This is a genomic window from Fusibacter ferrireducens (assembly GCF_015352425.1).
Classification (GTDB): Bacteria; Bacillota; Clostridia; order Peptostreptococcales; family Acidaminobacteraceae; genus Fusibacter_A; species Fusibacter_A ferrireducens.
The window spans coordinates 57,672-115,342 of the sequence record NZ_JADKNH010000015.1; the positions used below are offsets into that span (position 1 = coordinate 57,672).

At 38.5% G+C, this 57,671-nt stretch carries 54 protein-coding genes (2 of these 54 cut by a window edge); 48 read left to right on the forward strand and 6 right to left on the reverse strand.

The features are described from left to right. Both uvrB and uvrA read left to right on the forward strand, forming a co-directional pair. Positions 1–139: the final stretch of an excinuclease ABC subunit UvrB gene (gene uvrB, locus ISU02_RS19920; protein ID WP_194703602.1), read on the forward strand. It extends 1,844 nt beyond the left edge of the window; only the last 139 of its 1,983 coding nucleotides appear in the window; its start codon lies beyond the left edge, outside the window; it ends in the stop codon at positions 137–139. Positions 140–141: 2 nt separating this feature from the next. Continuing rightward, a complete protein-coding gene (gene uvrA, locus ISU02_RS19925) occupies positions 142–2,961 on the forward strand; it encodes an excinuclease ABC subunit UvrA (RefSeq protein ID WP_194703603.1) in 2,820 nt (939 codons plus the stop codon). Between the two features lie 189 nt (positions 2,962–3,150). Here the strand turns inward: uvrA and ISU02_RS19930 are convergent, their stop codons facing one another. Continuing rightward, positions 3,151–3,819, reverse strand: a complete 669-nt coding sequence (locus ISU02_RS19930) for a hypothetical protein (protein ID WP_194703604.1) — start codon at positions 3,817–3,819, stop codon at positions 3,151–3,153. 136 nt (positions 3,820–3,955) lie between these two features. On the opposite strand from ISU02_RS19930, the gene uvrC reads away from it, so the two are divergent. The 42 genes from uvrC to pyk all read left to right on the forward strand — a co-directional run bounded on the left by uvrC (position 3,956) and on the right by pyk (position 49,015). Next, positions 3,956–5,962 (forward strand): excinuclease ABC subunit UvrC, encoded by a 2,007-nt coding sequence (gene uvrC / locus ISU02_RS19935; RefSeq protein ID WP_194703605.1) that lies wholly within the window; start codon positions 3,956–3,958, stop codon positions 5,960–5,962. Positions 5,963–6,375: 413 nt separating this feature from the next. Continuing rightward, complete coding sequence (locus tag ISU02_RS19940; RefSeq protein ID WP_194703606.1) at positions 6,376–6,855, forward strand: NADH-quinone oxidoreductase subunit NuoE family protein; 480 nt, start codon at positions 6,376–6,378, stop codon at positions 6,853–6,855. Between the two features lie 17 nt (positions 6,856–6,872). After that, entirely contained in the window at positions 6,873–7,238 is a 366-nt protein-coding gene (locus tag ISU02_RS19945; protein WP_194703607.1) for a (2Fe-2S) ferredoxin domain-containing protein, read from the forward strand. Between the two features lie 31 nt (positions 7,239–7,269). Further along, on the forward strand, positions 7,270–9,066 hold the full coding sequence (gene nuoF / locus ISU02_RS19950; RefSeq protein ID WP_194703608.1) for an NADH-quinone oxidoreductase subunit NuoF: 1,797 nt from the start codon (positions 7,270–7,272) through the stop codon (positions 9,064–9,066). Between the two features lie 49 nt (positions 9,067–9,115). Further along, positions 9,116–10,867 carry an NADH-dependent [FeFe] hydrogenase, group A6 gene (locus ISU02_RS19955; RefSeq protein WP_194703609.1) on the forward strand — a complete coding sequence of 584 codons (1,752 nt, stop codon included), beginning with the start codon at positions 9,116–9,118 and terminating at the stop codon, positions 10,865–10,867. Positions 10,868–11,179: 312 nt separating this feature from the next. Beyond that, on the forward strand, positions 11,180–11,854 hold the full coding sequence (locus ISU02_RS19960) for a dTMP kinase (protein ID WP_194703610.1): 675 nt from the start codon (positions 11,180–11,182) through the stop codon (positions 11,852–11,854). Between the two features lie 178 nt (positions 11,855–12,032). Continuing rightward, positions 12,033–12,380 carry a DRTGG domain-containing protein gene (locus ISU02_RS19965; protein WP_194703611.1) on the forward strand — a complete coding sequence of 116 codons (348 nt, stop codon included), beginning with the start codon at positions 12,033–12,035 and terminating at the stop codon, positions 12,378–12,380. Positions 12,381–12,390: 10 nt separating this feature from the next. Further along, complete coding sequence (locus tag ISU02_RS19970; protein WP_228727899.1) at positions 12,391–12,837, forward strand: ATP-binding protein; 447 nt, start codon at positions 12,391–12,393, stop codon at positions 12,835–12,837. A gap of 24 nt (positions 12,838–12,861) precedes the next feature. Next, the gene (locus ISU02_RS19975) at positions 12,862–14,103 is read left to right on the forward strand and encodes a [Fe-Fe] hydrogenase large subunit C-terminal domain-containing protein (RefSeq protein WP_194703612.1); all 1,242 of its coding nucleotides are present in this window, start codon (positions 12,862–12,864) and stop codon (positions 14,101–14,103) included. 23 nt (positions 14,104–14,126) lie between these two features. Then, entirely contained in the window at positions 14,127–14,459 is a 333-nt protein-coding gene (locus ISU02_RS19980) for a DRTGG domain-containing protein (RefSeq protein ID WP_194703613.1), read from the forward strand. Continuing rightward, entirely contained in the window at positions 14,459–15,160 is a 702-nt protein-coding gene (locus tag ISU02_RS19985) for a PHP domain-containing protein (RefSeq protein WP_194703614.1), read from the forward strand. The genes ISU02_RS19980 and ISU02_RS19985 overlap by 1 nt, the downstream gene beginning before the upstream one ends. A gap of 1 nt (position 15,161) precedes the next feature. After that, the gene (locus ISU02_RS19990) at positions 15,162–15,710 is read left to right on the forward strand and encodes an ATP-binding protein (protein ID WP_194703615.1); all 549 of its coding nucleotides are present in this window, start codon (positions 15,162–15,164) and stop codon (positions 15,708–15,710) included. A gap of 33 nt (positions 15,711–15,743) precedes the next feature. Then, positions 15,744–15,914: a hypothetical protein gene (locus ISU02_RS19995; protein ID WP_194703616.1), complete on the forward strand. Its 171-nt coding sequence runs from the start codon at positions 15,744–15,746 to the stop codon at positions 15,912–15,914. 193 nt (positions 15,915–16,107) lie between these two features. Continuing rightward, a complete protein-coding gene (gene typA / locus ISU02_RS20000) occupies positions 16,108–17,940 on the forward strand; it encodes a translational GTPase TypA (protein WP_194703617.1) in 1,833 nt (610 codons plus the stop codon). A 239-nt stretch (positions 17,941–18,179) separates the two neighbouring features. Then, complete coding sequence (locus tag ISU02_RS20005) at positions 18,180–18,542, forward strand: hypothetical protein (protein ID WP_194703618.1); 363 nt, start codon at positions 18,180–18,182, stop codon at positions 18,540–18,542. 10 nt (positions 18,543–18,552) lie between these two features. Then, complete coding sequence (locus ISU02_RS20010; protein WP_194703619.1) at positions 18,553–20,538, forward strand: DUF5702 domain-containing protein; 1,986 nt, start codon at positions 18,553–18,555, stop codon at positions 20,536–20,538. A gap of 59 nt (positions 20,539–20,597) precedes the next feature. Then, complete coding sequence (locus ISU02_RS23780; protein WP_207736440.1) at positions 20,598–21,227, forward strand: hypothetical protein; 630 nt, start codon at positions 20,598–20,600, stop codon at positions 21,225–21,227. Positions 21,228–21,234: 7 nt separating this feature from the next. Further along, a complete protein-coding gene (locus ISU02_RS20020; protein WP_207736442.1) occupies positions 21,235–21,852 on the forward strand; it encodes a serine/threonine protein kinase in 618 nt (205 codons plus the stop codon). A 79-nt stretch (positions 21,853–21,931) separates the two neighbouring features. Continuing rightward, positions 21,932–23,620, forward strand: coding sequence for a glycosyl hydrolase family 18 protein (locus ISU02_RS20025; RefSeq protein WP_194703621.1), 1,689 nt, complete (start codon positions 21,932–21,934; stop codon positions 23,618–23,620). A 183-nt stretch (positions 23,621–23,803) separates the two neighbouring features. Further along, entirely contained in the window at positions 23,804–23,962 is a 159-nt protein-coding gene (locus ISU02_RS20030) for a hypothetical protein (RefSeq protein WP_194703622.1), read from the forward strand. A gap of 211 nt (positions 23,963–24,173) precedes the next feature. Beyond that, a complete protein-coding gene (locus ISU02_RS20035) occupies positions 24,174–25,382 on the forward strand; it encodes a carboxylate--amine ligase (RefSeq protein WP_194703623.1) in 1,209 nt (402 codons plus the stop codon). Positions 25,383–25,405: 23 nt separating this feature from the next. Next, positions 25,406–26,269 (forward strand): PHP domain-containing protein, encoded by an 864-nt coding sequence (locus ISU02_RS20040; RefSeq protein ID WP_194703624.1) that lies wholly within the window; start codon positions 25,406–25,408, stop codon positions 26,267–26,269. Continuing rightward, positions 26,266–27,774 (forward strand): polysaccharide deacetylase family protein, encoded by a 1,509-nt coding sequence (locus ISU02_RS20045; RefSeq protein WP_194703625.1) that lies wholly within the window; start codon positions 26,266–26,268, stop codon positions 27,772–27,774. Before ISU02_RS20040 ends, ISU02_RS20045 begins: the two co-directional genes overlap by 4 nt. Positions 27,775–28,039: 265 nt before the next feature. After that, positions 28,040–28,888, forward strand: a complete 849-nt coding sequence (locus tag ISU02_RS20050) for a Rossmann-like and DUF2520 domain-containing protein (protein ID WP_194703626.1) — start codon at positions 28,040–28,042, stop codon at positions 28,886–28,888. A gap of 1 nt (position 28,889) precedes the next feature. Beyond that, on the forward strand, positions 28,890–29,720 hold the full coding sequence (gene panB / locus ISU02_RS20055; protein WP_194703627.1) for a 3-methyl-2-oxobutanoate hydroxymethyltransferase: 831 nt from the start codon (positions 28,890–28,892) through the stop codon (positions 29,718–29,720). A 46-nt stretch (positions 29,721–29,766) separates the two neighbouring features. Continuing rightward, a complete protein-coding gene (gene panC / locus ISU02_RS20060; RefSeq protein WP_194703628.1) occupies positions 29,767–30,615 on the forward strand; it encodes a pantoate--beta-alanine ligase in 849 nt (282 codons plus the stop codon). A gap of 11 nt (positions 30,616–30,626) precedes the next feature. Beyond that, positions 30,627–31,016 carry an aspartate 1-decarboxylase gene (gene panD, locus ISU02_RS20065; protein WP_194703629.1) on the forward strand — a complete coding sequence of 130 codons (390 nt, stop codon included), beginning with the start codon at positions 30,627–30,629 and terminating at the stop codon, positions 31,014–31,016. Positions 31,017–31,142: 126 nt separating this feature from the next. After that, positions 31,143–32,045, forward strand: coding sequence for a UDP-N-acetylmuramate dehydrogenase (gene murB, locus ISU02_RS20070; protein WP_228727901.1), 903 nt, complete (start codon positions 31,143–31,145; stop codon positions 32,043–32,045). Positions 32,046–32,306: 261 nt separating this feature from the next. Then, a complete protein-coding gene (locus ISU02_RS20075; protein WP_194703631.1) occupies positions 32,307–34,148 on the forward strand; it encodes a putative Na+/H+ antiporter in 1,842 nt (613 codons plus the stop codon). Positions 34,149–34,178: 30 nt separating this feature from the next. Continuing rightward, positions 34,179–34,583, forward strand: a complete 405-nt coding sequence (locus ISU02_RS20080; protein ID WP_194703632.1) for an ATP-binding protein — start codon at positions 34,179–34,181, stop codon at positions 34,581–34,583. Then, a complete protein-coding gene (locus ISU02_RS20085; RefSeq protein WP_194703633.1) occupies positions 34,583–34,888 on the forward strand; it encodes an STAS domain-containing protein in 306 nt (101 codons plus the stop codon). Before ISU02_RS20080 ends, ISU02_RS20085 begins: the two co-directional genes overlap by 1 nt. Before the next feature lie 14 nt (positions 34,889–34,902). Beyond that, positions 34,903–36,072, forward strand: a complete 1,170-nt coding sequence (locus tag ISU02_RS24405) for a PP2C family protein-serine/threonine phosphatase (RefSeq protein ID WP_194703634.1) — start codon at positions 34,903–34,905, stop codon at positions 36,070–36,072. 104 nt (positions 36,073–36,176) lie between these two features. Beyond that, on the forward strand, positions 36,177–36,479 hold the full coding sequence (locus ISU02_RS20095; RefSeq protein WP_194703635.1) for a hypothetical protein: 303 nt from the start codon (positions 36,177–36,179) through the stop codon (positions 36,477–36,479). Between the two features lie 154 nt (positions 36,480–36,633). Then, positions 36,634–37,359 (forward strand): PHP domain-containing protein, encoded by a 726-nt coding sequence (locus ISU02_RS20100; RefSeq protein ID WP_207736444.1) that lies wholly within the window; start codon positions 36,634–36,636, stop codon positions 37,357–37,359. A gap of 12 nt (positions 37,360–37,371) precedes the next feature. Further along, entirely contained in the window at positions 37,372–38,223 is an 852-nt protein-coding gene (rapZ, locus tag ISU02_RS20105; protein WP_194703637.1) for an RNase adapter RapZ, read from the forward strand. Positions 38,224–38,247: 24 nt separating this feature from the next. Beyond that, complete coding sequence (locus tag ISU02_RS20110) at positions 38,248–39,258, forward strand: gluconeogenesis factor YvcK family protein (RefSeq protein WP_194703638.1); 1,011 nt, start codon at positions 38,248–38,250, stop codon at positions 39,256–39,258. Between the two features lie 173 nt (positions 39,259–39,431). After that, entirely contained in the window at positions 39,432–39,869 is a 438-nt protein-coding gene (locus ISU02_RS20115; RefSeq protein WP_207736446.1) for an NUDIX hydrolase, read from the forward strand. Then, on the forward strand, positions 39,869–40,822 hold the full coding sequence (gene whiA / locus ISU02_RS20120) for a DNA-binding protein WhiA (RefSeq protein ID WP_194703639.1): 954 nt from the start codon (positions 39,869–39,871) through the stop codon (positions 40,820–40,822). The genes ISU02_RS20115 and whiA overlap by 1 nt, the downstream gene beginning before the upstream one ends. Further along, positions 40,819–42,078 carry an ABC transporter substrate-binding protein gene (locus ISU02_RS20125; RefSeq protein ID WP_194703640.1) on the forward strand — a complete coding sequence of 420 codons (1,260 nt, stop codon included), beginning with the start codon at positions 40,819–40,821 and terminating at the stop codon, positions 42,076–42,078. The genes whiA and ISU02_RS20125 overlap by 4 nt, the downstream gene beginning before the upstream one ends. 83 nt (positions 42,079–42,161) lie before the next feature. Then, a complete protein-coding gene (locus ISU02_RS20130; RefSeq protein ID WP_228727902.1) occupies positions 42,162–45,707 on the forward strand; it encodes a DNA polymerase III subunit alpha in 3,546 nt (1,181 codons plus the stop codon). Between the two features lie 39 nt (positions 45,708–45,746). Continuing rightward, positions 45,747–46,706: a 6-phosphofructokinase gene (pfkA, locus tag ISU02_RS20135; RefSeq protein ID WP_194703642.1), complete on the forward strand. Its 960-nt coding sequence runs from the start codon at positions 45,747–45,749 to the stop codon at positions 46,704–46,706. A 551-nt stretch (positions 46,707–47,257) separates the two neighbouring features. Continuing rightward, a complete protein-coding gene (gene pyk, locus ISU02_RS20140; RefSeq protein ID WP_194703665.1) occupies positions 47,258–49,015 on the forward strand; it encodes a pyruvate kinase in 1,758 nt (585 codons plus the stop codon). Between the two features lie 150 nt (positions 49,016–49,165). Here the strand turns inward: pyk and ISU02_RS20145 are convergent, their stop codons facing one another. Beyond that, the gene (locus ISU02_RS20145; RefSeq protein ID WP_194703643.1) at positions 49,166–50,140 is read right to left on the reverse strand and encodes a dipeptidase; all 975 of its coding nucleotides are present in this window, start codon (positions 50,138–50,140) and stop codon (positions 49,166–49,168) included. Between the two features lie 28 nt (positions 50,141–50,168). Next, a complete protein-coding gene (locus ISU02_RS20150) occupies positions 50,169–51,374 on the reverse strand; it encodes a DUF819 family protein (protein WP_194703644.1) in 1,206 nt (401 codons plus the stop codon). A 135-nt stretch (positions 51,375–51,509) separates the two neighbouring features. Here ISU02_RS20150 and ISU02_RS20155 point away from each other — a divergent pair, with 135 nt between their 5' ends. Then, entirely contained in the window at positions 51,510–52,061 is a 552-nt protein-coding gene (locus tag ISU02_RS20155; RefSeq protein WP_194703645.1) for a cupin domain-containing protein, read from the forward strand. A 52-nt stretch (positions 52,062–52,113) separates the two neighbouring features. Next, the gene (locus ISU02_RS20160; protein ID WP_194703646.1) at positions 52,114–53,145 is read left to right on the forward strand and encodes an aldo/keto reductase; all 1,032 of its coding nucleotides are present in this window, start codon (positions 52,114–52,116) and stop codon (positions 53,143–53,145) included. On the opposite strand, the gene ISU02_RS20165 is transcribed toward ISU02_RS20160, so the two are convergent. Then, positions 53,138–53,599, reverse strand: coding sequence for a DMT family transporter (locus ISU02_RS20165; RefSeq protein ID WP_194703647.1), 462 nt, complete (start codon positions 53,597–53,599; stop codon positions 53,138–53,140). The genes ISU02_RS20160 and ISU02_RS20165 overlap by 8 nt on opposite strands. Before the next feature lie 33 nt (positions 53,600–53,632). Then, positions 53,633–54,052, reverse strand: coding sequence for a DMT family transporter (locus tag ISU02_RS20170; protein ID WP_194703648.1), 420 nt, complete (start codon positions 54,050–54,052; stop codon positions 53,633–53,635). 185 nt (positions 54,053–54,237) lie between these two features. On the opposite strand from ISU02_RS20170, the gene ISU02_RS20175 reads away from it, so the two are divergent. After that, positions 54,238–54,927, forward strand: coding sequence for a Crp/Fnr family transcriptional regulator (locus tag ISU02_RS20175; RefSeq protein ID WP_194703649.1), 690 nt, complete (start codon positions 54,238–54,240; stop codon positions 54,925–54,927). 152 nt (positions 54,928–55,079) lie between these two features. On the opposite strand, the gene ISU02_RS20180 is transcribed toward ISU02_RS20175, so the two are convergent. Further along, a complete protein-coding gene (locus ISU02_RS20180) occupies positions 55,080–56,444 on the reverse strand; it encodes a GerMN domain-containing protein (protein ID WP_194703650.1) in 1,365 nt (454 codons plus the stop codon). A 104-nt stretch (positions 56,445–56,548) separates the two neighbouring features. Here ISU02_RS20180 and rlmD point away from each other — a divergent pair, with 104 nt between their 5' ends. Beyond that, positions 56,549–57,671, forward strand: partial view of a 23S rRNA (uracil(1939)-C(5))-methyltransferase RlmD gene (gene rlmD, locus ISU02_RS20185; protein ID WP_194703651.1) — the 5' portion only. 395 nt of this gene lie beyond the right edge of the window; only the first 1,123 of its 1,518 coding nucleotides appear in the window; it begins with the start codon at positions 56,549–56,551; its stop codon lies beyond the right edge, outside the window.

Here is a 57,671-nt window from a genome sequence, read left to right on the forward strand (position 1 = left end):
GACGAAGAAAGAACTTAAATCCTATGTGGAGACATTAGAAGAAGAAATGATGGAAGCATCCAGAAAACTACAATTCGAACGTGCTGCTGAACTCAGAGACATGATCGTAGAAATTAGAGAGACGAAATTGAGGAAATAATGATGAGTAAAAATAGTATTTATGTAAAAGGTGCCAAAGAGCACAATTTGAAAGATGTTGATGTGAGTATTCCACGAGATCAACTGGTGGTTATTACAGGGCTCAGCGGTTCAGGCAAATCATCACTTGCCTTTGATACAATCTATGCAGAAGGTCAAAGGAGATATGTTGAGAGTTTATCTTCTTATGCGAGACAATTTTTAGGTCAGATGGAAAAGCCAAATGTGGAGTATATCGAAGGGCTATCACCCGCCATTTCCATCGATCAGAAGACAACCAATAGAAACCCCAGATCCACTGTGGGAACCGTCACTGAAATCTATGACTACTTGAGACTGCTGTATGCGAGAACAGGCATTCCTCATTGTCCCGTTTGCGGCATAGAGATTGCGCCTCAATCCGTGGATCAAATTGTAGATCAAGTGATGCAACTTGAAAACAATACTAAAATTCAAGTACTTGCGCCTATTGTCGTGGGTAAAAAAGGGCAACATACCAAGGTGCTTGAACAATTGAGAAAAGAGGGCTATGTAAGAGCGCGCATCAATGGTGAAGTCGTTGATCTTGCAGAAGAAATCACCCTTACGAAAACCAAAAAAAATACCATAGAAGTCGTTGTGGATCGCCTTATTATAAAAGAAGGCATACAACAGAGATTGACAGACTCGCTTGAAACCGTTCTCAAGTTATCTGGTGGATTGATTGTCATCAACTGTATTGACAGTGAAGATCTCATTTTTAATACTCAGTTTTCTTGTCCAGATCATGGTCAAGGCATAGCTGAAATGGAACCGAGAATGTTTTCTTTTAACGCGCCCTACGGTGCTTGTCCAGATTGTAACGGGCTGGGTTTTACCAAGAAAGTAGACCCTGAATTGCTTGTGCCAGACGTGAAGTTGTCTGTAAGTGAAGGGGCGCTATTGCCCATTGCCAATAGTGCAGAAGGCACTTTTTATGTGAGTATGATTCACGCATTGCTGGAATATCACGGCGTCTCTAAAGACGTCCCCTTTAAGGACTTTCCAAAACAGTTGAAACAGGAAATCTTTTACGGTACGGGTAAACGCAATGTGACATTCCAATATGACAGTAAGTATGTGGGCTTTTCAGAATTTAACCGTCCATTTGAAGGTCTGGTCAACAATTATGAGAGAAGGTATGCGGCCACCACTTCAGAGTATATCAGACAGAAAATCGATGAGTTTATGAGTCTCATTGAGTGTGAGACCTGTCATGGAAATCGCTTAAAGGACGAAGTTTTAGCGGTTACAGTGGGTGGTAAGAGCATCATTGAAGTGACAGCGTTATCGGTAAAAGATGCCATTGTCTTTTTTGAGAACTTGAAGCTTGGCTCTACGCAAATGGAGATTGCTGATCAAATTCTAAAGGAGATCAATGCGAGGTTGCTATTTCTTAAAAATGTTGGACTTGAATACTTATCACTTGCACGTGCAGCCAGTACGTTATCGGGTGGTGAATCACAACGTATTAGACTGGCAACGCAAATAGGATCAGGCTTAGTGGGTGTGCTCTACATTTTAGATGAACCCAGCATAGGGCTCCATCAAAAAGACAACCAAAAACTTTTAAAAACACTTCGAAATCTCACGGATCTTGGCAATACCCTAATCGTCGTTGAACACGATGAGGAAACCATTATGGAAGCAGATTACATTTTGGATTTAGGACCAGGTGCTGGTGAACACGGTGGTGAAATCATAGCAGAGGGCACGATTGAAGATATATTGGCTTCGGAAGCATCGCTAACCGGTCAGTACTTATCAGGCAAGAAAAAGATTGAAGTGCCAGCAGTGAGACGTACTTCAAATGGCAACAAAATTACGATAAAAGGTGCCTCTGAAAACAACCTTAAAAATATTAATGTGGATATTCCTCTGGGTGTATTCTGTTCAATCACAGGGGTATCTGGCTCTGGAAAGAGCACTTTAATCAATGAGATTCTCTATAAGTCATGTGCAATAAAACTTAACAAGAGCCGAATGAAAGCTGGAAAACACGATGAAATTATAGGTCTTGAACATATTGACAAGGTAATTGATATTGATCAATCACCGATTGGAAGAACGCCGAGATCAAATCCTGCAACTTATACAGGTGTCTTTGACCACATTAGAGATATCTTTGCACAAGTACCTGAAGCCAAGATGCGAGGTTATCAAAAAGGGCGATTTAGCTTCAATGTAAATGGCGGCAGATGTGAGCATTGTAAAGGTGATGGGATCATAAAAATCGAAATGCATTTTTTGCCTGATGTCTATGTTCAATGTGATGTGTGTAAGGGCAAGAGATATAACCGTGAAACTTTAGAAGTGCGCTATAAAGGCAAGAACATAGCAGATGTGTTGGAATTAACAGTGGAAGAGGCACTTGAGTATTTTGCCAATATTCCGAAGATTAAAAGAAAAATTCAAACGCTTCATGATGTTGGACTGGGTTACATCAGATTAGGACAACCGTCTACTCAACTATCTGGTGGAGAGGCACAGCGTATAAAACTTGCCACCGAACTGAGCAAGGTGAGTACTGGGAAGACGCTCTATATTTTAGATGAGCCGACAACTGGACTTCATACGGCAGATGTTCACAACCTCATTGAGGTGCTTCAAAAATTAGTAGATGCCGGTAATACGATTGTAGTCATTGAACACAATTTAGACGTGATTAAGTCTTCGGATCATATTATCGATTTGGGACCAGATGGTGGCGACAACGGCGGGACTATATTGGTCACTGGGACCCCAGAACACGTGGCAAAACACAAGACTTCTTACACCGGCGAATTTTTGAGAAAGATGCTCTAAGCGATCGTTAAGATAAATGATACAAATAATAAGATAAATAATACAAATGATACAAATAATATGTTATATGAATGATATATATACAATGTATATGGATTTGTATAAACAATATGTAAAACAGACTAAGGGACATTAAAATAGGTGCTTCATCACGTGTAGTGAATGGAGCACCTATTGGTCTATGGCGTGCTAATATGGTTTAATGGCCTTTACTTTTTGTGCGCTCAAATAACTGGTGATGTTACTTACATAAGAAGGTTCAGCTTCAACAGCAATTTTACCTTGCTCGTTTTCAAGGACGAGATAAATAATTTGACCTTCGATGTAGTAATACTTAAAATCAGTATAATGATAAACGCCAGAATGTGAGTAGAGCATGGACCCAAATGGAAAGTCAAGTCTGAAATCTAGGCCTGAAATAAGGATGTATTCTCTGCCAAAGTAGGCTTTAGTTGTCTTGTAAGTCACATAAATCCATAATTCTGAAATGAATAGCCAAATGGCAAATGTAAAATAATGCACGGGTAAAAGCGCTTTTAAATCCAGTTTATTTCCCGTTGCAGGGAACAATATAACCAGAAAAGCAATCGCATAAAAGGTAATGCGATGAATGGCTTTAGCGTCGTGAATGGCAAGCTGAAATAGGGATTCGTCTTTTAACTTATATTTTTTAAGTACCCCTTTACGCATGATAAGTTGTATCCATGGAAAGACTAAAAGCAACGAGGCCGCAAGGTAATTGATATAAAAAGTAGGTTGTTCCATGGCAAAGGGCAACATGGGTATAATCGAGAAATAATAAAAAATAATTGCCAATAAGCCTGTAAAAAAAATTAGAGATCGTGTTGTATTGTTCATGAAAAGTCTCCTCGCTAAATCTAAAATCCAAAGCTCTAAGTATTTATTATACTAAAAAAACCAGAATACTAAAACACTTTATGAAAAAAATCAGCTATAATAAACGTAGGTTTCATTGGGAAAGGAATTGTGAAAAATGTCTGAAAATTTTGTAGTGAAAGATCATATAAAAGAACAACTCAAAAGACTCCCGCATAATCCTGGCGTTTATATTATGAAGGATCATGCAGGAGAGATCATATATGTTGGCAAATCCAAAAACCTCAAGAATCGTGTGAGTTCCTATTTTAGAGGCTTTAGCTCTCATATGCCCAAGGTTCAAACTATGGTGATCAATATCGCTGAATTTGAATACTTTATAACGGATACAGAAGTGGAAGCGCTGATACTTGAAGCCAATTTGATAAAAAAATACTTGCCACGGTTCAATATTCTTCTAAAAGACGATAAAATGTATCCCTTTATTGTTGTTACGGTGGAAGAGGCATTTCCACGTGTAATTATGACGCGCAATTATTCGGGTAAAGGTAAACACTTTGGACCTTACATGAGTTCAGATCAAGTGCGGAAAACACTCGAGGTTATTCAGAGTATTTTTCCGCTTAGAGAATGCAGCAAGAAAATTACAAATAAAATAGATAGACCCTGTCTCAATTTTCATATTGGCAGGTGTGCAGGGGCTTGTAATCACGCAATCACTAAAGAGGATTACAGAAGTTATGTCAATCAAGTACTACAATTTTTGAACGGTGACAGAGACTGGCTGATCAAAGATTTAAATCAACAAATGCTCAACGCGGCTGAGGCCTTAAACTTTGAAAAAGCAGCTGAAATTCGAGATAAGATCAATGCGTTAAATGCTCTCAATGAAAAGCAAAAAGCCATTCAAGCGAATGGTAAGAATCAAGATTTCATTGCATTTTACAGTTTTGAAGAACGAACCTGTGTCATGCTTTTTCAAGTTAGAGGTGGCAAAATTGAGGGGAGAGAATCTCACAACATCTCCAATGCCTTAGGCATGAGCGCATCAGATATATTGACATCTTTTATAACGCAATATTACTCTGGGGCATTGATGATACCAAAAGAAATCTATCTGTCGGATGAAATAGAAATGAAAGCACTTTACTCAGACTGGTTGACAAAACTACTTGGAACTAAAGTTGAGATTTATGTGCCACAGAAGGGTGAAAAGAAAAAACTCATAGATTTGGTGAGCAAGAACGCCAAGGAATACATCATCAAATTTCAAGAAAAAATTGATAGAGAAATTCGATTTAGAGAATCTGCCGAGAGCGAACTCAAGGATTTGTTGGGCATACCGCATAATATTAAACTTAGGAGATTAGAAGCCTATGACATATCCAATACATCTGGTGTATACTCTGTAGGGAGTATGGTTGTCTTCGAGGATGGGAAGAAGAAACGCAGTGATTACAGACGCTACAGGATTAAAACCATTGAAGGCGCAAATGATTATGGTTCTATGCAGGAAGTGCTTTACAGACGCTTTAAAAGAGGGTTGGAAGAACAAAATATCGCGCTTGAAAACGGTATTGGCGAAGGTAAGTTCATTCACTTTCCAGATGTGCTTTTGATAGATGGAGGCAAGGGACATGTCAATGCGGTGCAAGAGGTATTAAACGCGCTTAAAATTGATATTCCCTGTGTTGGAATGGTCAAAGATGATTATCATAAAACAGAAGACCTATATTTTCAGGGTGAACTCTGTGGCCTAAAGCAAAAGCATAATGCCTTTAAGCTCATTTATGAAATTCAAGAGGAAGTCCATCGGTTTGCCATTGAATACCACAAATCTTTGAGGTCTAAGGAAATGACGTCCTCTATACTAGATGAGATTCCAGGTATCGGTGAAAAACGCAAAATTGCGCTGTTAAAACAGTTTCAGTCCATTGAAAATATAAAGGCGGCTCAAGTGACAGATCTTGAAAAAGTAGAAGGCATTCATAGAACCGTAGCTCAGAGCATCTATGACTATTTTCATATTAAGGCAAATACGGCTTCACCTGTTACGACAAATGCGGCTTCATCTGAAAATTCAGATCCAACGGAGTATATGGATTCAACCGAGAATAAGGGTTCCACTGAGAATATGGACCCATCTGAGCATTCGGAAAAGTAGATAAATTAGTCACAAACAAGATGTGTAGCACCCCGTCTATAGGGGTGTTATTTTTGTCACAATTATGAATTTGTTCAAAATAAGCACAGTGTTTGTACAAAGTATACACAGTGAAGGTGCAAAAAAAGATGCAAGCATTAACAAAAAACATATTAATTGTAAATAATGTAAGAAGTAATATTGGGAATAGTGTTAGAATTTCAACAATTATAGCGTATCAAATATTACAAAAAATTATAAAATGAGAAAGCTTATTTTTGTGTATACATTATAATCATTCTATGTTATAATCTTATCGAATATAGGTTAATTAATTAACAAACAGCTTTAATCCTAGTGAAATGCTAGGAATTGGACAGTTCGGGTTATGTTCGAGCTCAGTCGAATGTACGAAGTATAAGGAGGAACTATTAATGGCCAAAAACTTTTTAACAGAAGAAAATTTTGCGAAGCTTAATAGGGTAATTGAAGAGCATAAAGATATGCAAGGTCCTTTGATGCCTATTTTACATGAAGCGCAACACATTTTCGGTGCAATTCCTATGGAAGTACAAAAAGTTATTTCTGAAAAACTACATGTACCTTTAGCTGAAATTTATGGCGTTGTTACATTCTATTCTCAATTCACGTTGGAACCTAAAGGTGAGTACTTAATCGGTATATGCTTAGGAACTGCATGCTATGTTAGAGGTGCACAAAGCATAATTGATAAAGTCGTTGAACTTACAGGTGTAACTGTTGGTAAGACATCTGCCGATGGAAAATTTTCATTAGAAGCAACAAGATGTATTGGGGCTTGCGGACTTGCTCCAGTATTAACAATTAATGAAGACGTTTATGGAAGACTCGTACTTGAAGATATTCCAGGCATTATTGCGAAATATCAAGGTTAGACTTAGGAGGAATACGAATGAAATCTTTAGCTGAATTATCAAAGATCAGAGAAGAAGCTCTTAAAAAAGTAGACTTAAGAACAGATAGAAAAGGTACAAGAATTGTTGTTGGTATGGCAACTTGCGGTATTTCTGCAGGCGCTAGACCTGTACTTGCGGCATTAATGGATGAAGCTCAAAAAAGAGGCCTTAAAGATATTGAAATCACTCAAACGGGTTGTGTTGGTGTTTGTAGATTAGAGCCGATGATCGATGTGTACAAAGAAGGCGAAGAAAAAGTAACTTATGTTGAATTAACAGAAGAGAAAGCAAGAAGAATTATTGCTGAACATGTTGTTAATGGCAATATTGTTATGGAATACACTATCGGAGCTGCTGAATAGGGACCAATAATCAATTTGAGGAGGTAAATAAATGGATTTTTATAGATCACATGTACTTGTATGTGGGGGAACCGGATGTACATCTTCAGGCGCAGTATCAATTGAAGAAATGTTCAAAACTCAATTACAAGCAAAAGGATTAGATAAAGAAGTTAAGGTTGTTAGAACGGGATGTTTTGGACTTTGTGAAGCAGGTCCAATTTGTATCGTCTATCCAGAAGGTTCTTTCTACTCAAGAGTAGAACTCAAAGACGTGGAAAGAATTGTAGATGAACATTTATTAAAAGGTCGAATTGTAAAAGATTTATTATTCGTGGATAAATCTGCTAATGTAACAGATATAGCAACATCAATTAATGATGTTACTTTCTATAAAAAGCAAAAAAGAGTTGTATTGAGAAACTGTGGTGTGATCAACCCAGAAGTGATCGAAGAATACATCGCATTTGATGGCTACAAAGCATTAGGTAAAGCGTTGACTGAAATGACTCCAACTGAAGTTGTAGATGTCATCAAAAAATCAGGACTTCGTGGCCGTGGAGGCGGGGGATTCCCAACAGGTCTTAAATGGGAATTTACTCAAAAATCTCAAGGGGACATCAAGTATGTAGCTTGTAATGCCGATGAGGGAGATCCAGGCGCATTCATGGACAGATCTGTTCTTGAAGGCGATCCACATGCAATTATCGAAGCAATGGCAATTGCAGCATATGCAATTGGCGCTGAAAAAGGTTATGTATATATCAGAGCAGAGTACCCAATCGCTGTTAAGCGTTTAGGTATTGCAATCGCTCAAGCTAAAGAGATGGGCCTTTTAGGACAAGATATCTTTGGCACAGGCTTCAACTTTGACCTTGAAATCAGACTTGGCGCTGGCGCATTCGTATGTGGTGAAGAAACTGCATTAATCGCTTCAATTGAAGGCGAAAGAGGCATGCCTAGACCAAAACCACCATTCCCTGCTCAAAAAGGAATCTTTGGCAAACCAACATTGATCAACAACGTTGAGACTTATGCTGTGGTTGCTCAAATTATCTTAAATGGTGCTGAATGGTTTACTGCAATGGGAACAGAAAGATCTCCAGGTACGAAAGTATTTGCACTTGGCGGTAAGATCAACAACACTGGTCTTGTTGAAATTCCAATGGGAACACCACTTAGAGAAGTTATCTATGATATCGGTGGCGGTATTCCTAATGGTAAAGCATTTAAAGCGGTTCAAACAGGTGGACCATCAGGTGGATGTATCACTGCAGATCACTTGGATACGCCAATCGATTTCGACACATTAACATCTCTTGGCTCAATGATGGGTTCAGGCGGTATGATCGTCGTTGATGAAGACAACTGTATGGTTGACTTCGCAAGATTCTTCCTTGACTTTACAGTGGATGAGTCATGTGGTAAATGTGTGCCATGTCGTGAAGGTACTAAGAGAATGCTTGAAATTTTAAATAAAATCACATCTGGTAATGGTACTTTAAAAGATTTAGATACTTTAGAAGAGTTAGCTTACGCGATTAAAGACTCTGCACTTTGTGGCTTAGGCCAAACAGCTCCAAACCCAGTATTATCAACTATGAAGTATTTTAGAGATGAGTATGTTGCACATGTTGTAGATAAAAAATGTCCAGCTGGCATGTGTAAAGATTTATTACAAGTTGTAATTGGCGACGGATGTATCGGTTGTACAGCATGTAAACGTGTTTGTCCAGTTGATGCAATTACTGGAGAAGTAAAAGGTGTCCATGTTATTGATCAAAGCAAATGTATCAAATGTGGTGCTTGTATCCCTAAATGTCCTAAGAAAGTAATTGTTAAACAATAATTTGGGCTTTTGACGTTTAATGAGATTATAAGAAAGAGGTGTACAAATCGTGAGTAACGTATCTTTAATTATAAATGGCGCGAACTACGAAGTGCCAAGCAATTTAACTGTTTTAGAAGCAGCTAGAACTGTAGGTATCGATATTCCAACATTATGTTTCTTAAAGGACATCAATGAAGTTGGTGCTTGTAGAGTATGTGTGGTTGAAGTAGAGGGTGCTAGAGCACTTCAAGCGTCATGTGTATTGCCTGTTAGAGAAGGCATGGTCGTAAACACAAATACAGGTAGAGTAAGAAATGCAAGAAAAAATACGGTTGAGCTTTTATTGGCGAACCACAACAGAGAATGTACAACTTGTGTCAGAAGCAAGAACTGTGAATTACAATCCGTATCAGAAGAATTAGGCATCAGAGATATTCGCTTTGAAGGCGCTAAGAGAGAGCCTAAGTTTGACGATGCATCTTATTCAATCGTAAGAGATTCAAGCAAATGTATCCTTTGCGGTCGTTGCGTAAGCGCATGTAAAAACGTTCAAGGCATCGGCATCTTAGACTTCTTAAACAGAGGATTTGATACCACTGTGGGACCAGCGTTTGAAATGAGCATGAACGATGCGCCATGTATCTACTGTGGACAATGTATGGTTGTATGTCCAGTGGGTGCTTTATCTGAGAAATCGGGCATTGATCGCGTATGGAGCGCACTTGAAGACAAATCTAAACATGTAATCGTTCAATCTGCTCCAGCAGTAAGAGCGGCACTTGGTGAAGAATTCGGATACGAAATCGGCACAAACGTTACTGGTAAACTTGCAACAGCCTTAAGAAAATTAGGCTTTGCTAAAATATTTGATACAAACTGGGCTGCTGACGTTACTATAATGGAAGAGGGCACAGAATTACTTGGACGTCTTAAAAATGGCGGCAAATTGCCAATGATTACATCTTGTTCACCAGGTTGGGTAAGATATATCGAATTTAACTATCCAGATTTATTGGAGCATTTATCTTCTTGTAAGTCACCACAAAACATGTTTGGTGCACTTGCTAAGAGCTATTATGCTGAGAAGCATGGCATTGATCCTAAAGACATCGTCGTTGTATCTGTAATGCCTTGTACATCTAAAAAATCAGAAATTGAAAGACCAGAGCTTTCGGTTAATGGATTACAAGATGTGGATATTTCAATTACAACAAGAGAACTTGCTAGAATGATCAAAGAAGCTAGAATTGAGTTTGATAAACTTGAAGAAGGTACATTTGATGCGTTCATGGGTGATTACTCAGGTGCAGGTGTTATCTTTGGTGCAACTGGCGGGGTTATGGAAGCAGCTCTTAGAACAGTAGCTGACGTATTAACTGGCCAAGACCTTGAAAACGTAGATTATACAGCGGTAAGAGGTATCGAAGGCATTAAAGAAGCAACTGTCAATATTGCAGGTACAGATGTTAAAATTGCCGTGGCACATAACACAACTAACGCTGGGATCTTATTGGATAAGATCAGAGCTGGAGAAGCAGATTATCACTTCATCGAAATCATGGCTTGCCCTGGTGGATGTGTAAACGGTGGTGGACAACCTATTCAACCTGCTAACGTGAGAAACGTTATTGATCTTAGAGCTGAAAGAGCGAAAGCACTTTACTCAGAAGATGCTTCAAAAGCAGTTAGAAAATCACACAAAAACCCTGAAATCAAAAAACTATACGATGAGTATCTTGGTGAGCCTAACAGCCATAAAGCGCATGAATTACTTCATACGCATTACTATGCAAGAGAGCAATATCCAATTAAAAAATAGTTTCAAATGTATACTGAGCGCTGGCGATTATAAAATCGCTGGCGCTTTTTTAAATCAACAAGATTTGAGCCAAAAGCTGTGCTGAGGAATTTTCAACCTCAAACAGCGTCAGCGAAAATCGTTTTGAGTCATCGAGAGATGACTTAAATGTTGTTATATCATTTCATAATATGAGTTTGCTCTTATTGTGTTCAGAAAAATAAAATTCTTATACATAGAAATGGAGATTGTTTAGAAAAAAGAAATAGAGTATGTTAAAATAAAATAGTCAGCGTAGATTCTGATGGAAATCACTTAAGAAATGGAGCTAATATGTCAGGAAAGATATTTGTAGTTGATGGCTGTGATTCATCGGGTAAAGAAACACAGGCAAAGAGATTGTATAAAAGACTTTTGGAAGAAGGCTATAAAGTAAGAATGTTATCTTTCCCAAATTACCAAAGCGACGCATCTGCGCTTGTAAAAATGTATCTGAATGGTGACTTTGGTGAAAATGCGGATGATGTGGATTCTTATGTGGCATCTTCATTTTATGCAATAGATCGATATGCATCTTATATGACGGATTGGAAATCTTTTTATCAGGAGGGAGGCATCCTCATATGTGATCGCTATACGACGTCCAACATGGTCCATCAGGCTTCTAAAATAGAGGATTTGGATGAGAAAGAGATTTTTCTAGATTGGTTAGCAGATCTTGAATATGGCATCTATAAACTGCCCATACCAGATGAAATTCTATTTTTAGACATGCCGCCAGAAGCGGCTCAAAAGCTGATGGCGGATCGCAAGAACAAGATCACAGGTGAAATCAAGAAAGATATCCATGAAAAAGACGCGGCGTATTTAAAAAGATCCTATTACAATGCCATTTATGTGGCTCAAAAAATGAAATGGCATACGATAAATTGTACTTCAGAGGGTCAAGTTAAATCCATTGACGTCATATCAGATGAGATATACAAACTCATCAAAGGAAAACTTTAAATGGATTGGAAATACACAAAAATAGGGAGTGCCGCAACAAATTTGAAACAGTTCAAAAGACCTGAATAAAAGAAATTGAAGTCTTTTTGTAAAGGTGATATAATGTATTTGACAATTGTTAAATAATTAACCCTTTTGATAAAGTGTTAATGAATTGATCCTTAACAAGGAGGCAATCATGCAGTTAAAATATATTATGGAACTCATTCAAGCAGATGTTGTTGCTCATAAATGTGGGATTGAATACGATGTTCAAACAGCTTTTGGCTCGGACCTCATGAGCGATGTGCTTGCTTATGTTGAAGAAGATACTCTTTTAATTACAGGTCTTACTAATCAACAAGTGATTAGAACTGCAGAAATGCTGGATTTAAAAGCGATATTGTTTGTACGGGGCAAGGTGCCTTGTTCTGACGTCATCCGTTTAGCAGAAGAAAAGCAGATTGTTCTGATGACAACAAAACATACTTTATTTAGCGTATCGGGTATTTTATATCAAAATGGTTTATGCGGCATCAAATTATAAAGGTGATGCTATGAATAAATATGAGAAAAATGAAAGCAATATTGCTATGCGATTAAACTATCGTGTGGAAAAAGATGATTTTTCCAGAGCAGGAGAAGCTTCTAGTAAGATCAAAAAAGTTCTGAGACAACTTGGCATTGATGCAAACATTCTAAGACGACTCGCTATAGCCACCTATGAAGCCGAAATTAACCTAGTTATCCATTCAGATGGTGGAGGCATAGAGGTTTTCATAAAACCAGATTGTGTTGAATTATATGTTGAAGATTGTGGACCTGGAATTGAAAATGTAGAACTTGCAATGACTCAAGGCTATTCTACTGCGGATACTGCAGCAAGAGAAATGGGTTTTGGTGCAGGTATGGGACTTCCCAACATGGAAAAAGTCTCTGATGATTTTATCATTGAGTCGCAAGTAGGTGAAGGCACTAATATAAAAATGGTGATTTATTATTAAAGAAGAAATTAGATGGAGGCATAAATGAGAAACTACTGGCATTCAGTTATTCTCGAAAAAGACTATTGCACCGGCTGTACTCATTGTCTTGATCGCTGTCCAACACAGGCAATCCGTGTTGTGGACGGCAAAGCAAAAATAATTGAGTCAAGATGCATCGATTGTGGTGAGTGTTTAAAGGTATGCCCATATCATGCAAAAGGTGCACAAGTTAGCAGCATAGATGCATTAAAACAATATAAGTATACCGTTGCGTTACCTGCGATATCTTTTTATGGTCAATTTCCGCTTGAATATGATATGAATACAATCTTTAATGGTCTGTTGCAGTTGGGGTTCGATGAGGTTTACGATGTCGCACATGCGGCGGAACTCTTATCTGTTTACGAAAATAGAATACTGGATAAAGCACAGGTTAATAAGCCCTTAATTTCTACTTATTGCCCAGTTATTACACGTTTAATTCAAATCAGATTCCCTGCCCTAATTGACAACATCATAAAATTAGAATCACCCATGGAAATTGCAGCAAGAATTGTAAAAAATAGATTGATCGATGAAGGGTATAAATTTGAAGAAATTGGTGTGTTCTATCTAACGCCGTGCCCTGCCAAAGTCACCAGTATAAAAAATCCCATTGGGCTGGAACGCTCTTATATTGATGAGGCTATTTCCACAGAAGAAATTTATTACAAAATCATGAAGATTATTGATAAAATCGAAGGCAATGTACCCATCCAATGTGCCACAGGTAAGGGGATTGGCTGGGGACGTGTTGGCGGTCAGAGCTATGCCATGAAGATTGAGGACTACATTGCAGTGGATGGTATTGAGGAAGTGATCAAAGTTCTTGAGTCCATGGAACTGGGAAAATTGAATTCGTTGGATTTCTTTGAGGGTTATGCCTGTGTGAATGGCTGTGTAGGCGGTCCTTTAAATGTTGAAAACACTTTTATAGGAAAGAATAGAATCAGAAAGCTCTCTAAGGCATATGGCATGGAACAGCCTGTGAACATAGACATTGAGCTCACCGCTAAAAATTTTGAATGGGATTTACAAATAGAACCGATGCCTATTTTCAAACTGGATAATGATTTCAGAAAAGCACTTGAAAAGATGGCTGAAATAGAGGAAATCACACAGACATTACCTGGTATCAATTGTGGTGCATGTGGTGCGCCAAGCTGTAGAGTGCTTGCTGAAGATATTGTAAATGGCACGGCATCCATTGAGTCCTGTATTGTTTTGTATAAGCAAAAAAAATGATATGAATGATGAGGTATAGTGATATGAAAGTTTGTGAATTAATAGATAATTGTTCTTTTAAATTATTGTCTGGCGGTGATTTGGAAAGAAGCATTTCAAGTGTCTATTCTTGTGATTTATTGAGTTGGGTTATGGCGAAAGGTAAAAATGATACCGCTTGGATTACCGTTCAAACGCACAATAATATTTTGGCAGTGGCCTCTCTTTTGGATTTTTCATGCGTGATCATTCCCGAGGGCATAAAAGTGGAAGCAGAAGTCATCCAGAAAGCGAATGAACAAGAAATCACGATACTATCAACAGAATTGGAAACATTCGAAATCTTTAAGATCATGTATGAAGCTGGCATAAAGTAATGGAAATATATTATGATCTTCACATTCACTCATGCTTGTCACCTTGTGGTGACGACGATATGACACCAAATAATATTGTCAATATGGCCCTTATAAAAGGCCTAGATGTGATTGCCATTACAGATCATAATACCGGTAAGAATGCAAAGGTGATTTGTGATATTGGCAAAGCACAAGGCTTGCTCGTGATTCCAGGGATGGAAGTACAGACAAAAGAAGAAGTACATGTGCTGTGTTATTTCAATGATATATCGGATTTAAATGATTTTGATAATGCGCTGGAGTCCTTTAGGCTCAAAGTGCCTAATCGGCCAGAACATTTTGGTAAACAGCAAATTATGAATCATGAAGATCAGTGCATAGGAGAATATCCTTTTGCCCTTATTATGTCCGTTGAAATCAGTCTTGAGCAGCTCGTAAAACTCTGTAGAGCACATAAAGGTGTTTGTGTGCCAGCGCATGTGAATAAGAGTTCAAACAGCATTTTTGCCAATTTGGGATTTATGCCTCAAGATTTAGAGGTTAAAACAATAGAAATCCACGAGAAAAGTCCGTTGAATGAGACTTTGGTCAAGGGATACCAAAAAATTTATAATTCAGATGCACATTATTTAGAGCATATTTCTGAAAGAGAGCATCTATTAGAGGTCAAAGAAAAAACAATTTCTAATATATTGAATTGTCTAAGTGGAGAGGAATAGCATGAGAGAATTGTCGCTACATATATTGGATATCGCTCAAAATTCAATAAAAGCTGAGGCTGAGACGTTGAGAATTGTAGTGATCGAAGATTTAGAGCAAGATAAATTGATTATTAAAATTAAAGATGATGGTACAGGAATGGACTCCGAAACAGTGGCTAAAGTCGTTGATCCTTTCTACACGACGCGAACCACGCGTAAAGTAGGTCTTGGTATTCCTCTTTTTAAGAGTTCTGCTGAAGCCTGTGATGGCCATTTTGAAATTAAATCACAACTGGGTGCTGGAACAGAAATTACAGCTGAATTTAAACATAGTCACATTGATCGAGTGCCGTTAGGCGATATGCCTGAAACAATCGTGACCATTATCAATGCTTGTGATCAAATGGATCTCATTTATACGCATACAATTAATCATAAGACCTTTACGTTGAATACGAAAGAGATCAAAAAATTGCTCGATGGCGTACCAATCAGCAATATTGATGTGATTGCATGGCTAAGGGCTTATATTAGCGAAGGCTTAAATGAGCTTACGGTTTTAAAATAGTTCATGAGATGAAGAAGTAGAAAGAGGCCGTTAATGGACTTTAGAAAAGTGGGTATCAAGATATTGATCATCTCCATTTTAGGAGCAGTGCTGTTTGACCAATTGCATATTAAAGGAACTGTAGTTATTGCACTTACGGTTTTTGGCATTGGATCTGGACTTGTTTTAATCCTATTGGGTGATTTATCTAAATTCGAAAAATAATCAAATTATTTTGACGCCAGTGGACAAGTTTTGAGTGAAAATTGTCAATTGGTGTTTTTTTAATCCATAAAGATGTTAAATTATTGTTAATTCAAAAAAAGTGATATCTTTTCATGTGATTTTAATATAAACTATATAAGTTATGTGCGTAAATATGAAGGAAGAGCCTTCAAGAATGAAACGGAGAGTAAGTATGTCAAGTATAAAAGGCATTATCAATATTGCCGTGATTGCCCATGTTGATGCAGGGAAGTCAACTTTAGTAGATGCATTTTTAGGACAAAATGGTGTTTTTAGAAATAATGAAGTCGTCCCTGATTGTGTTATGGACAGCAATGATTTGGAGAGAGAGCGTGGCATCACGATCTATTCTAAGAACTGTTCTATAATGTATAAGGATTATAAAATAAATATAGTAGATACGCCAGGTCATGCCGATTTTTCATCTGAAGTAGAACGGATTATGAAAACGGTAGATACAGTGATCTTATTAGTAGACTCAAGTGAGGGACCAATGCCCCAAACAAGATTTGTACTTAAGAAATCACTTGAAAGAGGTTTAAAACCGATCTTATTCATTAATAAAATAGATAAAAAAGACCAACGTGCGGAAGAAGTGGTCAATTTGGCATTTGATTTATTCGTTGAATTGGATGCAACGGACGATCAATTGGAGTTCCCTATTATATATGGTATTGCAAAACAGGGGATTGCTAAAAGAGAGATGGCTGATGAGAGTGACAGTTTAGCACCATTATTTGAAACCATTCTGGACCATGTGGAACCCTACAGCGAGAGTAAGGATGCGCCTCTTAAAATGCAAATTTCTTCTCTTGATTACGATGAGTATGTGGGTAGGCTTGGTATCGGCAGGATTGTACAAGGCACCATCAAACAAGGTGACACTATTGCAATTTCCAGAAGAGATGGCACGACTTCAAGAGGTAAAATTGGCAAACTGTATGTTTATGAAGGTTTGGCAAGAGTAGAAGTCAAAGAAGCTTATGCTGGCGATATGGTTGTGCTTTCAGGTATTGACAATATCTCTATTGGTGAGACCATTTGTCATCCAGAGCATGTGGACCCAATGCCAATGATTGAGATTGAAGAGCCAACGCTTGCCATGAACTTTTTGATCAATGATTCACCTTTCTGTGGCAAGAGCGGCAAGTATGTCACCAATAGGCATTTAAGAAATAGATTGGATAAAGAGTTGGAAGTCAATGTCGGTTTGCGCGTTGATGAACTGGACAGCGTTCAAGACGGATTTAAAGTATCCGGTAGAGGAGAACTACATCTTTCAATTCTACTTGAAAATATGAGACGCGAAGGCTATGAAGTGGCTGTATCTAAGCCGCAAGTGCTCATGAGAACCATTGATGGCGTCTTGTGTGAACCTGTGGAGAAAGTCATTGCGATTGCACCAGATGACTATTCTGGAACTATTATCTCTCAACTCAACCTTAGAAAAGGTCAAATGGAGATGATGTCTTCTGATGACGGTTATACTAAAATAGAATATTTAGTGCCCACAAGAGGTCTTTTGGGCTATAGAAGCGAATTTGTCAACGTCACTAGAGGCGAGGGGATCTTGTTGAGATCTTTCTATGAATTTCAACCTCACAAAGGCGAAATTCCAAAGAGAAACAATGGTGTTTTGATTTCTCAACAAGGCGGCACTGCAATGGCTTATTCTCTTTTCAACCTATCTGAGAGAGCAACAATGCTCATTGATGCAGGAACAGAAGTCTATGAGGGCATGGTTATTGGCATTAACTCGAGAAAAGAGGACATGACTGTTAACCCTACTAAAAATAAAAAATTGACCAACACAAGAGCATCAGGTTCTGATGATGCCATTAAACTGCTTCCACCTAAAATTTTTAGCATGGAAGAAGCCCTGACTTTCATTGAAGATGATGAACTTTTGGAAATTACGCCAGATGCGCTTAGAATCAGAAAAAGATACCTAAATGAAACAGAGCGCATTAGAGCACGCAACAGAGTCACAAAAGAGTCTGTTTAATCCGTAAAAAATAGAAAAGATTAAATTTATAAAGCAACTCCCCATGACAATTTCATGGGGAGTTTTTTTATAACAACATTTTGGGCATCGAAAGATGTCCCAAATGTTGCGCCGTTCCCAGAATTTTTATTGCATCAAAGGGCGAAATGGAAGATTTTCAGCAAAATTGGATTGACATATAATTACAAATGGATTAATATGTAAAAAGAAGTTCCAAATAATGTAAAAGAAGGTGTGTTATGTTTTCCACAGAAATGGCCATCGTTTTGCCGCTTATATTAATCTTGTTGGTGAGTTTGCTCTTTTTCTTTGTTTACATTGTCTATGAAGATCTGATTGAAATTCATGCAAACACACTCTTATTTCAAAAGCTTTATGGCGCCTCTATTAACGGCAGTGAAGTGTTGTCGTCGGAAGACTTGGTCATTGAGAAATCACTGAATAAGCGCCGATTTGAACTGCCTCAGACGTATGCAGTGGACTTCTCCTCACAATATCCAGACACAATTGCAAGGATACCAACTTATGGACGATATAATCCCCGTGTGATGCTCTTGTTGGAGTATGGGGTTAAAAGAGTCATCAATGTAGATGGAAACTGAGGTGTTCACCATGAAAAAAAATCTCTTAAAGCGACAAAGTGGTAGTGTTACATTGTTTTTGGTCATTATTATTCCCTTGTTACTCATCAGCATGTTGTTAGTCTATGACTTAATTGATGTCAAGGCGGATGAAAGTAAAGCGCTTAAGGTGGCGGTGGCTTGTAGTGAAGTTAGACTTTCCAGATACAATGAATTTTTATTTAAACGCTATGGATTGCTAGCTTATTTAGAAGATGGTTCTCTAAATGAAATGATCAACACATATTATGAAAACAATAATCTTCAAGCTAAAAGAGAGCCAGATATGAAAGTGGAAGTGTCGAGCATGGCGCTTAACGATCCCATCCATTACTTGAGTGCTGTCAGATCGGCGGCGCCCTATGTGATTTCGGATAGTGTCATAGATGAAGTGATGCACTTTTTGGAGCAAAATGAAAATGTACTGAAAGCTCAGTCTTTCATAAATGATAAAATAGAGCGCTATAATGAACTTTCTAAAAAATTTGAGAGATCAGAGGTTCACAAATCACTGGAAGAACTTATAGACTTTAAAGACAGTTTAGAACTGGACCAGGCGTTGACCGTTTATAGAAACTATGTGGACTATGGTACAGAAGCTTTCTATTCGGCTTGTTTTGATAACCAGAGAATCGATCAGAAAGTTAAAATGGAATCGGCTGATATCCAGATGTACTACGAAAACGTGTGGCATCAAGATCAAGTAGATCAATTGATTCAGAAATACAATGACCAGACCAATCAATTGTATATCTGCTACGTTAAACTTTTAAGGCAAAAATCAAATTTAGAAATAGCAGAAATGCGCATTAAGAATATGGATTATCAGATCAATTCATACCAAGAGAGCCTTTCGAGACTCTATGAGATGAACCCATTGCCAATGGCAGCCATACAGACTTTTCAAAATCAAATTAATGTGAAAGAACTTGAAAAGGAAAACTTTAAAATAGAACTTGAGAAGGCTAAATCCAATATAAAAGAGACCTCTCAAACGATGCTCAAATCCCTAAGCAAACAGGATTCAGGCTTGTTCGATAAATTTAACCAATTAAAGGATAAAATGAATCAACTTGCATTTTCATCTTATTCCATTGAAGAGAAAGCGTTGACGTTAAACCCTGAATACGAATATTCAGCCAACAGTGCCTATACTCAAAATAGTAAGTTAAAGGAGGCTGTAAAAACCATTGGCTTGCCAGAGAAGATCATGATTAATGAGTATCTCATCAGCATCAGTAAAACCATCGTCGAACACGACGTACGCCATTTTGATCCGCTGAATATAAAGGATTCAGAGCACGCTAAGATTCAAGGGGAAGTAGAATACTTAATTGGTCATAGTTCTTCGGATGTTGAAAATTTCAATGAAGTCAAAAGAGAAATCATTTTGACGAGAACAGGGCTAAATTTGATCGGCATTGTTTTAAATGGTGAAAAGAGAACTCAGCTTACAGAACTGGTGGCGCCTATTCCATTTCCTTGGAATGCAGCAACTTATGCAGTGGTCTTATCGGTGTGGTCAGGTATAGAGGGGTATTATGATTGGACCGTGCTCAGAGATGGTGAGGGCGTACACTTGATTAAAAAAGACGAAGAATGGCTGTTTGACCTCAATACGTTGATCGCCTCAGAAAATATCTTAGAGGACATTCAAAATGGAAAGGCGAACCCCAATACGGAAGAAGAGGACAAGGCTTCGGAGGATCTTGTCAATCATTTGGATAGAGCACTCTACTATAGGGACTATTTGAGAATTTTTATGAGTATGCAGGGCTTAGATCGAACGATATTACGTCATATGGAGCTTGTGGAAGCTCAAATTCAGTTGGATAGCAAGGATAAAAATAAACTTGAAAATTTTAAGATTGGTCATGAAATTAATATCGAAGGCCACTTTCCTTATATTTTCCGTTCTGATTTATCGACGTTCTCCTTAAATTTTTCAAATGCATATGATTTGCATTTTAAGCGTTGAGCTTGGAGCAGTACCACGCTTAAAAGAGCGCATGAATAGGCATAAAAAAGAGAGGTAATATGCTTAAAATTAAGAAGATGAAGAGCGCATTATGCGACAATATCAGAGGATCAACCACTATTGAAGCGACGATTACGTTTACAATTTCACTTTTTCTACTCTTTTTAGCGGTGGGTACGGTCTTCTCGATTATGCTTAATGAACGCATGCATCAAATCGCTATGGAAGTCACTGGAGAATTACAGGGCAATATTGTGACTTACTTTGATATGAATGACAGCATTAAAAGAGAAGCAGCTGAGTTCAAATTAGAAGTCAGTGCACTCAATCAATTTAACGAGAAGCTCGAAGCCCAACACATGGCATCTTATGTCAAAATAAATGCCTTTGACAGTCATATAATGTCCAATCTGGATCATATGGGCGTATTTGAACTAGAAGTTTGCTATAAATTTAATATTCCCACTATTTTAAAGTCTCAAAAATTGAGCTACCCTATAATTAGAGTCGCCTATGGCGATGGGGTTGAATTTGAGAGTAAGACCGTCTACATCACCAGAACTGGTGCAAAATATCATGAGGGTAACTGTATGCACTTGAGGCGGAGTAAAATACCAATAGATATTGAAAATGCAGAGGAACGTGGCTATGAGCCGTGTGAAAACTGTCATTTACAACGAAAGGAATGAGGCAAGAATGCTTGAGATTGATGCAAAGACAAATCAAAAATACTGGTTGAAAAAGGTGCCCTTAATCGAGGTAAAAAGAGAGCTTGAAATTTTAAAGTCCATTGAAGGCAATGCATTTCCAAAGCTCATTGATTTTCAAATAGAAGATAACCTGTTCGTTTTGAAGCTCAATTTCATTGAGGGCAAAACCTTCAAAGAACGAGATTTAAGTTATGATTATGGCCCCTACCTTTTTAGACAAATGCTTAAAAGGCTCAGAGAACTTCATGAGCAAGGTATTTTACATAGAGATATCAGCCCTCAGAATATTCTTGTGGACGAAAGTGAGGGAATCTATTTCATTGACTTTGGTTCAGCGGTTCAGAAGAAAGAGGTAGTGTATGAGAGTGAAATCGTGGGGACACTTGAATATGCAGCACCTGAAGCGGTCTTTAACCCAAAGGGATACAATGAATTCAGCGATATCTATGCGCTTTCAAAAGTTTTTTTAGAAAAATTTGAAGCAAGGCGCTATTGGTTTAACCCGGCGTTTTATAATTGTGTGATGAAGTGCCAAGCAATTAATCCATCAGAAAGGTATACAAATTATTCAGAACTTCTTCATGATTTAGAAAGCTGTCTTTAATATAATCTTAATCTTCAAATGGTATGATAGATGTATAGCCTGCATTTAAAATATAAAAAATACCAAGAGGAGAGGGTCTATGAAGTCCAAAATGCTAGTAAGCTTAAACGTGATCTTGATCATAATGGTATGTGTCTTGAGTTTTTTTCTTTGGCAATACTATGATAAATATCAAAAACTGTCACTATCGTTACTCAATCCCGATGAAGCAAAGAATCGAACGGTCTTCAACGATGAGTGGCTGGAACCCAATCAATTTATCGTTAAAAATAACCGTGTCTACATCAGCCTATCCACATTCGAAAAGTATATTGATTCAGAAACGACATTATCGGGTACTGGACAGCGTATTTATTTAAAGGTGGATCACATCTGGCATCAATTTGATAAACCCGTATTGACGCAATATATAGATGAAAATATGGATGCAATCAATGTGCCCTTATTGTATGAAGACAAGATTGCCTATCTGGATATGAGCATTGTTGAAAAACTTTATCCAGTTGCACATGTGTATTTTCAAGAGACAAATAACTTGATTCTGTATGAAGATCAGAAAGGGCAAGTCGGAGAGATTAAAGCGAATACGGACAAGTATCAAAAGGTTAACGCGGATCTTTTCAAATCGGATGTTTCGGAGTCTAAAGAACAGATTTGGATTGTAGGGGAACATAAAAATTATTATCACATATTGGATGAAATGGGCTATTCAACTTATGTGAAAAAAAATGCTGTGTCACAAGTTCAAAAGGCACCTGTCTCAAATAAAATCTTTTCAACGCCTGAAACCGTTGCATTAAAAAAACCCTTCAGCCTGACGTTTGAAGTGATTGATCAGTATACAGATAACTTTAAAAAACAGAATACTCGCCTTGACGCCGGCATTGATGTCATATCACCCACATGGTTCAATTTAAATATTGACGGCATTATCATCAACAGTGCAGACTTATCCTATACGGCATTTGTAAAAGATCAGGATGTCCAATTGTGGGGGTTGTTTAAAAATAATTTTAGTCCTAAATGGACAAAGACACTTTTAAATTCAGAGGTTTATCAAAAAAAAGCAGTTGCTCAAATGCTCTTATATGCTGCAATATATGATTTAGATGGCATTAATTTAGATTTTGAGAATATCTATTTGGAAGATCAGGATGCTTTAAGCCGCTTTGTAAAAGAGCTTGCGCAAGTGACCGGTGCCTATAATCAAATCATCAGTATGGATGTAACGAGACCTAAGGGCAGTGATACTTGGTCAAAGGTATATGATCGCCAAACGTTGAGCCAATTTGTAGACTACATGATTTTGATGGCTTATGATGAACATTGGGGGTCAAGTCCAGTGAGCGGTTCGGTGGCATCTATGGGGTGGACGGAAGAATCGATAATCATGTCGCTTGAAGAAATTCCTTCAGAAAAGCTTGTTTTGGGCATACCGCTTTATATGAGAGTTTGGCAGGAAACACCGATTAAGAATGGACGGTATAAAAAAGTGGGCTCAAGAGCCATCACACTTGCAGGTTTTGACAAAATGATGTCGGAGCGCAATCTAGAACTTACTTATGATGAGCATTCAGGTCAGTACTATACAGAATACTTTGAAGGAGGAGATCGCTATCGAATTTGGGTAGAAGATGAACATGCATTGAACAAGCGCCTTGACTTAAGTGACCAATACACTTTGCCTGGCATTGCCACTTGGAGACACAATTTTGAAAGAAATAGCACTTTTCCCGTCATTTTCACCTGGCAATCCCTTGAAAGATGAAATTAAACTTTCAAATTTGAAATAATTCTATAAAAATATTTCATAAAACCGAAAAAATCACTAAAAAACTGTTGTAATATGCAACTGGATTAGGTATAATTATCACAAGAAGAATAATTGTATACAAAAATACTTAAATGCACAAAAGCATTTACAACATAATTTTATAGTGAGGTGACAGATATGAGAGAAGTCGTAAAAGGTAATCAATTTAAAGTAGATTTTTGTAAGAGATGTGGCGATGAAAAAAAGGTAAACAAATTTGGATTGTGTAAGACATGTGAACACGATGTTGATTATGAGTATTCACTTATGTATGAAACCAAAACAAGAGAACACTAATTGAGCATTCAAAGTATGATTTGAGAACTTAATTTATATTAAGAACAAGAGCGTTTTTCAAGTGGTATTTCACCTTGAAAAACGCTCTTTATATTTATACGTAATTTTTGCTTGAAAGAATTGACATGAAACCTCTGTGCTTCCCTTGATTTCAGATTGACACAGCGTATGCATTTTGATACAATTTTGGTGATTTGAATGAGGAGGCAATATGAGGGAAGTTGTCATAACAGATGTGAGATATAGAATGACTTTGACGGCGATTTGGTCGTTGGGTAAAAAGGGCATTGCCATTACGGCTGTTGAATTTGAAGATTCCTCCCCGCAGGAACGTCTGGGTTTTTACTCAAAATATGTAACGCACTGTCGCATCGTGCCTAATCCTAAAGATGATGAAATACTTTTTATTAACGGTTTAATGACCATTGGGAAAGATATTTATTCGAGAACAGGTGAAAAGCCTGTTTTAATTGTTACTGGGAGCAAATCCATGGCAGTGGTCACTAAAAGCTTTGAAAAGTTACTGCCCTACTATGAATTCAATATCGTGGATGAAGACACCTATTATAATGCAAACAATACTTATAAGTTATCAGAGGTCGCCAATATGGTGAAGGTGCCCTTTCCGAATACAACGTTTCTTCAAGATGACGAAACGATTTTTAGAATGTCAAAAAGGATTCAATTTCCAGTGGTGATCAAATATAGAGAAGGTGAAAAATTAACGCTTAAAGCACATGAGCGCTATAAGATTGTTCACAGACCAGAGGAATTTGTCAATGTTTATACGATGATGCATGAAATACAACCAAAACCCTTAGTGCAAGAATACATTAAAGGCGCTGGGTATGGCGTATCTGTGGTCTTTGATCAAAAACAAAGGCCTGTGGAGATTTTTTGTCATCGGCGTATTCGTGAATATCCAGTCTCAGGGGGACCGAGTACTTTTTGTGAGAGCATTTGGGATGAGCGCATGGTGGCTTATGCCATAAGATTGTTGGAGGCACTCAAATGGACTGGGTTTGCGATGGTTGAGTTCAAAGGCGATTTAAAAGGAGATCTTAGACTGATGGAGATCAATCCAAGATTTTGGGGGAGTATGCCCCTTTCACTTATTGCAGGATGTGATATGCCCTTTGCCTATTACAAGTCCGTTATGGCACTCAAAACAAAGCATCTTGGGTTTACACAATTTCGAAATCGTTATCGCCTTCATTCGAAAATGCAATATCTGTTTCAAGATATCCTTTCGGTTAGAGGTTATTTAAAACGCAATCGCTATAATCCTTCAATTTTATTTATATTCATAAGAGATTTATTAAATCCAAATGTAAAAGATGGTCTTTTTAGGTGGACAGATCCGCAACCGGGAATCATGTACATTCGCAATGCTGTTCTTGGCCATTCCAAGAGAGAATAGCATTTATTGGAAAGGAATTTGTAATGAAGATAGATTTTCATGTGCATTCATTTTATTCTGAAGACTCTTTTCAAAGTTTTGAAAAGATTATACAGAAGGCAGAACAATGTGGACTTGATGGCGTTGTCATATTAGATCACAATACAATTCAAGGTTCGGATCGTCTAGCTGCCTATTTGGAGACGCACTATCACAATCGCCCATTAAACGAAAGACTTGTGGTAATCAGAGCTGGCGAATATTCCACTGAAGAAGGTCATATCATCGTCATAGGTCTAAAAGAACCTCTTGAGTCCATTCTTGAAGTAAATCAAAAGTGGTACAGCTGTCGCGAGCTGATTGCAGAAGCCAAAAAGCAAAGCGCAACTATTATTTTGGCACATCCTTTTAGATGGAAGCACAGGTTGCCAAGTGAATGGCTTTTAAGTCAAGTGGATGCCATTGAGGTCTTCAACGGCAGATCTTGTTTTGTAAAGGGCAATTATAGAGCTAATGCAAAGGCTGTGGAGCTCGCCCAAAAGTTGAATTTGCCCATTGTGGGTGGGAGCGATGGGCACTTGACGTCAGAGATTGGCAGAAGTTATGTGAATTTCGATGTTGAGAAAGCTGCCTTTGATCCACAACAGTTGCAGCGATACAATTCGAGTGTTCATGGTGCATGGGGACATCCTGCGTATGAAGTGGTCAGCCAAGTTTACAAGTTTTGGACGCAGAAAAAGATGAGCGCCATCCCCAAACAGCTGCTTAAGTTCTTCTATGGCGTGTTCATCTATGGTTTTGCCTGTTTAAAACCAGATGGTTTTTTGAAGGGCGATATTATGACCTATAATGCAGATGACACAGCGTGTACCGATAAAGTAAATTTAAAGGAGTCCTCAATTTCATGATTGTATTTGAAATACTCAGAAAAATAAATCGATATATTAAACAGAGCAAGAAAAGCAAGGCGGGTATTTACTTATCGCCGGTGAGACGCATAGAGCGTGTATATCCACTCTTGAATGAGCGCGTTTGTGCCATGACTTTTGATGATGGGCCAAGTGCGTTGCCTCCGAATCCACCACGGTCAAACGCGACATTGGCAAGCGCGTCATCTCAGATGGACAATATGAGCAATGGAGTTGGTTCCCTTGGATTGACCGAAACCCTCATGACGATACTGGAAAAGTACAATGCTGTGGGAACTTTTGATTGCATTGGTGGTACTCAGGAAAATTATCCGGATAAACGTGGCAAATTGCATACTGCCAAATGGGGTGGTACAGCTCATGATCATTATCCTGATTTTGAAAGAGATCAATTTGCAGGCATACTGAACCAACCAGAATTGGGTAAAAGTGTCTTGCAAAGAGGTCATGAAATGGCCAATCATGGTGGTAGACATGTGATCTTTGGTCCCATGAGACTCATCTATGACTCTAGGACATCCTTATCTTCTTTGGAGTCTGTTCTTGAAGATTTGACGCTTTTTCACAATTTTGCCCACGAGCAATTTAATCATACGGCAACCTTTTCAAGACCCCCTCATTATATTGATGGCATCAAAGGTGGGTTAAATGCGTATGATGTGTATGCAATGATGGGTTATCAGTATATGGCGGCGAGTTTCGATGGTGGCGGCTGGAAGCCCAGTAAAGGACAGTATAATGAAGATGTAGAGGCGATGGTTTCACCGCTGAGAAAAAGCCTTGATGCGGATGCAAACACCTTAAACGGGCAGATTATATTTCAAAAGGACGGCTGCAATATGTCGCTGCAAACACCAATTGCAGATGCTTTAGAGCCACAACTTCAAATTTTAAAGGAAAAGGGCTACAAGGTAATCGGCGTGGGTGAACTTGTTAAAAGATCGCCTTTTGAGGACTATGGTGAAGGACATGCTCATTTTGAAGATGCAAGAACACTCATCAATGCAGGGTTTATTGTGGCTTATAAAAATAACAGTTTTCAACCTCAGCGCATTTTAACATTTGGAGAACTGGTGGCTATGACCACGCCTAAAGATCTTTTTGTGGCACTTACAGCACTTAAAACCAAGCAATTGAGGGTTGATTTTGATTATGCCAAGTGGCATGTGGATAAGATAGAAGCCGCTTTTGTAAAGGTGAGAACAACCCATCCTTATTATTGGATGTTTAAATATGCGAAAAAACAAGGTTATTTGGGTCAATATATGGATCAGTGGGATATTGACGATTCTATGGATGCACATAGGTGTATCCAGTATCTAGACCATGTTTTGAAGGCACATCAAGTAGAGCTCAATACAGATCAACAGCAGGAGAGAGCACGTTTGTGTTCTGAGCTGATGAAGATGGCAACCCCCTCGCTCAAACGTGTTGAGATTTTACCACTTTTAAAGGCAACTCTTGAAAGTGCAAAATTATTATAAAAAAATGTAGAATAATCGGGTTATATGATATAATGAAACTGATAGTACCGAAAGGACTATACGCTTTTTACGAAACTTACCAATAAACAAACTCTGCTCGGAGCGAAATGCCAGGGACGGAAATAGCAAAGGTTATGATAACATAGCTCTTTTTGTCTTTGACAAAAAGGGCTTTTTGTATGTCCAAAATACAAATGGATCAGTACAGGGCATGAAGTGGCTATATGGCGGCATGTCATTAGAGCAAGGAAAGGATGTTTAAATCATGAAATTTGGATTTGTTGGGGCAGGTAAAGTGGGCCAGACTTTTGGAAGATATCTAAGTCAAAATGGATACCCAGTAGTCGGCTATTATAGCAGAACTTATGCTCATGCTGAAAATGCGGCAATTGCAGTACAGGGAAGGGCTTATGATTCACTAGAATCACTTGCTCAGGACTCAGAAATGATCGTGTTGACTGTAACAGACCAAATGATTGAGGGCGTTTCTAGAGCATTGTGTCACCTCAAAACCCAAGGGCAAGTAAGATTTGTCGTTCACATGAGCGGTGCACTATCCGCCAGAATTTTAGAAAGGCGCGAGGGCATCCAATACGCTTCTATTCATCCGATGCAATCCTTTGCAAAAGTTGAAGAGGCACTTGCACAAATGCCGAATACTGTTTTTGGCATTGAAGGCGATGAACAAGCCGTCTCAGTATTTGAAGATATCTTTAGAGCAGTTGGAAATGACATCATTAAACTGACAGAAGCACAAAAGGTCAACTATCATTTGGCCGCTGTGATTGTTTCCAATTATCTGGTGACATTGATGCAATTTGGACTGTCTCAGATGGCGGCAATTGGCATTGAGGAGAGCACAGGCATAAAAGCGTTACTACCACTTATTAGAGGGACTTTGGCGAACGTTGAAACGTTTGGACCTGAAAAAGCATTGACAGGACCAATTGTAAGAGGCGATTATCAAACCGTCAAAGCACACCTACACGCAATGGATCATGAGGCTGAAGCACTCTATAAACATCTTGGCAGAGAGACGCTTAAGTTGGCGCTCGCTCAGGGGATGAACACAGAAAATGTGCTGGCACTCAGACATCTTTTAGAGGAGGAATAATATGTCAAAAGTAACGACGTCCACTTTTTTAAAGAAGAAACTAAAGAAAGAGAAAATCACCATTTTAACTGCGTACGATTATTCTACAGCGAAGCTTTTAGACCAAGGAGGCGTGGATTGCCTACTGGTGGGGGATTCACTGGGCATGACCATGTTGGGTTATGAAGATACGTTATCTGTGACTATGGCAGATATGATTCATCATACGAAAGCAGTTGTCAGAGGGACTAAAAATGCAATGGTTGTTGCAGATATGCCCTTTATGTCATACCATGTGAGTGTTGAAGACGCCATACGAAATGCAGGTAGGCTCATTCAGGAAGCCGGCGCGCATGCAGTTAAATTAGAGGGTGGCTCTCAAATTAAAGATAAAATTGAAGGCATTATCAATGCTCAAATTCCTATTATGGGACACCTTGGATTGACGCCACAATCCGTGAATGCCATTGGCGGTTTTAAAGTTCAAGGCAAATCCGAGGCACAGGCGCAAAAGTTGGTTGATGAGGCCAAGCTCTTGGAGTCGTTGGGTTGCTTTGCCATTGTTCTGGAGTGCATTCCCGCTAAACTTGCAAAGATTATCAGTGAAAGCATTAGTATTCCAACGATTGGAATAGGTGCAGGCGTCGATTGTGATGGGCAAGTATTGGTGATTCAAGATCTTTTAGGAATGTATACGGAGTTGACGCCTAAGTTTGTGAAACAATATGCAGTTTTAAACGGTGTCATTGAGCAAGCTGTAAAATCATATTGTGATGAAGTCAAAGACGGTGTGTTCCCAACCGAGGCTCACACCTTTAAAATAGATGAAAGCATTCTTGAAAAATTATACTAAGATCAGGGTGCTAAGATCGTTAAAAATATGTATAGGAGATCAAAAAATGAAAATTGTTCATACAGTAGAAGACCTGAGAGCGGTTGTTAAAAGTGCCAAGAGCGCACAAAAAAGTGTAGGGCTTGTACCTACCATGGGATTTTTACACGAAGGGCATCTGTCACTTATGGCAGCAGCTAAAAAAAATACGGATTTTGTCGTGGTGAGTCTCTTTGTCAATCCGACACAGTTTGGGCCAAATGAAGATTTGGAAAGCTATCCAAGAGATTTTGAAAAGGATGCGGCACTTTGCGAAAATGCAGGCGTGGATGTGCTCTTTAATCCAAGTGTGGAAGAGATGTATGGATCGGGATACAGCACGTATGTCCATTGTGAAGGGCATATCACTCAAGCGCTTTGTGGTGCTTCGAGACCTGTGCATTTTAAGGGTGTCACAAGTGTGGTATCCAAGCTTTTTAATATGGTTGCACCGAATAAAGCCTTCTTTGGTCAGAAAGATGCGCAACAAGTGGCTGTAATTGAAAAGATGGTGAGAGAACTCAATTTTGATCTCGAAATAGTGCCATGTCCTATTGTCAGGGAGCCCGATGGTTTGGCACTGAGCTCTCGCAACGCCTATCTTTCTGAAGCGGAGAGAAAGGATGCTCTGGTGCTGTTTAAGTCGTTAAAGCTTGCAGAGCAAATGATTGAAGCAGGTGAGCGCGATGCCCAAAAGATTAAAGACGAGATGAAAGCTCTAATTGAAAAAATTGCCTATGCGGAAATAGATTATGTGGCAATCGTAGATGCGGCAACTTTAGAAAGTGTCCAAAGATTACAAGGGGATATGCTGATTGCATTGGCTGTTAAAATAGGCAAACCGAGATTAATAGACAATATTAGACTTTGGGTTTAGGAGGCAAATTCATGTGGATAACTATGTTTAAAAGCAAGATTCATCGCGCTACAGTGACGGAAGCGAATTTAAATTATGTGGGCAGTATTACGATAGATGAAGATTTATTAGAGGCAGCAGGTATTTTGCCTGGTGAAAAAGTCCAAATTGTCAACAACAATAATGGCGCAAGGCTTGAGACTTATACGATTGCAGGCGAAAGAGGCAGTGGCATGTTCTGCTTAAATGGTGCGGCTGCAAGACTTGTACAGCCAGGTGATGTGGTGATTATCATCGCATATGCTCTAATGGAAAGCGATGAGGCTAAGGTGTTTAAACCCAATGTCGTATTCTTAGATGAAAATAATAAAATCGTTGAGATGAGCCATTTTGAAAGACACGGTGAAATTAAGAATTATTAATAAATAACAAGCATTTGAAACCCTAGATCATTTATGCTAAAATGATCTAGGGTTTTGATCTAGAGCGTGTCTATGCATTAAAACCAGAATCAGATCACGATTAAATCACTCAACATGGAGAATGAGATGAATTTTGAACCGTTAAATGATTTTTTAAACAAAGAGCAGATCTTATTGAATGAACAGATGAAAGGGCATACTTCATTTAAAATTGGCGGCTATGTGGATTGCATTGTCTTGCCTAAATCGATTGAAGATATCAGGCAAACAATTGCCTTTTGCAAGGCATCATCCATAGCCTATTATATTATGGGCAACGGATCCAATATTTTAGTGGATGATGATGGCATCAAAGGCTTGATTATAAAAATTGGCGATACTTTTAGTGCTGTTGACGTTCAAAATGAGATTGTAATTGCTGAAGCAGGTGTGTTGCTTTCTAAACTTTCGAAGATCTGTCTTCAAAATAGTTTACAGGGTTTTGAATTTGCATCAGGGATTCCCGGAACCTTAGGGGGTGCCATATTTATGAATGCTGGTGCCTATGGCGGAGAAATGAAAGATGTAATTGAATGGGTAGAAGTGCTTACACCTAATGGTGAAATCTTGAAAATTCAAGATCACGATATGGCATTTGGCTACAGGACGAGTATTGTGAAAGCAAAAGGTTTTGTGGTACTCAGAGCGGCGCTTAAGTTTAAAAAAGGTGATTATGACCAAATTTTAGCCATAACCAACGAACTCACCGAAAAAAGAGTTTCGAAACAACCATTGGATTTGCCAAGTGCAGGGAGTACTTTTAAAAGACCGGAAGGCTATTATGCAGGTAAACTCATTGAAGACTCAGGCCTTAGAGGTCTTAAGTATGGCTGTGCAATGGTTTCAGAAAAACACTGTGGATTTGTGGTGAACACAGGTGATGCCAGTTGCAAAGAGGTGATCACACTGATAGAAATCATCCAAAAAGTCGTACGGGATCGATTCGAAGTTGAACTCGAACGTGAAGTGCGCATATTCGGAAAAGAGTAGAAAACAGAAAAGAATAGAAAACAGAAAAGAATAGAAAATACAGAAGAATGAAAAATAAGCGAAGATCAGAGCTGAAAACAGCCCGTAAATGGGACGTTTTCAGCTTTTTTTGTCCTGTTTTCTTTCTGCATCTAGATTAGAGGAATCCTCTTGATTTATTTGCTCGTAGCAGGGTATCTTTATATAAATATAGGGTTTGAGAAGACAGCAATTATGGCATATAAAATCTATGGAATACAGAGTTTGAGGGAGTGACAAGGAATGAAACGGTTAAAAATCATAAAAATCAATCCCAAAGTCATTATTTTGTCAGTTATTTTAATATTTTTTATTTTCAGTGTAAGTTCTTATGGTCAACTGAATTTAAATGTCGATGGGGGGCATATAGAAGAATCTGTTGTAGAATTTCCAAGGTCTCAAGAGAGTTATGAAGATCAGGATTACACGAGTTATTGGGAAATTGTCAAACATAGAGTGGTAGAAACACCTTTTAACCTTGTGGCGACAATCATCTTTTTTATGGCAATCGCTCATATGATGCTCACCAGTCGCTTGCATAAAAAGGGCAATCAATTGGAACATGATTATGAAGAGCAGATTAAAAAGGGGCTTAAAGAAAAAAATTCTTATTCGATTGCAGCCAGTATCTTACACCTTCTAGGAGAAGTTGAAGTTGTGTTTGGGATCTGGGCGGTAATGCTTGCTGTGAGCATTGCTTTCTTTTACGACTGGAACACTTTTGTTTCTTACTTAGAGGGGTTGAGTTATACGGAACCACTTTTTGTCATCGTGATTATGACCATCGCCTCGAGCCGCCCCATACTGAAATTGTTTGAAATCATCATGTGGCACATTGTAAAATTATTTGGCAGTACGCTTGAAACTTGGTGGCTGACTATTTTAATATTTCCTGCCATATTGGGCGCTTTTATTACAGAACCTGCCGCTATGACAATAGCTGCTTTGATTTTGGCAGATAAATTTTACAGTTTGAATCCTTCAGAACGATTAAAATATGCAACTCTGGGTCTCTTATTTGTCAATATCTCCATCGGGGGATTCCTGTCCAATTTTGCATCTCCGCCTATTTTAATGGTGGCAGACATATGGGATTGGGACATGTCGTTTATGGTAATGACGTTTGGTTGGAAAGCACTTATTGCGATTGGAATTTCAACCAGTGTATACTTTTTCCTCTTCAGAAAGGATTTACAGGATTTAAAAGGCGCTTATGATCACTATAGATATAAACGCTATATTCAGCATCGATTCATCAGTAAAAAAGAACTTGAAGATTCTTTTGAACAATTGGAGAAAATTGTGGATAAGAGGGTTTCTTTCACAAATGAATTGGATGCCTATAGCCTTATATTGAGGGAAAATATAAAGGAATTGGCTGCTCAAAAATTGACGCCAGAAGAATGCAAGCTCTATGATATCGATCATGCAATAGATGAGAAATTTGATGGCATAAAGCTAGAGGAAATGAAGCGTACGATTCCAGGACTCCTAGCACAAGAGGAACAACCCGTTTATGTGGACCCTAAATGGGATCAAAGAGAGGATCGCGTACCCGTTTGGATCATTGCAACACACGTATTTTTCTTGGTTTGGACGGTTGTCAATGCACATAAACCGGTGATGTTCTTAGCTGGATTTTTATTTTTCCTTGGTTTTTACCAAGTGACTGTATATTATCAAAACAGATTGGATCTTAAGCCGGCTTTGTTGGTTGCCTTCTTTTTATCAGGCATAATGATTCACGGAACACTTCAAGGGTGGTGGATTGCACCGCTATTGGTAAGTTTACCAGAGGTGGGCCTAAATTTGACTTCTATAATTTTAACGGCATTTAATGACAATGCCGCAATTACTTATTTGAGCACTCTGGTGACCAATTTCCCTGATGATCTAAAATATGCTGTTGTCTCAGGGGCACTCACTGGCGGTGGGTTAACGGTCATTGCGAATTCGCCTAATCCCATAGGACAATCCATACTCAAGCATTTTTTTAAAGCGGGCATATCTGGCGGATCACTACTCAAATATGCTTTGTTGCCAACCATTATCACTGCTTTGATCTTTGCTATCCTTAAGGGCTAACGGACTTTAATTCGATGAGAGGAGTTTTGAATGATTCTCTATGAAAATTCAATTAATTCAAGTTTTGATGCAGTGGATACCACTGTGACCGAAATCTTAAAACTCATAAGAAATCAGTTGCCAATGGTTAATGCGCATATTCGCTTTAAGATCAATTTCATGTTGCGTGAAATTCTCAATAATGCCGCTGAACATGGGAACCATTTGGATTTAAATAAAAAGATTGATATTAAAGTGAGTTTGATCCATGAGGGATTGAAGTTCGAAGTGAGAGATGAAGGGGATGGGTTTAAGCTGAACCCAGATTTTCACATTAAAAATAATTTGAGAGAACGGCAGAGAGGTTACGAAACTCTTTCCGAAATGGCATTTAAGATTGAAGTTGATCACAATTGTGTTAAAGTGACATTTGATTTGAACATGGAGGTGTTATAATGGAAAAAATAAAAATTGATGGCAGCATTAAACTTACATTAACAGAAGGACTAACGGCAAATAATGTGCCTAAATTCAATGAAGGTTTGAAAGAACTCATTCCACCAGATGAAGCCTTTAAGTCGCTAATTTTAGATTTAGGACAAATAGATAACATCGATTCAGTGGGCGTGACTTTCGTGATCAGCTTATTTAAGCAGATGAAAAATAACGAGAAGGCCTTTAAGGTTTCGGGTGCAAGTGAGGATATTATAAGTTTGTTTAAATTGATGAAGTTAGATCAATTTTTTGAAATGATAGATTAATTGGAGGTGACATCGTGGCTTATCGCATACTTATTGCAGATGATGCAACCATGAACCGGATGTTGGTAAAAAAGGTGCTCTCACAAAACCTTGAAGACCTTGTTTTCGAAGAGGCAGTCAATGGTAAAGAAGTAATTGAAATTGTAGAAAGAACACCTGTAGATTTGATTATATTGGATCTGATCATGCCCGTTATGGATGGTTATGAAACTTTGAGACTTTTAAAAAAGCATCCTATTCATCAAGACATTCCTGTGATTGTAAACAGCGCCATCACAGAAATCAATTCCATTGAGAACACCTTGAAAGAAGGTGCCATAGATTACTTCACAAAACCACTTTCTCCAAATGATATGAATATCATCCTACCCTTAAAGGCAAAAAATGCGCTTAAACTATATGAACAGAGCAGAACCATCATCGAACTCAATCGTTTGATTCAGGAGGAACTTAAAAATGCCAATACTTTTGCCAACATTATGTTGCCTAAATCGGGCAGTTTCAGTGGTGTGGATTTGTTTATAAAATACCACCCTTCTTTGGGGATTGGCGGCGATTTTTTCGATTGCATCGAACAAGACGATCGCATACACTTTATGGTAGCAGATGTGACGGGTCATGGCATTGCAGCAGGGATGGCATCTTCCATGGTTAAAATACTCTATCGCAAGAGCATTTTGAAACCCAATATCATGCCGCATGAAATCATAGAGGAAATGAATCAATCCATTTTTGAGATATTCGATTTTGCTGGAGAAGACAATTATTTTGTCTTTACGGCATTTGTAGGCATAATCGATCAAGGCAAACTCTATTATGCAAATGCAGGTCAGCCCTATCCAATGATATTTCAAAGTCTTACAGAGTCTTTTGGAGAGATTCACCAAAATGGCTTTATTGTGGGGATGATGGAGGATGTTCACTTTGAAACAGAGCAGATAACCCTAAAGAAGGATGATATGATTTTCCTTTATACCGATGGTTTGTTCTGTACGGGAGAGTCTTCTGATTTTACAGAGTGGAAAAAGGTCTTCAAGGTTTCAAATCAGTTCATACCAGTATTAATGACAAATCCAAATGAATTTCTGGATGAAGTCTTTTATACTTTTCACATGATCCATAAGGTCAACCATACAGATTTTAACGATGATGTGGCCATGATGCTTATTAAATTGACTTCATGAGACTTTAGACTCATTTTTAATGAATTTTTAAGTTGACTCTCATGTTCATATAAGGTTCTCCTATCATAATAGAAGTATAAGACTTAACCCTTGGAGTGATCGGAATGAAAAAAGAACGATTTTATGATTCTCAAATTTTCAGATTGATTTTGCTAATATTTTTGAGTATCGCTTTGATCGAGATTATTTTCGTTGCATCGGGTTTTTTGATAAGCAAGTATTTTTTTAATATTATAAGTGTGTTAGATTGTATCTCACTTTTTAATGGTTTTGTGGTTTTTTCTTTTTTTGCTATTGAGAAATTTGGTGGCGTAAAGGCTCAATTAAATCGTTTATTGCTTAGAATGACGCTTGCGTTGTCCGTTATTTCCAGTGCGCTCATTTTCATCTTTGCAAATAGGGGTTGAAGGATACTACCGTACAGATTTATTAAGCCATCAATTGTTGAGACATTTCGACAATTGATTTTTTATATATAGAATAGAGTTTTATGGTATATAATAATATAAAGGACAGTTTTTTAATTTTAATCAATCCATGTTGAGCGAAAGTGAGGTTGTCATGCAAATTCACTCAGATTATCATATGCATTCAAAATATAGCGGAGATTCTAAAAATGAACTGGAGGCCATTGTACAACGAGCGGTAGAATTGGGCCTCAAAGAAATTGCAATTACAGACCATGGGCCAAAGCACGATGGTTATGGGATAAAGAAAACGGATTACTGGCTCATACGTAAGGAAATTGACTTACTCAAGGAGAAATATCCTCAAATTAGTATTTTGCTAGGGATTGAAGCCAACATACTGGGTACAGAGGGAATGATTGACTTGGATGAAGACATGCGTGCACTGTGTGATTGGGTAAATGCAGGTTATCACTTTGGCAGTAACTTACGGCATGATCTAAAGATTCATTTTTTCAATCTTTTAAGTAAATACTCCAAGTATTTTTATGAAAAAGCAAAGGCTTTAAATACCAAAGCCATGGTCAATGCGATGACGAATAATGATATTAACATGATCACGCATCCAGGCGCAAAAGGCCCTATCGATATTCATGAGGTCGCTTCTGTGGCAAGTCAAACACATACAATGCTTGAAATTAATAATTCACATGGACATCTCACCGTGGCGGAAATTGAAATTGCTAAAAATTACGGTGTAAAGTTTGCCATGTGCAGTGATGCTCATAAGATAGAAAAAATCGGATTGGTCCCCAAATCTATCGAAAGAGCTCTGGCGGCTGGATTAACAGTTGAAGACATATATAATGCTTTTAAATAAAAGGAGACTCCAATGAATTTTATTATTATTTCGGGCCAGTCTGGCGCAGGGAAAAGTCAAGCCAAAAAAGTATTTGAAGATTTTGGATATTACTGCATAGACAATTTGCCACCATCTCTTATTCCAAATTTTATTGAGTTACTTGAGCAGAATTCGGAGGGCATTAACAATATCGCCCTTGTGATCGATATCCGTGGCGGCAAGTTCTTTAAAGATTTAGAAGACAATCTAAAACTCTTGACTCAAAAAAATTACGACTATCGTATTTTCTATTTTGAAGCCAATGATGAGGTTTTGATCAAGCGTTTTAAAGAGACGCGTCGAAGCCATCCACTTGATCCTTCAGCGAGGATTGAAACCTGTATTGAGCGAGAGAAGGAAATATTATCCGCACTTAAAGAAGATGCTGACTTTGTGATCAACACAGGGCATATGACGCAATCTCAACTCAAAAAAGAGATTTCGAGATTTCTTGAAATCAAAAATGAGACAGAGCAGATTGCAGTTACAGTGATGTCATTTGGATTTAAAAAAGGTGTTCCATTGGATTCTGACTATGTGTTTGATGTTCGTTTTTTGCCAAATCCGTACTATATTGAAGAATTGCGTCCATTGACGGGAAACGATCTATCTGTGAGAGACTATGTCATGAGCTTCCAAGAAAGCAATGATTATCTTGATCGCTTGAAGGATCTACTGGAGTACGCTGTACCCATGTTTGTGAGAGATGGCAGAAGTCAACTTGTGATTTCTGTGGGCTGTACTGGTGGGCAACATCGTTCAGTGACTTTTGCCAACGCACTCAGTGAATTCTTCAAAAATAAGGGTTATAATGTCGTCACAGTACATCGAGATGCAAAATAGATAATAATCAAAGCGAGGTAATTTATGCTCAATATTGTGGCAATTGGAGGGGGCACAGGCCTATCCATAATCTTACGGGGATTGAAGGAAATTTCCACAGCAATAACGGCAATTGTAACTGTGGCAGATGATGGTGGCGGTTCAGGTGTTTTACGTGAAGACCTTGGCATGTTGCCCCCAGGTGATGTGAGAAACTGTATTCTAGCGCTTGCCAATAAAGAACCTATTTTACAAGATTTATTTCAGTATAGATTTGAAGAAGGTCGGCTTAAGGGTCAGAATTTTGGTAATCTCATGATTGCTGCCATGGTGGGCATTTCAGATAACTTCGAATCCGCAATTCGAAAGATTTCAGATATATTTGCAATTACAGGTGAGGTCTATCCCGTTTCTGAAGATGATCTCGTGTTATATGCAAAATTGGATGACGGGGCAACTGTGATTGGAGAGTCCAACATTCCACTTGAAGTCTTAAAAAGGGGTTCACAAATTGAAAAAATATGGATCGAGCCAAGTGACGCGTCCACAAGTGATGTGATTCTTAAACGCATTGAAGCCGCTGATGTGATCGTTTTGGGCCCTGGAAGTCTATACACGAGTATTATCCCCAATCTGCTGGTACCTGATATTGCAAGGGCCATAAATGAAACCAAAGCATCTGTATTTTATGTTGCCAATATCATGACACAACCGGGTGAAACTGACACACTAACTGCAGGAGAACATTTAGAACTCCTATTCAAACATACGGCGCTTTCACATGTGGATTTTATGATCGCCAATTCAGGCGATATAAGCACGGATTCCATTAGACGCTACGAAAGAGAGGAAGCGACACCTGTAAGGTTTGAAGAGAGTGATAAAGCACTTCTCTCAACACATAATGTCACTTTGATCGAAGGCAATTTTGTGGATATTAAAAAGGGCTATATTCGGCATGATGCGCCTGCAATTGCAAAGGAGATTACAGGTTATGTGGAACGCTCCTACAATTTAAAGAAATCCGAGTTAAACAATTTGAGTAAAACAATCTGAACAGAGCAATCTGAGGGCTTAGGCAGTTATAATGCGCTTGATATACAGTGTGATTTACAACGAATTTTGAATCGATTGTTATGATTTATCAAAATGGGCAGTACTACTTTTGTGGTGATTGGCCCATTTTTCTTTTGGGGGCTTTATGATATACTAGAGGGTGAGAAAACGCGATGGAAGGTGATTGGGTGAAGAAGGTTTTTAGCGCAGGAGGCGTTGTTTTTTTAAAGAATAGTATTTTAATGCTTCAAAAAATAAATGGGGATTGGGTACTCCCAAAGGGTAAAATTGAAGAAAATGAAACCAGAGAAGAAACAGCCATGAGAGAAGTGCGTGAAGAAGCGAGTATCAAGACACAAATCATATGCCCAATAGGGGAAACTTCATATAGATTTAAAAATTATTGGTCTAATAATCATGTTATCGAAAAAAATGTCGTGTGGTATCTTATGAAGGCTTTGAACTCAACACCACATCCTCAAAGAGAAGAAGGATTTATCGATTCAAAATTTATACATGTCAATAACGTTGTGCAACTTGCAAAATATGATGACGAACGCGATATTTTGACAAAGGCACTTGAAATTATACAATCTATGGAAGGTGCGTAATGTCATTTTCATCTAAATCAAAAAACGAACTTGCTAGAATAAGAACAGAGGGTAAATGCTGCAATCGTGCAGAATTATCTGGTATTATTAGGGTAAGTGGTGCACTGGAACTTGGTGGATTTCAAAAAATGAATTTGAGAATAACGACTGAAAATCCGGCAGTGGCACGACTTATTTTTATATTGCTTAAAAAGACATATCAAATTCATACTGAAGTCATTATGAAGGAAAATAAAATTCTCAACAAACATCACTTATATGAAATTTTTATTGAAAAGGCAAATGATATTTTACTGGATCTAGAGATTTTAAACTTATCTGAAGGCAGCATGGTGATCAATGATGATATGCCCAATGCGCTCTTGAAAAAGAGTTGTTGTAAGAAAGCGTATCTCAGAGGCATCTATCTTGGCGGCGGCTCATTGAGTGCACCTGAAAAGAGTTACCATTTAGAGCTGATTACGCATAATGATTTTTATGCCAATCGATTGGTGACCTTTATAAATACACATTTTGACTTGACTGCAAAGGTGACGCCGCGAAAGAAAAATTATATCGTCTATGTCAAAGAGAGCGAGAAGATTGTCGATTTTTTAAATATCATTGGAGCGCACCATACTTTACTGGAATATGAGAATGTCAGAATTATCAAGCAAATGCGGAACAATGTCAACCGTGTGGTGAATTGTGAAACAGCGAATATGAATAAGACGGTTGAAGCCGCCTATGAACAAATGAGTCAAATTCATTATTTAGAGGCCACAGTTGGCATAGAGAGCTTGCCTGAAAAATTACAAGAAGTTGCCTATTTGCGTATGGACAATCCAGAGGCATCGCTCAAGGAACTCTCTGAATTGATGAACCCACCAGTGGGCAAATCTGGTGTGAATCATCGACTGAAAAAAATCATGAAAATTGCAACGGACTTGCAGCTTAAAGGTGGGAAAATATGAAAAAAACAATGATTTTGATGCTTTGTATGTTCTTGGTTTTGATGGTCACTGCTTGCTCACAGGAGAGTCCTCTTGGTAAGAGCAATGATCCAGCAGTTAAAAATTGGGAACTTGTAAAAGAAAGCGGTATGAGTTCAACGGTGACTTTGTGTGTGAACAGTGCAAATGAGGCGGAACTGGAATGGCTTAAAGATGATTTTGCAGATTATTTAAAGTTAACCTACAATATAGAACTTAAAATTATAGAACAATCTCAGGAAAAGACGTTTGAAAATTTAAAGAGCGATCAGAAAAATGAGATTCAAATGGGACAGTATGACCTCATTCTATTTGATGATACAGGCTTTAAAGACGCCATGGATGCAGGCTATTTGTTTGGTCCCTTTGCGAACGAGTTGCCAAACGTAAAACTTTATTTAAACCCATACGATATTGAAGTCAGATATGATGAGGGCATTGAAGTGGCACAATACGAAGTGCCCATTGGCAGAAGTCAACTCTCTTTCATTTTTAATGAAGATTATTTTTATGAAGTGCCAGAGACTTATGAGGGCCTTTTTGAACTGATTAAAACCTTTCAAGGCAAGTTCATCTATCCTGATCCTAGACTTTCTCCAGAGGGAGAAGCTTTCGTCGTCGGTTATTTATCTAGAGCTCTTGACTTTGAAAAGTTAAATGAAAAACTCTATTCTGAAGCGGAGTTGTATGAGCTTATAAAGCCATCACTTGAAACTTTGGCGGCGATTAAACCAGATCTCTACATGGCAGGACAGATTTATCCAAAATCGATTGCTGAGATAGATCAATTATTTTTTAATGAAGATCTTATTTTCTCCATGAGTATGGACTATTATCATGCGACGGACATGCTGAAGGCATATGAATATCCTGAATCGGCAGATGTGTTCGCAATGAATGAAGGGACTACTGGTCCTGTCTCACACATGGCAATCCTTTTTAACTCTAGTAATAAATCTGGTGCAATGGTGGTCATAAATGCCATGTTGTCCCCTGAAATGCAAGCTTCGAAATACGATACGCGAAAGTGGCGACAACTTCCAATTTATGATCCAAGTTATGTGCCATCAGAAGCATTGGCGGAGATCAAAAAAGTAAAACTTAAAACCTCAGCACTTAAACAAGATGAAATACTCATGTATCGCATTCCGGAGCTGAGCCCATATTATAAAAATTTGATGATTAAGTTGTGGGAGACACACGTGCTTTTAGAAACCTCTGAGGAGGCAGCCCAATAAGATCGCTATGATTGCGCAGTATTGCTGTGATGGCAGAGGCTTACAACTTCAAATGAGCACTCAAGAAAGGGGCGCAAACAGTTTTGCAAACTGAATTTTCCTTGAAAAAAACAGATTTTGTGCATTTGCATCTGCATACTGAATATAGCCTACTAGATGGTTTTACCAGAATTGACCGTCTGTTTGAAAAAGTAAAGGCTATGGGTATGTCATCCGTTGCGATCACAGATCATGGCGTCATGTTTGGCGTGGTGGATTTTTATAAAGCAGCCGTGAAACAGGGTATAAAACCCATCATTGGATGCGAAGTTTACACAGCGGCAAGATCTAGGTTTGATCGAGATCCGACGCTGGACAAAAATGCAGGGCACTTAATTTTATTGGCTAAAAATGAGATGGGATATAAAAATCTGATTAAGCTGGTCTCGGCGGGATTTACAGAGGGTTTTTATTATAAGCCAAGAATTGATTATGATCTACTCTCTGAATATTCAGAAGGACTCGTTTGTCTTTCGGCATGCCTTGGTGGTGATGTTCAACGATTGATTCTTGAAGGCAATCCACAAGGGGCTCAGGCAATGGCGGTTAAATTGCAAGCCATCTTTGATGCAGGGGACTTTTATTTAGAGCTTCAAGACCATCAGATGAAGGAACAGAAAATGGTCAATAGGCAACTTGTATTGATCAGTGAAGCCACAGGCATTCCTCTTGTTGCAACCAATGACGTGCACTATCTTGAAAAAGAAGATGAAGCGGTTCATGATATCTTACTCTGTATTCAGACTGGAAAAACCATGAGTGATACAGATCGAATGCGATTTCCAACCAAAGAGTTTTATTTAAAATCACCAGAGGAGATGGCCTCGCTTTTTAAATCAAGACCGGACGCCATTGAGAATACTGTTAAAATCGCTGAAAAATGTCACTTTGATTTCGATTTTACCAAAACACATTTGCCAGAGTTTTCTCTAGAGGCCCAGGACCCGAAAGCATATTTGAGGGCACTGTGTTTTGAAGGTCTCTATAGGAAATATGATGTGGAACCGTCACATCTAGAACGACTTGAGTACGAACTTTCAATTATAGATCAAATGGGTTACAACGATTATTTTTTGATTGTTTGGGATTTTATAAAATATGCAAAAGATCATGAGATCAGAGTTGGCCCCGGGCGTGGCAGTTGTGGCGGCAGCATCGTGGCATATGCACTGGATATAACCGAAGTTGATCCGATTAAATACGACCTGATCTTTGAAAGATTTCTGAATCCTGAACGCGTGACGATGCCCGATATCGATATCGATTTTGAAGACGACAGGCGCGGCGAAGTGATTGATTATGTCATCAGAAAGTATGGTAAAGATCATGTGGCCCAGATTATTACGTTTGGAACCATGGCGGCAAGAGCTGCTGTAAGAGATGTTGGCCGCGTTATGAATCTACCCTATCAAGATGTGGATCGAATTGCCAAGGAGATTCCAATGGAACTTGGCATGACACTGGAAAAAGCTTTAATTGTAAATCCTAAGTTAAAACAAATTTACGATGAAGACCCAGAAGCGCATCAACTACTAGAGGCGGCACTTAAACTTCAAGGGGTTCCAAGACATGCCTCAACACATGCTGCAGGTGTTGTGATTTCAAAGAATACAGTGGATGATTATGTACCGCTTTACATGCAAGATGATAGCATCACAACACAGTATAACATGGTTTTACTTGAAGATTTGGGAATGTTAAAAATGGACTTTTTAGGTCTAAGGACATTGACAGTTATCAAAAATGCATTACAATTAATTGAGGAGACTGAAAATTTAAAATTAGATTTAGATCAAATTCCATATGATGATCCGCTCACTTATGAGTTGATCAGTAAAGGTGATACCCTGGGGGTTTTTCAGCTGGAATCTGCTGGCTGTAGAAAGTTTATGCGTGAATTAAAACCATCAGGGTTTGAAGATATCATTGCTGGGATATCTTTATATCGACCGGGACCGATGGACTCCATCCCCCTCTATATAAAGAACAAAAACAATCCCAACGAAATTACATTTAAGCATCCAAAACTTGCGTCAATCCTTGGTGTCACTTATGGTTGCCTTGTTTATCAAGAACAGGTTATGCAGATTGTAAGAGAACTGGGAGGCTATAGTTTTGGGCGAAGTGATATTGTAAGACGTGCCATGAGTAAGAAAAAAATGGATGTGATGCAAAGAGAACGCGCCTATTTCAAACACGGTAAAAAATCAGATTCCGGAGAAATTGAACTGGTGGGCTGTATTGAAAATGGCGTATCGGAGGCAGTAGCCGATGAAATCTTTGACGATATGATTGATTTTGCCAAATATGCCTTTAATAAATCTCACGCGGCAGGGTATGCCATTGTGGCCTATCAAACTGCTTATCTCAAAGCTCATTATCCAGTTGCCTATATGGCAGCGCTTATGACCAGTGTCATGGGCAGTCAATCTAAAATTGCACTTTATATGCAGGATTGTAAAGAGCTTGGCATCAAACTTCTGCCACCTTGTGTGAATAAAAGCTTTGTGGGCTTTTCTGTGGAAGGCAAAAACATCAGATATGGCTTGAATGCTGTTAAAAATGTAGGCAGAGGCATCATAGAAGCCATTATTCGAAGTAGAGAAAAGAAGCCCTTTAAAGACTTTTTAGATTTCTGCGAATCAATTGAACCTTCCGAGCTCAATAAAAAAGCCGTGGAGAGTTTGATCAAAGCAGGTGCATTTGATGCATTTGGTGCTTATAGGTCTCAATTACTGGGTATTTTTGAAAAGACAGTGGATGGTGTACATTCGCTTAAGCGTAGAGGTGCTGAAGGACAGCTGTCTATTTTCAGCTTGGATGCAATGGCCAACTCATCGGAGCATTTGGGCAACAAGCTTCCGATTATCCCAGAATTAAGATTTGAGACACTTTTGCAATTTGAAAAGGAAATGTTGGGTATATACTTAACTGGACATCCTCTTGATCCCTATAAAGATCAGCTGAAAGCAATCTCGAGTTTTAATTTATCGGAACTCAAGTCTTCTTTTGAAGAGGACGAGACACCGCTGGTTAAAGATGGCGATATGGTAGTCATCAGCGGTATGATCGTTGCAAAACTCGAAAAGATAACCAGAAACAATCAAAATATGGCGTTCATCACTGTGGAAGATTTATTCGACCAAATTGAGGTCATTGTATTTCCTAAGACTTATTCTGCCAGTGAAACGCTTCTTCATAAAGATTCGATCATTTCCGTAAGGGGGCGTATCAATGTAAAAGAGGATGAACCTCCAAAATTGATAGCAGATCGAATTACCGCTGTGAAAGCAGTCACAGCAAAAGCAGTGAATCCAGCATCTCCTCTAAAAAAAGATGGTGGCAGTGTGGAGGATTCATCTGTTCTGTTCATACGTTTTGAAGTTTTGGATGAATCATTAATGAATGAGGTTTCCAAAGTTTTGAAACGCTACTCGAGACAGCGGTCAGAGGGTAAACCTTCTGACGTTATCTACTATATATCAACGATTAAAAAGAAACTTAAGGTTAATGGTCAAGTTGTGGTGACTAAGGATCTTGTGGATCACGTTGAACAAATTGTGGGAAAGAACAATGTTGTACATCAATAAGAGTTCAAATCAGTAATTGTTCAAAAAGGAGTGAAAAACATGAAAAAAATAGGCGTATTAACAAGTGGTGGTGATTCACCAGGTATGAATGCTGCCATTAGGGCAGTGGTCAGAACTGCAATTTATAATGGTCTTGAGGTCGCAGGTATTTACAGAGGCTATCAGGGATTGTTAGAAGGCGATATAGAACCTTTGACAGTATCTTCAGTGGGTGATATCATCCACCGCGGTGGTACGATGTTGCGTACCGCAAGATGCTTAGAATTCAAAGAGGAAGAGGGCTTTCAAAGAGGTCTGGCAATGCTCAAAATGTTTAAAATTGATGGTTTGGTAGTGATTGGTGGAGATGGTTCGTTCAATGGCGCAAAGCGATTGGCAGACGCAGGCTTCCCAACAATTGGCATACCGGGCACCATAGACAACGACTTGGCTTATACAGAATTTACTTTGGGATTTGACACGGCACTTACCACAGTGGTGAATGCCATTGGCAATATCAGAGACACTTCCTCTTCTCATGGGAGAGTAAACATCATTGAAGTTATGGGAAGACACTGCGGTGACATTGCTCTTTATGGCGGCCTAGCAGGAGGCGCTGAAGCGGTAATCATCCCAGAGATTGATACAGACATGGATGATCTGTGTCAAACGATATTAAGAGGCAAAAAAAGAGGCAAGCTTCACAGTATTATTTTACTGGCTGAAGGGGTTGGCAAACCTTATGAAGTTGCCGAGCAAATCAAATCCAAAACGGGCTCAGATGTCAAAGTGAGCGTAATTGGTTACCTGCAAAGAGGTGGCACGCCAACACCAAGTGATCGAATCCTAGGGTCGAGACTAGGTGCATATGCAGTAGATCAACTCATAGCAGGCAAAGCCGGTAGAGCAATCGGCATAAAAGGCAATCAACTTGTCGATATAGATATTTCAGAAGCGCTTTCAATGAAAAAAGATTACGATAAAGAGATCTATGAACTGGCTAGAATATTAGCGATATAACCCTTTAGTAATATGCGCGCCCCGCGCACATATTACAATTCAGTGATGGCGTACCATCACTGAATGCAAGTCTCTGACTTGCAAAGGGTTACGAGGGTAGCAAAGCGGACCGAGTAAATGTCTTGAACTTATGCAAGTCTTCGACTTGCAAAGGGTTACGAGGGTAGCAAAGCGGATCGAGTAAATGTCATGAACTTATGCAAGTCTTCGACTTGCAAAGGGTTACGAGGGTAGCAAAGCGTACCGAGTAAATGTCTTGAACTTATGCAAGTCTCCGACTTGCAAAGGGTTACGAGGGTAGCAAAGCGTACCGAGTAAATGTCATGAACTTATGCAAGTCTTCAACTTGCAAAGGGTTACGAGGGTAGAAAAGCGGACCGAGTAATATTTTGATTTACAAGATCTTGCGAGGCAGCGCAGCGTACCGAGTAATATTTTAAAGACGAGATTTGATGAAATTGCAAAACAATTTCTTCATATAGAAATTATGTTTAATAGGGTAGAAATCATATGTGTGTGAATTTATAAGTTATTTTTAGGAGGATATTATGTTGAGAAAGACCAAAATCGTTTGTACGATTGGACCATCAAGCGAGAAAAAAGAAATTTTTAAAGAACTTGTTAAAACAGGACTAAATGTTGCGAGACTTAATTTTTCTCATGGTAACCATGAGGAGCATTTGGCGAGAATTAACATGATCAAAGAAGTGAGAGAAGAACTTCAATTACCTGTGGCAATTCTTTTGGACACAAAAGGTCCAGAAATTAGAACGGGTAAATTTAAAGAAGCTGTTTATACGCTTGTTGAAGGCCAAGAATTTATATTGACCACTGAAGAGTATCTTGGAGATCAGAATAAATGTCAAATTTCTTATGAGGGTTTACCTCAAGATGTTGTGCCAGGAGATAAAATTCTCATTGACGACGGCTTAATTGAACTTGAAGTTATGTCTATTAACGGCAATGAAATTACAACGAAAGTTTTAAACGGTGGCGATGTCAAGAACAATAAAGGGATCAATGTGCCAGGAGTTAAGATCAATTTACCAGCGATCACTCAAAAAGACATTGATGACATCAAATTTGGTATCGAAAATGATATAGACTTCATTGCGGCTTCATTTATCAGAAAAGCAAGCGATGTGCTTGAAATTAGAAAAGTGCTTGAAGAAAACAACGCACATATTGTTCATATTATATCTAAGATTGAAAATCAAGAAGGTGTTGATAATCTAGAGGAAATTCTAGAAGTATCGGATGGCTTAATGGTGGCAAGGGGTGACCTTGGTGTCGAAATACCGACAGAACTTGTGCCGTTAGTACAAAAACAAATGATTGAAATGTGTAATAAAGAAGGCAAACCTGTTATCACTGCAACTCAAATGCTAGATTCTATGATTAGAAATCCGAGACCGACGAGAGCTGAGACTACTGACGTTGCAAATGCTATTTTTGATGGTACAGATGCGGTTATGTTATCCGGTGAAACAGCAGCGGGTAAATATCCAATTGAATCCGTTCGCACAATGTCTAAAATTGCAGCAGCAGCAGAAGGGTCCCTCGATTATAGAGAAATGCTTGAAAAGCGAATTACGATGTCCAATGAAATGGGTGTAACTTACGCAGTAAGTCATGCAACAGCGACAACTGCATTAGATCTTGATGCATCTGCAATCATCACAGCGACATCTTCAGGGTTCACAGCTAAAATGATTTCAAGATTAAAACCAAAGGCACCAATTATCGCATGTACAGTAACTGAATCCGCTTGTAGACAGCTCGCTGTGGTTTGGGGCGTCATTCCATTGATGATTGGTGAAGCTTCTAATACAGATAAAATCTTTGAAATATCCGTACAGAAATCAAAAGAACATGGCTATATAACAGATGGCGATTTAGTGGTTATCACTGCTGGCGTCCCTGTTGGCATCTCTGGTGCAACAAACCTCATGAAAGTCCATTTGGTAGGCGAAGTTCTCATCAAGGGGACTGGTCTTGTTAAGGACTTCATCCGAGGTAGAGCATGTATTGGGAGTACCGTTGAAGAACTTAAAGACAAGTTTAGAGAAGGGGATATTATTATCTCAACTTCTACAGATAAAGATATCGTTCCGTTCATGGAAAAAGCAGCTGGTTTAATCGTTGAAGAAGGTGGCTATACTTCCCATGGCGCTATTGTAGCACTTAGCCTTAAAAAACCATGTGTTGTTGGCGCTAACAATGCGACTGAACTTCTCAGAGATGGCATGGATATTACGCTTGATTCCGCTAAAGGTATTGTTTACGCTGGTAAAGCAAGAGTATTATAAGCACTCTAGCGGATGTTAAAAAAGGTTTTACAACATTAAACCCCCTGATTCTAAACTGTCAGGGGGTTTTTAATAGTGTATCTGGCATAAACATAGTCTGATGGGTGTAGATCACCAAGAGTCGCGATAGTATCTTTAAAAGGGTTTTTATCAAAGCACTTCTCTGAGAAACCTTTCATAATTCCGATGCGTAATTTTAAGAATAACATTTTCAGAAAGTCCCATAGCATAGAGGTAAGCAGTGAGATTTTTAACTTCGGAAATATTGTTTAGCCCATTAATTCCAGGTTGAGCTAAAGGCGTATCACTGAAACTTCCAAGCGTATCTGCTTCAAGATAATCGCAAAAATCAAATCCAAGAGCAATGTGATCGGGTCCAATTGTCTTAAGAAGATGATTGATCTGAATCCCCATGCCTTCCAGCGTTTGAAGACTTTTGCTCGCACTTACAAAGTCACCATAACAATTCAGACCAACCAATCCTCCAGATGCAGAAACTGCTTTTAATTGATCATCGGTAAGATTTCTCTTATGATCACAAACACTTCTTGCGTTTGAGTGTGAAGCGATGAAAGGCTTATGCGTATGGTTTGCCACATCCCAGAAGGATTTTTCATTTAGATGTGAAACATCCACAATCATGCCCAACTGCTCCATACGTTCTACAGCTTCGATTCCACTAGGGGTTAGACCTCTTGTGGGATCACCCAATACACTTGTTGCAAATTCATTGACATCATTCCAAGTGAGAGAAGCGTGGCGTACACCCTGATCATAATAGCCATCTAGAAGTGAAATATCGTTTTTAAGATGGCTTAACCCTTCCATACCTAATAAAACTTGAAAGTGATTAGTATCCTTCATATCTAAGTCAGAAAACTTTGTTATTAGACGTATTAATCCTTGAGCGTCTTCAATTTCATTCAAAGCCACATTAAGGAGATGATCAATTCTCTCTTTAGGATGAATATCATTTGGGGGATCTGCCCAAAGTACAAAAATGCCGCCGTATACGGAACTTGCTCTATACTGGTCATAATAAAATGATTTAAAAACGTTTTTTTGTCCCTGCTGTCTTTGTTTTGATAGTGCAATCAATAAATCAGAATGTCCGTCGAAAATCATAAGTTGCTCCTTTATCCGAATTTAAAGTCTACATTAATAGATTCCCCATTAAAATACCAAAGTAGTTTCCAATGATATATCCCAGTGTTCCAACCAACATAACGGGCGCAATCAGTGAAGTCCAGCCTTTTGAAATGGCCATTGCAGCAGCTGTGGTAGGACCGCCAATATTTGCATTTGAAGCCATTATAATCTCTTCAAGATCAAACTTCAAAAGTTTTCCAAAACCGAATGTGACAATCATATTCGTAACAACCATTACAGTTGTATAGACTAATAATAACGGTGATTTTTGAATGATTAGTATGATAGATGCTGGAACGCCGATGACCACGAAGAAAAGATAGATCAGAAAAGTACCGATTTCTTGTGATCCCTTGATGTTTTCAAAGTAATCCGAGAAGAAAGTCGCACCTATCATTGTCAAAGTTGTGATGATTAAATATTTGTTGGAGAAAAGCATGTTTAGAGTATTTGAAACACTATTATCTGTTGGAATAAGAGTGCCGATATACTTTGAGAGCTCAGTTGAGATCGCAACGATTGCAAATGCAGTTGCAACGGAAAATGCGATGTCTTTTAGAGAAATCTCTTTGCGTCCCCAATATGAAGAAGCGATGGTTTCATCAGCCTTGATCTCAATTTGTTCAACCTGATCTATGTGAGGATGCTTAAATTTTTTTCTGAAAAAGGCCATTGCAGGAATTGTAATGAGAACGAAAAAGTAGAGTGCCATCAGTAGGTTATCAGCAACAACAGCGGCAGATACAAGTTCCCCAGGTACTTCAAAAGAACTGGCCATAGCAGCAAAATTCACACCACCACCTATATAAGATCCGGACATCATAGCAGCTATTTTACTGAGATCAGGAATGTAGTTGTGAAGCGCTAGATAACCTATGGTAGCCCCAAGCATAGTCCCCATTGAACTTATGAGAAAGATGATGAGCAGTCTGCCGCTTTCCTTCCATATTTTTTTTATATTTGTTTTAAACAATAATAATGGAATTGCCAGTGGCACAACGTAACCCCAAATTTGATCATAAACAGCTGAATCCGTAGGAATAATTCTTAAATTGGAAAGTAGCATTGCACCTACCAAAGCGATAATAGCCCCAGAAATTTTGGCAGCCCACTGATATTTTTGCTCTAGAAAAATGCTGAAAGCCGCCCAACCAGTGATGATTGCCCATAAAACCCATGTGTTATCTGCACTAATAAAACTTGTTTGCATTATGATGTTCCCCCTTATATAATATTAGTATATTGAAATTTAAATCAGTATATCGTAATTATTAACAAAAATCAATATATTTAATATTTTTTTATTATATTGAATTTTGTGTTAGATATTCAAGGAGTGAAATAGATGCATATTGATGTGGGCAAAAAAATAAAGGAATTACGTAAAAGTATGGCTTTAACAATTGCCAATCTTGCTGAAAAATCAGAGATTAGTGCAAGTATGATTAGCCAGATTGAGAATGGTAAAGTTGTGCCAACTGTTATTGTCATGTGGAAAATTGCAAATGCACTTAATGTCAGTGTTGGTTATTTTTTTGATGAAGGAGAAGGGACACTGCGAAATCCAGTGGTGAAAAAGGATGAGCGCAAAAAAATGATCATAGGGAAATCTTCAAGAACTTATGAGATGTTAACGCCAGATCAACAGGGGAAAATTGAATTTTTGATGATTACGATTAGAGCAGATGAAGAAAAAGCAAGGGATTTTGTGACGCACGAAGGCGAGGAATGTGGTTACGTCTTAAAGGGTAAAATGAAGATCACTGTTGGAGATCAGACCTTTTTAATGGGCGAAGGAGATAGCATCACTTTTCAAAGTACAATACCTCACAAATATGATAATGTTGGCGAGGAAGATTGCGTTTCAATTTGGGCGATGACACCGCCTTCATTTTAGCAATATTTATAGCTCAATGTGGTATAATACCTTTAGAAAACAGGAGGTTTAAATGAAGCAGCGTAGATTAGGGAAGACAGAACTCATGGTAAGCAGCATTGGATTTGGAGGGATTCCCATTCAAAGGGCAAGTCAAGAGAAAGCCAATGAAATTGTGGATCAAATGATAGCAGAAGGCATGAATTTCATAGATACGGCAATTGGGTATACCGTTAGCGAAAGCTATATTGGCAACGCACTTGCAGGCGATAAGCGAAAAAAATTCGTATTGGCGACGAAATCACCTGCTAAAGACTATGAAGGCATGAAAGCGGATATAGAAAAGAGTCTTAAAGCACTTCAAACGGACTATATAGATCTCTATCAATGTCATCTCATTAGAAATAGAGAACAGTATGAACAGGTCATGGGAGAAAATGGCGCCTACAAGGCTATGCTGGAAGCTAAGGATTCGGGCAAAATCGGTCACATAGGCATCACAGCACATAGTGCGGAATTTCTCATGGAAGTTCTGGAGGAAATGCCATTTGAGACCATTCAGTTTCCATATAACCTTGTAGAACGCCAAGGTGAAAAACTTTTTGAACGTGCTAAAGCACTGGATTTAGGCGTCATCATCATGAAGCCTATGGCTGGCGGCGCTATTGAAAATGGCACCTTGAGCTTGAGATTTATACTTGAAAATTCGAATATATCAGTGGTCATTCCAGGGATGGAAACACCGGAACTCGTTGAGAAAAACGCAGCTGTAGGCCATGATTTTAAGCCGATTAGCGATGCAGAAAAAATAGAAATCGAAAAATTTGTAAACGAAATAGGCAGTCAGTTTTGCAGACGCTGTGGCTACTGTCTACCCTGTGTACAGGGAATTGACATTCCAGTACAATTTATCATGGAAGGTTATCTTACACGTTATGGCCTTGAAGCTTGGGCCAAAGAACGTTATGAAAGTCAGGCAATTACTGCCAGCGCTTGTATAAAATGTGGTGCGTGTGAACCTAGATGTCCATATAATTTACCGATTAGAGATATGTTAGAGCGTGTTCAGGCTAATTTTTTAGAATATGAGAATTCAGTTAAATAGTAGGCTTATCTTCAGAAGTGATTAATTTCACTTCTTTTTTTTCACTTTGAAGATAGAGCCCGAAACAAATGATGCTGAGTCCTAAAATGCTTTTGATCTCAAAGTTGCCGATGAACATATAGTCCAATATGATGCCCAGAGTCATCTGTCCCATAAAGGGCAATATCACAATGTAGAAGGCCTTGATCTTAGTGGTAAAATAGTTGAGTAAAAGGATGACGAAACAGCCAATGACCCCTCCTAAAAAATAGTGGGGTGGTATTGTGGGCAGTTGTTTAAAATATTCTAAGTTTGAGAAAAGCATCAAGCAAATAAGAGCTGTCAAAGTTGCAGATAGATAGTTAAAAAATGAAGCTTTAAAAGTACCAAGGGCAAGCGCATTGCGACCGTTTAAGATTGGTGCAAGGATGAAGAGTACCCCCAGAATAAGAGCAGAACCATAATATAAAATCATGCTTAAACCTCCAAGTTAAAGTACCAGAATAGTTCATAGTAAAAGATACACACCGACAAAGATAATGCAAATGCCGATAATCTGTTTTAAAGTAATTTTAGTTTTAGGTTTGCCTAAGAGTCCAAGACCGTCTATGACAAGTGACGTGAGCACTTGTCCAAGCAAGCTGATGCCCACCATAATGGTGATTCCCAGTTGGGCCACAGTGATGTTGCTCATGACAATAGTCAGTGCACTGAGAGCGCCCGGAAGGAGCAACCAAAATAACCTGGGCTTCATATGACCCGAAGATAATTTTGAAGGTCTTAAAAGTAAAATTGCAAATAAGATAAGTCCAATGGCGTTGAATATAAAACTGCTGAAATAAGTAGAAGTATAGTTAGAAAGCATCCCGTTGAATGAAACCATTAACGCCAATAAGAGGCCAGTGATATATGCAGATGAATAGGCCATATGTGCCACCTTTCGTGAAATGTATGATGATGCTTTTGGATCATTTAATGTTTTATGATTATTTTGATATTTGAAAATCATTAGGTTTATGTTGTGTTTTATAAGTCTATTATACTGGCCTTTGACATGATATAATATGACATATGTCATGTCAAAATGTCTTTTATCGAGAAGAGGATAGAAAAATGAGAATGATTAAACATCCACAAAAGATAACAGCCTATCTAGAACGGCTTGAAATAAGCTCTATGCTTGATGAGACCATTATAAAATCACTCGAACTCTGTGAGTATGAAAGAGACGAAATCGTTCTCAATGCAGATGACCCCCTTGAATATTACTATTTCTTTCTTGAAGGAAAACTTAAAGTATTTCAGCAACAAAGGAATGGACGCAATTTATTGATCCAATTTTATACAAAGTTCGATACTTTAGGTGATGTAGAGCTTATAGAGAACTTAAATGTAATCTGTGTCGTTTCTGCTGTTGAGAAGTCCTATCTTTTCAGAGTTGAAGCCTCAATTATGAAAAGATTTGTTGAAAATAACATACCTTATTTGAAATACATTATAAGAGGACTCGGTAAAAAACTGAGATATGCCAATGAAAATGATGCCTACAATCTGATGAATCCTGTTAAGAATAGATTGGCGAGTTATATCTTATGGCATCATGATAGTGCCTCAAATGAAGTGGTTTTGAAAGAAACACTTATGGAAATCTCGGAGTTTATAGGCACGACGTATAGACAACTTCATCGTGCTTTTATTCAATTGGAGGCGTCGGGTATTATCGAGAGAAAGGGCAAGGGCATTTTGATTTTGGATGCAGAGGCACTTAAAAATTTGGCTGGACAAATCTATCATATGCTTTAAAAATCAATTGCAATGGGTGAAATATAATTCTAGTACTGTCGGCAATGCTGTTGCGACGCCAGCCTCAAAATAATTGAAAAGATCATCCTATTTAGTTAGAGAACACAATTAAAAAAGCCCCAGTGTGATTTTTTATCACATCGGGGCTTTGCCTATGGCTCTAAGTTGATAAATGCCGGATTGGTAAGTGGCTTTGAAAGGTCATAGCCGTAAAAATCAGTAGGCGATTCACCATTGATTGTAAAATAGACTTCATCCACACCTTCAAGGCTGTTAAAAGATTTTGCGATACTTAAAAGCATCTGTTTGACATAGGCTTCATGACCGCTAAAAGCATTGTTAAAGCTGTTGTCTACACCCAGTGTCAATTTGCCTGCATCGAAGTTCACTGCTTTGAGTTCAGTACCAGTCGGGATACTGCCACTGAGATAAAGACTGCTCTTTTCAAGGGATGCACTAAAATGTGGTGATGAGAGCACTTTCCAAAGCGTTTTAGCATTTTCCAAGACATCTGATGATAAGGCCTCATCGTCTTCCGTTAGCAGTTCGATGAAAACGGGCGCCAATAACATATAATTAGAATCCTTGTTGTAATTGAGATATGCAAGATTGTCAGTTCTTGGAATGAAATTCTGTTCTAAATTCACGCCACCATATGATTTCCGTTTGGTGTTATCTATATAGAAATTCGTTTGATCAATAAAGTCAAGTGAAGTCAATGTATAAGTGATTGCGTCAACAGCAGGCTTAAAGTCGTTTTCAAAGGCGATATACTCTGGATTATATACATAGACAGAAGCGTTTCCAGATCTTACGGATAGTTTGGAAGCATAGGGCCAAATTGAATCTCCCACAGGCAAGCCCAACCCTACAGTAGGGCCTTTATCCAGTTCTTTAAGTGTTGTTCTGGAACGATTTTTTGGATAATCCACAATTCGAGATATGGGCACTAAGAGTTCATATGCATCCGTTGGATAATATAGACGCATTGCAAGCTTACCATCTGGGGCCTCATCGATTGCTTCAAGTGACAGCTTGTCAAATTTTTCATTGGAGATGACAAGTGTTAAGGTCTCGTTAAATGGCCCCTCACTGGTGCCTTTTATTTCAACACGGTAATGATTGGCTTTAAGAACATCTGTAATCGATTTGAGTGAAAATGAAATTTGATCGGTATTCTCGTTTGAATTCACAAGTGTCGGCGACAAATCCTTCAGACTAGTAGTGCTGATCAATTGTTCACCATCATATACACAGACTTCAATTGCGTCATAGAGCGTCTCAGAAAAATCATGTGGTGTGCTCACTATTGAAAATTCAATCTCATCTGGTGTATAATCAATTGAACTGAAATGACCTTCAAGTGCAAAAGTGGTTTCCACAGGAACGACTTCAGTGGGTTTTTCGATGACAGGTTGAAATATGTTAATTGTCAGTATATCCTTGCTGAGTGGCATGGCTGTAACTAACAAAAATAGAATGACGATAAAGAGCATATTGGAGAGAAATCGAAACATATAATCCTCCTAGGTTTATTTAAATAATATCATACATTATTATTATATGATAATTTGCGGATAAAAACTATTACAAAAGAAGGAAAAAATGAAAGGACGTCAAAATGTCTAAAAAAAATACTAAAAATGTAGGCTCTGAAAAGCGATTTGATAAAGGCGATCAGATTGAACTTTACATTGAAGATATAACAGAAGATGGTGATGGCATAGGGAAAATTAACGGTTACACGGTATTTGTCCACAATGCACTTCCGGGGGATCATCTGGTGACAACACTCATCAAGGTTAAAAAGAACTATGCAATTGGTATCATTCATCAAATGCATGAAAAATCACCAATGCGCGTTAAAGCCCCATGTCCTTATGCTGCAAAGTGCGGCGGTTGTCAACTACAGGATCTAAGTTATGAAGGTCAAGTTGAATACAAGGCTAATCATATTAAGAGTTCATTAATGCGCATTGGTAAACTTGAAGAAAGTGAAATAAAATGGGATGGCTTTAAGGCCATGACAGAGCCTCTTTATTATAGAAACAAGGGTATTTATCAATTGGCTATGGGCAAGAAGGGTGAAATTGAAATGGGCTTTTATAGAAAGCGCAGTCATGATCTTGTGGATGTGGCATATTGTCTTTTACAATCCAAGGTTGCCAATGCCTTGATGAAAAAGGTCCGTGAAGCCTTAAGGCTCAGTGGGATTAGCTTTTATGATGAGTTGACGAAAAAAGGCGCGCTCAGAAGAATCATGATCAGAACCACCACGCCGAATCAAGGTGAAAGTGTGGAAGCGATGCTTGTAATTGTCACAACTGCGGTTTCGTCAAAACTTATGAGATTTGTAAAAGATTTAGAAGTGTTGGATAGCAAAATTAAGTCCGTGTATATCAACATTAACGATGATCTTGGGAACACGAACATGTCTGACCAGTTTGATCATATTTCGGGTAAGGTTTACTTGACAGATTACATCGGCGATGTGGCTTTTAAAATTTCACCACAGTCTTTTTTTCAAGTGAATTCAGTACAAACGGAAGTGCTCTATGATGAAGTGGTGACAAATGTACAGGCGATTGTGGATGAGATTAGGGCGAGTTCAGAAGATCAGGTAGAAGAAAAAGATGGCAATAAAGGGTTAACGGTTAATGGTGGTAAGGGTATCACTGTTATGGACCTTTACTGTGGGATTGGTTCAATAGGGGCTTATGTGGCGAAGAAAATGCCTTCAATTT

Coding starts and splice junctions, on each gene's coding strand:
- uvrA (WP_194703603.1), top strand. CDS start 142: ATGAGTAAAAATAGTATTTATGTAAAAGGTGCCAAAGAGCACAATTTG.
- ISU02_RS19930 (WP_194703604.1), bottom strand. CDS start 3,819: ATGAACAATACAACACGATCTCTAATTTTTTTTACAGGCTTATTGGCA.
- uvrC (WP_194703605.1), top strand. CDS start 3,956: ATGTCTGAAAATTTTGTAGTGAAAGATCATATAAAAGAACAACTCAAA.
- ISU02_RS19940 (WP_194703606.1), top strand. CDS start 6,376: ATGGCCAAAAACTTTTTAACAGAAGAAAATTTTGCGAAGCTTAATAGG.
- ISU02_RS19945 (WP_194703607.1), top strand. CDS start 6,873: ATGAAATCTTTAGCTGAATTATCAAAGATCAGAGAAGAAGCTCTTAAA.
- nuoF (WP_194703608.1), top strand. CDS start 7,270: ATGGATTTTTATAGATCACATGTACTTGTATGTGGGGGAACCGGATGT.
- ISU02_RS19960 (WP_194703610.1), top strand. CDS start 11,180: ATGTCAGGAAAGATATTTGTAGTTGATGGCTGTGATTCATCGGGTAAA.
- ISU02_RS19965 (WP_194703611.1), top strand. CDS start 12,033: ATGCAGTTAAAATATATTATGGAACTCATTCAAGCAGATGTTGTTGCT.
- ISU02_RS19970 (WP_228727899.1), top strand. CDS start 12,391: ATGAATAAATATGAGAAAAATGAAAGCAATATTGCTATGCGATTAAAC.
- ISU02_RS19975 (WP_194703612.1), top strand. CDS start 12,862: ATGAGAAACTACTGGCATTCAGTTATTCTCGAAAAAGACTATTGCACC.
- ISU02_RS19980 (WP_194703613.1), top strand. CDS start 14,127: ATGAAAGTTTGTGAATTAATAGATAATTGTTCTTTTAAATTATTGTCT.
- ISU02_RS19985 (WP_194703614.1), top strand. CDS start 14,459: ATGGAAATATATTATGATCTTCACATTCACTCATGCTTGTCACCTTGT.
- ISU02_RS19990 (WP_194703615.1), top strand. CDS start 15,162: ATGAGAGAATTGTCGCTACATATATTGGATATCGCTCAAAATTCAATA.
- ISU02_RS19995 (WP_194703616.1), top strand. CDS start 15,744: ATGGACTTTAGAAAAGTGGGTATCAAGATATTGATCATCTCCATTTTA.
- typA (WP_194703617.1), top strand. CDS start 16,108: ATGTCAAGTATAAAAGGCATTATCAATATTGCCGTGATTGCCCATGTT.
- ISU02_RS20005 (WP_194703618.1), top strand. CDS start 18,180: ATGTTTTCCACAGAAATGGCCATCGTTTTGCCGCTTATATTAATCTTG.
- ISU02_RS20010 (WP_194703619.1), top strand. CDS start 18,553: ATGAAAAAAAATCTCTTAAAGCGACAAAGTGGTAGTGTTACATTGTTT.
- ISU02_RS23780 (WP_207736440.1), top strand. CDS start 20,598: ATGCTTAAAATTAAGAAGATGAAGAGCGCATTATGCGACAATATCAGA.
- ISU02_RS20020 (WP_207736442.1), top strand. CDS start 21,235: ATGCTTGAGATTGATGCAAAGACAAATCAAAAATACTGGTTGAAAAAG.
- ISU02_RS20025 (WP_194703621.1), top strand. CDS start 21,932: ATGAAGTCCAAAATGCTAGTAAGCTTAAACGTGATCTTGATCATAATG.
- ISU02_RS20030 (WP_194703622.1), top strand. CDS start 23,804: ATGAGAGAAGTCGTAAAAGGTAATCAATTTAAAGTAGATTTTTGTAAG.
- ISU02_RS20035 (WP_194703623.1), top strand. CDS start 24,174: ATGAGGGAAGTTGTCATAACAGATGTGAGATATAGAATGACTTTGACG.
- ISU02_RS20040 (WP_194703624.1), top strand. CDS start 25,406: ATGAAGATAGATTTTCATGTGCATTCATTTTATTCTGAAGACTCTTTT.
- ISU02_RS20045 (WP_194703625.1), top strand. CDS start 26,266: ATGATTGTATTTGAAATACTCAGAAAAATAAATCGATATATTAAACAG.
- ISU02_RS20050 (WP_194703626.1), top strand. CDS start 28,040: ATGAAATTTGGATTTGTTGGGGCAGGTAAAGTGGGCCAGACTTTTGGA.
- panB (WP_194703627.1), top strand. CDS start 28,890: ATGTCAAAAGTAACGACGTCCACTTTTTTAAAGAAGAAACTAAAGAAA.
- panC (WP_194703628.1), top strand. CDS start 29,767: ATGAAAATTGTTCATACAGTAGAAGACCTGAGAGCGGTTGTTAAAAGT.
- panD (WP_194703629.1), top strand. CDS start 30,627: ATGTGGATAACTATGTTTAAAAGCAAGATTCATCGCGCTACAGTGACG.
- murB (WP_228727901.1), top strand. CDS start 31,143: ATGAATTTTGAACCGTTAAATGATTTTTTAAACAAAGAGCAGATCTTA.
- ISU02_RS20075 (WP_194703631.1), top strand. CDS start 32,307: ATGAAACGGTTAAAAATCATAAAAATCAATCCCAAAGTCATTATTTTG.
- ISU02_RS20080 (WP_194703632.1), top strand. CDS start 34,179: ATGATTCTCTATGAAAATTCAATTAATTCAAGTTTTGATGCAGTGGAT.
- ISU02_RS20085 (WP_194703633.1), top strand. CDS start 34,583: ATGGAAAAAATAAAAATTGATGGCAGCATTAAACTTACATTAACAGAA.
- ISU02_RS20095 (WP_194703635.1), top strand. CDS start 36,177: ATGAAAAAAGAACGATTTTATGATTCTCAAATTTTCAGATTGATTTTG.
- ISU02_RS20100 (WP_207736444.1), top strand. CDS start 36,634: ATGCAAATTCACTCAGATTATCATATGCATTCAAAATATAGCGGAGAT.
- rapZ (WP_194703637.1), top strand. CDS start 37,372: ATGAATTTTATTATTATTTCGGGCCAGTCTGGCGCAGGGAAAAGTCAA.
- ISU02_RS20110 (WP_194703638.1), top strand. CDS start 38,248: ATGCTCAATATTGTGGCAATTGGAGGGGGCACAGGCCTATCCATAATC.
- ISU02_RS20115 (WP_207736446.1), top strand. CDS start 39,432: ATGGAAGGTGATTGGGTGAAGAAGGTTTTTAGCGCAGGAGGCGTTGTT.
- whiA (WP_194703639.1), top strand. CDS start 39,869: ATGTCATTTTCATCTAAATCAAAAAACGAACTTGCTAGAATAAGAACA.
- ISU02_RS20125 (WP_194703640.1), top strand. CDS start 40,819: ATGAAAAAAACAATGATTTTGATGCTTTGTATGTTCTTGGTTTTGATG.
- pfkA (WP_194703642.1), top strand. CDS start 45,747: ATGAAAAAAATAGGCGTATTAACAAGTGGTGGTGATTCACCAGGTATG.
- ISU02_RS20145 (WP_194703643.1), bottom strand. CDS start 50,140: ATGATTTTCGACGGACATTCTGATTTATTGATTGCACTATCAAAACAA.
- ISU02_RS20150 (WP_194703644.1), bottom strand. CDS start 51,374: ATGCAAACAAGTTTTATTAGTGCAGATAACACATGGGTTTTATGGGCA.
- ISU02_RS20155 (WP_194703645.1), top strand. CDS start 51,510: ATGCATATTGATGTGGGCAAAAAAATAAAGGAATTACGTAAAAGTATG.
- ISU02_RS20160 (WP_194703646.1), top strand. CDS start 52,114: ATGAAGCAGCGTAGATTAGGGAAGACAGAACTCATGGTAAGCAGCATT.
- ISU02_RS20165 (WP_194703647.1), bottom strand. CDS start 53,599: ATGATTTTATATTATGGTTCTGCTCTTATTCTGGGGGTACTCTTCATC.
- ISU02_RS20170 (WP_194703648.1), bottom strand. CDS start 54,052: ATGGCCTATTCATCTGCATATATCACTGGCCTCTTATTGGCGTTAATG.
- ISU02_RS20175 (WP_194703649.1), top strand. CDS start 54,238: ATGAGAATGATTAAACATCCACAAAAGATAACAGCCTATCTAGAACGG.
- ISU02_RS20180 (WP_194703650.1), bottom strand. CDS start 56,444: ATGTTTCGATTTCTCTCCAATATGCTCTTTATCGTCATTCTATTTTTG.